Raw genomic sequence first — 55,786 nt, 5'->3', positions numbered from 1 at the left:
TCCCAGCCACCGACGACCGGCCGAATCGAACGGAAGGCGTACATGTCGAGCAAAGTATCGGACGCCATGGGATTGGCCTTGCGCTCATAGTTCAGCGCCGAGATGCGGTGCTGAAAAAACATGGGGCGTGCGTCGACCTCCTTTTCTCCGCGTTCGAAATTCGGCTCGACGTCAAGCACAGCCAGCTGGCGCTCGCGCGATGTATCCGATCGCAATTAGCGCACCCCACGACAAACCCGCCAGATCGAACAGCTGCAGATCGAGCGACTGCACCAGTGTCTCGAGATCGTCGATGTGGTCATCGGTCAGGTACGCGTGCGATTCTGGCCAGTAGCTTTCGCCATGACCTCGCAGGTCAAGTGCGATCACACGCCGCGTTTTGCCCAGCTCCTGCGCCACGTCGTGCCAAAGCCAGGCGCTGCCGGTCACCCCGTGAAGGCAGATCAGCGGCGGATACTCGCCAGTGTCGCTGCCGAATTCGAGCGCATGCAGTGCGCCCGTGCTGGCCGGCACAAACAGTTCGCGCACCGCACCGCTCGCGGCGGCCCTCACGACAGCCCAGCTTCGTTCAGGATATCGAATAACCAGCGCCGATATTCGACGGTGACCACATCCGCGCCACGCACAGGCGTCTCGCGTTCATTGGGGTTCCCGTCTGAAAAGCTGAACCAGACGGGCCGCTGCGACTCGATGATCGGTTTGTCCTGATCCAGCACCTCGGCTTCGAAATCCATGAAGAACCGGTCATAGGTTGGATCGGTGCCGAAGTCGCGCGCCTGCCACCAGAAACTGCGGGTATGCGTCTCATCGATCGGGGATGCAGCCATGAACAGCACGTAGCGCTTGCCGTTCGGAAAGGTACGCTTCAGATGGACCGTATGTGGCATGGTCACGTGATACTCATTGACCGGTTCGATCCACTCGTCAGTGATGCCGAGCAGTTGTTTCTTGAGCCCGACACCGGGTTCCTTCACGCCACTGCGATCAAAGCGCAGTACGTGCCCGTCGCGCCAGACCTTGACCGGCTCGACGCGTGGGTTGTCGCGACTGCCGATGGTGCCGTCATGCACATAAGCGAAGTGGCCGAAATCGACGAAATTCTCCAGACGACGCGGCGTACTCGTTGCCCAGTCATACGCGGAGCCGCGCAACACGCGATATTCCGGATCATTGAGTTCCGGGAAGTCGGGCAATGGCATGACTGGCGTTTCGAGTGCAACCCAGATCAATCCGGCATGCTCGGCCGCGTGATAGCACGCGACCGACGCATTGATCACGCCCGTCATTTCCTCGCGAGCGGGAATTCGCACGCACTTGCCGCCCTCGCTGAAGCGCCAGCCGTGATAGGGGCATTCGATCGTATCGTTGACGATCTCGCCCAATGCGAGTGATGTGCCCTTGTGCGGGCACCGGCCATGCATCGCCTTCACCTCGCCGTTCAGACGGGCGACGACCACGGATTCACCGAGCAGCGTCACGCCGACGGGTTTGTCCAGCACGTCGCCCGCATAAGCGACCGGGTGCCAGTATTTGCGCAACGCCTGATAAAGCGGCGGCCCGGCTCTCACGCCTGACGTAGATTCGACAGAGACGGGGATGTCGGCAAGACTTGTCATGATGGGCTCCTGTCGAGGGTTACTGGAAGTACGCGCCGCCGTTGACCAGCAAGCTTTGTCCCGTGACGAAATCGGATCCACTGCCTAGCAGATAGAGCGCCGAACCCACCATGTCTTCCGGGGTCTGCGTGCGCTTCAGGCAGCGTTGCGCGATCGTTTTTTCGTCTGCCGCGGTGCCTTGTTTGGCAACGATGTCCGGATCGGGAATCAGGTCTGGACACAGGGTATTGACCTGTATGTTGAATTCACCCACCTCACGCGCGAGCGCGCGGGTCAGGCCGATGATGGCCGCCTTCGACGACACGTAATGCAGGAAATTGGGCACGCCCTTGTACGGGGTATTCGACGACACATTCACGATCTTTCCGCCGCCCCCTTGTTTCATGTACGGCACCACCGCGCGACAGCACAGCCACACGCCGCGCACATTGATCTGGTAGCAACGGTCCCATTCGTCCAGCGGAATGTCCATGAATGAACCGAACGTGCAGCCCTTGAAAAACCCGGCGTTATTGACGATGCCGTGAATCGCGCCGAAACGCTCGAACGCAGTTGCCGCCATCGCTTCGATGGAATCGGGATCGGCTACATCGACCTTGACCGCGACAGCGGAGCCCCCTGCGGCGCCATATTCCCTGGCGAGCCCGGACAGGTCCGCCAGATCCGCCAGCACGACATTGGCGCCGATGCGGTTCAGTTCGTCACAGTAAGCGCGGCCGATGTTGCCGCCTGCGCCGGTGACGATGATCGTCTTGTTTCTGAGTGAGTCGGACATGGGGATACTTTCCTCCTGGTGTGTCGGTTTCAGATATCGAGGGTTAGCGCGTCGCCCTTGCAGCGCGATACGCAAATCATCATCGTGCGGTTTGCCGCCCTTTCTTCGGGACTGAGCACCCTGTCCCGGTGATCGGGTTCGCCGGCAAGCACGGCGGTCTCGCAGGTGCCGCATACGCCTTCGCGGCACGAGCACATCACGGCCACGCCGTGTTCCTGCAATACGTGGAGAATCGAGCGGTCAGGCTCGATCACAAAGCTTTTTTGCTGGCGTGCGAGCGTGACCGTGAAGGCCTGACTGTTTGCGGGCGTGCTGATTTCCGGCGCCTTGAAGTATTCGAGGTGAACTCTTTCTGGTGGTACGTCGGCTAGGGCGGCCGTGAATGCGTCCATCAACGGCGTTGGGCCGCAGCAATAGAAATCTGCCTGCGCGCCGTGCTTCGCGAGCACAGCTCGAATATCGAGCGGCGCCGTGCCGGGCACGCCGTCGAACACGCAGTGGAGTGCGCCGTCCGGACAGGTATCGGCCAGCTCGCGCAACTCGCGCAGGAAGGCGGCACGGCTTTCAGTACGGGCGCAGTAGTAGAGATCCCAGCTGCGTCCGAGTTCGCACAGGCGCCTGACCATCGCCAGCAATGGCGTGATGCCGATGCCGCCGGCCACCAGCACCGAATGAACGGCGGCTTCGTTCAGTGGAAAGTGATTGCGGGGCGCGCTGACGGTCAAACGGCTGCCGACCGTCACGGCGTCGTGCATCCTGATCGACCCGCCCCGGCTTGCGGGATCGCGATTCACGCCGATCACATAACGATGGCGCTCGTGCGGATTCGTCAGCGAATATTGCCGCACGAGATCGCCCGGCACATGTACGTCGAGATGCGCGCCCGGTTCGAACGGCGGGAGTTCATATGCCTCACCGGACTCAGCGGACTCAGCGGATTCCGCGCCTAAAGGCCAAAGCTCGAACGAGCGCACCGTCTCGGCTTCCCGGCGGATACCACGCACTTCAACCTCGAACGTATTCCCTGCGTTCATCACCCTCTCCGCATCAACTGAGCTTCGTTGATACGTATTTAAGGGCCTCAATTTATGCAATAAAATCGATATAAATTGAACAATTATTGAGAAACTCTGATGAATCTCACTTTCCGTCAATTACGTGCGTTTGTCGCGGTCGCCGAGTGCAGCCGATTCGCACTCGCCGCCGAGCAGCTTCATCTCTCGCCGTCGGCGTTGAGCATGCTGATCAAGGATCTGGAAGGCGAACTCGGCGTGAAGCTGCTCGACCGGCACACGCGCATGGTTCGCGTGACCGACATTGGCAAGGAGTTTCTTGCCAGTGCGCGGCGCGTGTTGCAGGACATCGATATGGCCGTGCAGAATTCACGCGAACAGGTCACCTACAAGCGGGGCCGCGTGACCGTGGCGAGCGCGTCGGTCCTGAGCGTCACACTGCTGGTGCCGTTCATGCGCGAATTTCAGGCAAGTTATCCCGGCGTGCATGTCGTGCTGCGGGATACGGCAGAAGAAAACATCCGGAATGCGTTGATCGCAGAGGATGCGGACATAGGCATCGGTACGTTTCGGGAAGCGCAGTCGGAAGTCACGGAAACCGACCTCTTCAGGGACACGTTCGTGGCGCTCCTTCCCGAGCATCATGTGCTCGCACGCAAGCGTGTGGTGACGTGGTCCGCCCTGGCCGAGTGGCCTTTCATTGCCCTGTCGCCCGGCAGTCCGATCCGCCGCGACCTCGACGCGCACCTTTCCACGCAAGACGTCCGGCTCAACGTGGCCTATGAAGTGTCTTTCCCGTCCACGGTCTTTGCGCTCGTGTCGAACGGCATGGGGATTTCGCTGCTGCCGGCCAATTCGCGGCATCTGATGAATGTGTCTGGCATCGAGTTCCGGCCGCTCGGCAAGCCAGCGATCATGCGGCGCGTCTGCACGTTCCGGCTTAAACACCGGGCGCTGTCACCGGCAGCCGAGTTGTTTCACACGTTGCTGATCGATTACGTCGAGGCTAACCGGACGCGGCTAGCGGTCGAACGGGCCTGATCAGCGGTCCGGTGCGACGCCCCCGCGCGTTGCCAGCGAAGCGTTTCGGATGCCAAAGGTTTTTCACTAGCCCAAACACACGCCATCGGACAGACGAGCGAACGGGAGCGAACGGGGCGGGCAGACCTTAATCAAATGACTTCCGATATTGGCAGTTTTCAACCATAAAACTTCCGTCGTCGTAGACGGGTCACCGACCGAGGTAGCGGCCGTCAGCCGACGGTTTCTGTGAGCGGTTATGTTCAATACCGTCCAGGCCGAGCGTCTCGAGGTCGGCCTTATGAAAAGCTTCGCATAAGGCCGACCAGCGGTCCTCTGAAATCTTCCTATTCATGCCCTGCACGTTGCAAAATCGCACCAACGGCGCTTAGGGGGCCCTGCTCCACAACGCCGCGGCGAGCTTGACCAGATCGTGCCGGCTTTGCATCGCACACCACCCGCTACTCCCTGCCAGTCTCCTGGCTCGCTCAAAACTTATGACGTATGCCAATACGAGCCATGAATTGCTTGCTGGTCGATGAAGGGCCAGCAGCGTCCGGATTTGCGGCGAATTCAAGTCCCGTACCGCTTATGCCTGCATCGCTCGCAACCTTGACGTACGCCCCCTGCGCATAGACGTCGGTCCGCTTCGAAACGTTATAGTCGGCCATCAAGCCAAACTGGTGATACTTGGCTTTGACGCTGCCCCCCGACGTACCGTCGAACGTCGCCTGCGTGTAGGTGTACATACCGCCGACATAGAACGCCGGCGTGAACTGGTACTTGGCATTCACCTCATAGTTGTCGAACTTGAGCGACGATGCGGCACCGAGTGTCGGGCTTGCGGCGAGGTTCGCGTATTGGGTCGCCGTCGGCTGGGACAGGTTTGTGTTGGTGTACGCGAAGCCCACAGTTGCGGAGGCGATTGTGTATGCGATGCCCGCACCGAAGACGCGTTGACGATTGGCGGTCCAACTGCCGTCGGGGTTACCATTGGAGCCAATGGCCACGGCACCCGCTGTGCCCGCATTGGGACTATCGACGTTCATATAGGCGGCGGCGAGACTCACCGGGCCATTGCTGTACTGTGTGCCGACGCTGATCGCCCGGTTGGCTGCGAAATGGGTCGAGTTGCTGAAAGCATACGCGCCCCCAAACGAGAAGCCGCTGTAGTCGACACTCGTGTACTTGACCGCATTGTTGAGACGGAAGGTATTGTCAGTGTTGTCGTTATCGTAGGGGTGCGAGAACATCCCGCCGCCCCAGTTGCCGTTGGCCGTCATCGGCGCCATATAATCGACAACAGAATCATATTGACGACCGACGGTCACCGTGCCGAGCGTCGCGCTGGACATACCGACATAAGCCTGGCGGCCGAACCCTGCACCCTCTTGAGCCAGCTTGCCGGTGTTCACGTCGAAACCCGATTCCAGCTTGAACACCGCCTTCAGGCCACCACCCAGGTCTTCCACGCCTTTCAGGCCCCACCGGCTACCCTGCGCATCGCCGCTCGACAGCGCGTAGAGATTCTTGCCGCCGACATTGTTCGTATAGTCCAGACCTTCGTCGATCAGGCCAAATAGCGTCACACTGCTTTGCGCATGCGCCACGCCGGAAAATGCACACACCACACCTACTGCAAGAAGCGTCTTTTTCATATCGATCTCCAAAGTTTCACCTGATCCACCCCGATATCGCATAACCGGGCGGATCTCATTTGCGACTTCTTCTTTTTGTGTACGGCCAGGGAGCGCGATTCAACGAACTTACGCACGTCGCCGGCATCGCAGCTCATACCGGTTCATCAAGATCAAGTTCTAGAAACTTTCACTATAATTACGCATTCCTAATTACATGAAATGGATGAACGTGAAAGTATGGCAACGCGTGAGAGCGGCTCATCGTCGCCGAAGGCGCGCTCCCGCTCCTTTCTAACTCCAGCTAATAGCCGAACCTCGACCCGATCATCGCGCCATGTGCCAATGTGCACTTTCGAACGCCATGTCGTTCTCCCGTTCCCCGAATGATCAGGCGTGGGTAAGCATCAGCGAATCGAGTTCGCGCTCGTGGGTGGCCCACTTGCCAATGATCGCTTCAATCGCCGACGCGACCGACAACAACGCCGCTTCGCCGCGTGGCCGGCCTGCAATCTGGATCCCCACCGGCAGGCCATCACGGGTCATGCCGCAGGGAATCGCGATCACCGGCAGGCCCAGCAAAGTCAGTCCATAGGTGATCGAGAGCCAGTCGATGTACGTGCTGAACTGCCGCCCCGCTGCACGCTTCACGTAGGTCTGCTCGACGGGAAAGGCCGGAACGATCGAGGTCGGGCAAATCACGACCTCGTATTCGTCGAGCAAGGCGCTCATCTCGTGGAACAATGCGCCGCGCGTGCGGAGCGCTTCGGCAATCGACGGACCATCGAGCGACAGACCATACTCGATGTTTCCGATCACATTGGCGTTGAGTAAACCGCGATGTTCGGCCAGCACATCGGCCAGACCGGTCGCGTAGGATACGCCGCGCAGCACATGAAATGCACGGCCGCCCGACGACAGGTCAACCGGCGGCTGATCAACAGCGATGCCGGCTTGAGCGAGGCGGTCCATCACGCCGGCACAAATCGCACGGATTTCGGGCTCCGCCTCGGCGATGCCAAGTCCTGGGCTATACGCCACCCGTGCAGGCTTGCGGGGGCGAAGCGCATGATCGAGAAACGGCGTAGCCGGATTCGACAACGAAAGCGGCGCACGACGATCGGTACCGCACATCGCGTCGAGCAGCAGGGCGGCGTCCGCCACGTTGCGCGCCATCGGCCCCTCGACCGCCAGTGTGTCGAACGGATCGCGTGACGGCCCGGACGCCACGCGGCCGGGAGTCGGCCGTAACCCGACGACGCCGCAAAATGCGGCCGGCGTGCGCAGCGAGCCAGCCAGATCCGAGCCGTGCGCGACCCAGGCGGTGCCCGAGGCCAGCGCAGCCGCAGCGCCGCCAGAAGAACCGCCGGCCGAGCGCGACAGATTCCACGGATTACGTGTCAATCCCAGGACATCGTTGTACGTGTGGCCACCCGCACCGAATTCCGGCGAGTTGGATTTCGCATAGATGATGGCGCCGTTCGCTTCGAGATGCGCGGGTGTCACGTCTGTCGTAGTTGGCACGAAGTCCTCGTACACCCGCGAGCCGTACGTCGTGCGCACCCCTTCAACAGCAGCGAGATCCTTGATCGGCACAGGCAATCCGCATAGCACCCCGCGCTCGGCGACCGGCTTGCGCAGCAGTGCCTCGGCATGCTCATGCGCGCGCTCCCAGCACAGCGTCGGCAATGCGTTGACATGCGGTTCGACACGGTCCACCCGCGCGGCCAGGGTGTCGAGCAGATCGTGCGGACTGACTGCTTCGCGACGCAGCATGTCGACCACCTCGCAGGCAGATCGTTCGAGAAGGGCGGAATCGACGGTCATAGTTGATCACTTACTCCATAAAATTCGCAAAGAGAGCGAGGCGCCGCTAACGGGCACCGCTGCTTCCGGACAGCGTGCATGCTGGCGGGCTTCGCGCGACAGCGCGCACGGAGCCAATGCCATGTTGTGTTGTGCTGTGTGGTTGATAAGGTCCGATGCCTTACTTGAGGAGGTCCGTCCAGACCCGGTCGTGCAAGCGGATCGCCGCAGTCGAGCAGGTCTGTTTGAACACCAGCTTGGTGCCTGCCGGCGGCGTCAGTTCCGGGGCGCGCTTCACGTCGTCGGCGACAAATGCATCGGAGCCGTCGACTGCGTTCTGGTACTTCAGGAAGTTCGTATTTGTCGCCGCCGCCTTCGGCGTGAGCAGGAACGCGATGAACTTCTTCGCATTGTCGATATCGGGCGCGCCCTTCGGCACCACGATGTTGTCGACCCATGCAAGCGAACCTTCCTTCGGGTACGCATAGCGGATCGAGTGTTTGAGATCGGACGCACGCTGCGCCGTGCCGCTCCAGATCGCCGACATCGCAATTTCGCCGGAGACCATCGATTCGCGAATCGCGCCGGCCTTGGAGCTATACGTCTTCACGAACGGCTTCTGTTGCTTGAGCACGTCCAGCACTTTCTGCATCTGTTTCGGATCTTCGCCGCACGCCGGCACGCCCGCCTCGATCGCCGCCAGAGAGATGGCATCGTCCGCCGAGTCGAACATATTGATCTTGCCTTGCAGCGGCGCCGGCGGATTGAAGAGCAATTTCAGCGTGTTGATGTCGCCGCTATATACGCTGGTGTCGACGGCAAAGTTCATCGTGCCCCACAGATAAGGAACCGAGTATTCGCCGGTCGGATCCCATTGCGGCTTGCGAAAACGTGCGGTGATGCCGTTGTAGCCTGGGATGTTTGCTGCATCGATTTTGTCGATCAGGCCCTCGCGCACGAACACCGGGATCATCGCCTGGTTGGTCACGGCGATGTCATAGCCTGCCCCACCCTGCTTGAGCTTCGCCAGCAGCGTCTCTTCGGAATCGTAGTTGTCGATGTTGACCTTGATGCCGGTCTGCTGCTGGAACTGGGTAATCAGATCCGGCGCGATATAGCCGGACCAGATATACAGATTCAGGGTGCCTGCTGCATGGGCAGCTATCGACGGGGCAACGCACGCGAGAACGACGCCGGCTGTGCTCAGGAATTTCTTCATGACTTCTCCGTTGGATGTGATGTCTTGACGTGTGTAAAGTGTGTAGAGGACTACGAACGCTTATGACCGCCCTTGCCGATCATGTGTGCGGCAACGACCAATGCCACCGAAATCACGAGAATAATGGTCGATGCGGCGTTGACGTCGGGTGTGACGCCCATGCGCATCAGGCTGAAAATGAAAATCGGCAAGGTCGTTGAACCGGCTTGCGCGACAAGCACTGAAATGATGAAGTTATCCAGCGAGACGACGAAGGCCAGCATCAGACCCGAGACGATGCCCGGCATCAACAGCGGCAGCGTCACATAGCGCAAGGTGGCCCACTCGCGGGCGTAGAGATCCATCGCCGCCTGTTCGAGGCGTGTATCCATCCCTTGAAGACGCGCGCGGATCGGCAGGTAGGCGAAGGGAATGCAAAACACCGTATGCGCGATGATCAGGTTGCCCGCGCCGAGCGAGAGTCCGATCGCGCTAAAGAATCCCAATGTCGCCACGCCGACAACGATCTCCGGCAGGACGAGCGGCAGCATGATGAGCCGCTCGGACATCGCGGTGGTGCGCGTGCGCTGCCGGCGCGCGATGGCAAGCGCGGCAAACGTCGCGAGCACCGTCGAGAACGACGCCGATGTCAGCGCGATCACAACGCTGTTCTGGGCCGCATCGCGCAACGCCGCATTCTGGAACACCACCTCATACCATTGCAGGCTGAACGACTTCCAGACGGTGGCCGACGTGCTGCCGTTGAACGACAGGACCACGAGCGCGACGATCGGCGCATACAGGTACAGGTAAAACGCCCCGGTAATCGCGCCAAAGCCGCTGAAATGGTTGGCGCTGAATACGGCTGGCCGTCGAAGGAAACTCATTGCGGCCTCCGTGCACGAGATGCGGTAAGACTGGACCGAACTAGCGTAATCAGCGCGGCGGCCGTGACGATGGCGATCAGCAGCACCACGGCGAACACCGAACCGAACGGCCAATCGCGCGCCTCGGTGAACTGCCGGTAGATGAGATTGCCGAGCATCAGCTTCTTGCCGCCGCCTAGCAGTTCGGGGGCGATCATCGCGCCAAGGCAGGGAATGAACGTCAGCATGCAGCCTGCGATGATGCCCGGTGCCGCCGCCGGCAACACGACACGCAGCAATGCCTGGGTTTTCGACGCGTACAGGTCGTGCGCGGCCTCGATCAGGCGAATGTCCATCTTCTCGACGCTCGAGTAGATCGGCAGCACCATGAACGGCGCGTAGGTATAGACAAGGCCCACCAGCACCGCGCCATCGGTGTAGAGCATGCTCATCGGATGGTGAATGATCCCGAGCGCCTGCAGCACGCCGTTGACTACGCCCGTGTCACGCAGCAGCAGGATCCACGCATAGGTGCGCACCAACAGGTTGGTCCAGAACGGAATGGTGATCCACAGAATCAGCCGGTTACGCCGGGCAGCGGGCTGCAACGCGATATACACCGCGACCGGAAATCCGATCAGCATGGTGATCAGCGTCGTCATGCCGGCAACCGAAATCGAACGCAATGCGATCATCAGATACGCGTCGGTGAAGCTCAGGCTATCGTCGAGATTGCGCTCGAACAGCAACTGGACGTACGCGTCGAGGCTGAATTTGTGCAGCACGCCGCCGTAGCCGTTCGCCTCCATGAACGAATAGGCGACCACCAGCAGTAGCGGCGCGACGAGAAACAGCGCGATCATCAGCGGCGCCGGCAGCAAGCTGGCGAGTTGCAAGCGCCGTTCACGGCGCTCCAGCGGTCCCGGCTCGGCAATCAGCGGGATCGATTGGGGAAGGTCGGGTTGCAGCATCTCAGTCCCTCAGCAGGTTGACGGCGTTCACGGCGACGTCGAGCCAGACCGGCTGGCCGACTTGCGGACGATGCGCGGCGCGGCCGGCAGTCATATCGCGAACCACGATGCGCTGCCCGTTGCCGAGCCGCACGTGACACGCCGTGTCGGTGCCGAGATAAACCGTCGTGGCAATCTCACCTTTGATACGCGGACCGACCGATACCGATCCCGTGGCGAACGAAAGCCGCTCGGGCCGGATCGCCACCGTGACCGCATCGCCTACTGCGTAACCGTCCTGCTGGTCCGTGACGAAGTCGCCAACCTCCGGCACCACGACCCGCACAAACCCGGCGCCGCGTTCCGCAATACGGCCGGAGAGCATGTTGTTTTCGCCGATGAAGTCGGCGACGAAACGGGTGGCGGGACGGTCATAGATGTCTTCAGGTGTACCAATCTGTTGTACGAGGCCTTCTGACATCACCGCAATACGATCGCTCATCGCCAACGCCTCTTCCTGATCGTGCGTGACAAAAACAAACGTGATGCCGGTCTTTTCCTGCAAGCTCTTAAGTTCGAGCCGCATCGCCTGGCGTAACTTCAGATCGAGTGCGGACAGCGGTTCGTCGAGCAGCAGCACGCGCGGCTGCGGCGCGAGCGCCCGGGCCAGCGCGATGCGTTGCTGTTGTCCGCCCGAAAGCTGGTTGGCGCGCCGATCGGCGAACTTTTCCATCTTGACGAGCGCCAGCATGTCGGCCACGCGCTGCTTGACCTCAGCCGGGCTGCGCTTGAGCATGCGCAGGCCGAACGCGATGTTCTGCGCCACCGTCATGTTCGGAAACAGTGCGTAGTGCTGAAACACCGTGTTGATCGGGCGGCGATACGGCGGCAACGCGTGAACAGGTTCACCGGCCAGCAGGATTTCGCCCGACGAAGGTTGCTCGAACCCGGCAAGGAGGCGCAACAACGTCGTCTTGCCACAACCGGACGGCCCCAGCAGCGTGAAGAACTCGTTGTCGTTGATCGACACCGACACGCCCCTCAATGCGTGGGCTACGCCGGACGCCTCGCCCGGATAAATCTTGTGAGCGGCGCGCACGTCGATAATGGGCGTGCCATGCAGATTGGACGCGCTTGCCGCACCGGCAGCCGACGCCGCGTTGCTGCTGGCGTGAGCGCCGCTGGTGGTCCGCGCGGTATGTCGCACGGGCAGTTCGTTGACCCTGTTGATGGACGTCGACACTGTGTTGCTCCTTGGCTTTGCTGTGAACACTTGACGTTTTACCGCAATGCGATTATCATTACTGATATTCGATTGACACAATCATTGTTCGACCAAAAGTCGATGTCAATCGATTTTTGCCGCCCCTGGAGGAACCCCTAATGAGTGAAGACCATCGTTCTCAGATCGCCGCGCTCGACAAAGCGCTGACGGTGCTTGAGGCGTTTGGCCCAGCGGCGCCGGATCTGCGCATTACCGAAATTGCCGCCCTGACAGGCATGAACCGCAGCAGCGCGCAACGCATCACGCATACCCTCGTGCGCTGCGGCTATCTGCACCGCGACGAGGTGTCGTCGGCGCTGTCGCTGACGTACCGGAGCGCGTGCATCGCGCACACCTTCATCAGCACGAATCACCTGATCGATCTGGCCATGCCCGCGCTGGTCGATCTGAGCGCACGCACGCATTTGCGCGCGGACTTGTGGGTGATGCAGGGAGCGGACATCGTCAACCTCGCGCGTGTGCCGTCCGCAGCCGATTCACGCGCGATGGCGCCGATCGGCGAACGCTTGCCGGCGCTCGCGTCCGCGCCCGGGCGCGCGATGCTGTCGCGCCTGCCTGCCGAGGTCCGGGCCGAACGGATTGCGGAGTTGGCGGAGGTTTCCAATCCCGGCTTGACGCCCGATGAGCAGGCCGCCTGCGAGCGCACGCTGGCAGACACAACTGCGCGCGGTTATGTCCTCGAAGCCGGCAGCAGCGTCAACGACTTAACAACGATCAGCGCCGCCGTGCTCGACGCGAGCGGTGAGTGTCTTGCCGCCGTATCGGTATCCGGATGGCTTGGCGAAGTGAGCGAGGACGATCTGGTAAGCCAGTTTGTGCAGCCCGTGCTGGCCACCGCACGCGCGCTCTCCAATCTCAGGATCCAGACGTGGTCGCGCACGGTATCGCGCCCTGCCGAGGGCAAGGACGCGTTGCCAGCCCCCGAAGAAGACGAAGACGATCCGTTGCTCATCGCGTCGGTCGCGCGCGGTTTCCGGGTCCTCGAAGCGTTCACGCCCGCCAACTCGGTACCTACGCTGACCGCCCTGCACCGCCTGACCGGACTTCCGATAGCAACCGTCCAGCGAATCGTCGACACGCTGATGGCACGTGGCTACGTCGAGAAAGATGCGCGGCACAAAACCTTCCGGCTGACCGTGAAGACGCTCGACATGCTGTTCAATTTTCAGATGAGCAACCGCGTCATCAAGACGGTATGGCCACGTCTGGTTCAGCTCCGTGACGACTGTGGGCTGCGTTGCTCGTTCTGCATGTCTGCGGATGAAGACATCGTGCACTTGCTGCATGTACAGAGCCATCCACACGCCGACTTCCACACCGCTTTCATTGGTGAACGGCTGCCTATGCTCAGTACATCCGGTGGCATCGCGATGCTTTCAACGCTGGACGATGATCGACTCGATGACGTGATTGCGAACAGTGCGCCCAAGGCCATCACGCCGTTCACGATCACCGACAAGAGCGCTCTGCGCCGGATCATCACCACGGCTCGCGAAAAGGGCTATGCCTTCACCGACCAGCAATCGATCATGTTCGAAGTCAATGTCGCCGCGCCGATCGTCAAAGCCGATGGTCAGGTGCTTGGCGCAATGGTGGTGTCCGCTCCGAAACGGGACTGGACCGTTGCGCGCCTGGAAGACGAGATTGTGCCTCGCTTGATGGCTTACACGCGCTCGATGTTTTCCTGAGGAGCAAAGTTCACCGATTGCGACACGAGCGGCGCGGCGACGATGAGCCAGCCGTTCGTCGAGCGTACGACGGCGCCCAGTTCGAAGCCGACTTTCACCAAACGGGGCTGACGTGTCCACCACGGGCCTCCAGGCAGACGTTCTCCAATCTGCGGTTGCGAACGTTCGGCCTCAGCTTCAGTGGATGATCTGGCGCGACAGTGCTGTCCGCTGCTCCCAGGCAAGCAGTTCATCAGCACACTGCTTCGGCGCCAGCAGCGAAAATTCTCTGCTCTTTCGATTCATCAGGGTCAATAGACCGTTAGCACGATGGCATGTCATGTGCTCTCTATTCATTACGACGAGAGCCAGATCGCTCTGCCTCATTCCCCACATTGACCTTGGAGCAGGCGCATGACATCACAAATCCAGCGTAATAAATTGCCACTTTCGTACGGCACCGACTATGAACAGTTGGCCGCCAGGTTCAGGCCAATCTTCAACCGCATCGCGGAAGGCGCGCTCGAACGCGAGCGCACTCGTGCGCTTCCGTACGAGCAGATTGTCTGGTTGAAGGATGCCGGGTTCGGCGCCATCAGAGTGCCGCCCGAATTCGGTGGCGCTGGCGCGTCACTTCCGCAACTCGTGCAACTCCTGATCGAACTCGCCGAAGCCGACTCGAGCTTGCCGCAAGCGTTGCGCGGGCACTTCGCCTTCGTCGAAGACAGGATCAATGCCACGCCCGGCGCTGCGCGGGAAAAATGGCTGCAACGCTTTGTGGCAGGTGAAATTGTCGGCAATGCGTGGACCGAAGTCGGCGCGGTCAAGATAGGCGATGTGATCACGCGTGTATCGCGCAGCGACAACCAGTGGGTCGTCAACGGAACGAAGTACTACAGCACGGGCAGCATCTTCGCCGACTGGATCGACGTCTATGCCCAGCGCGACGACAACGGCGCCGATGTCATCGCAGCGGTAAGCACACGACAGTCGGGCGTCAAACAAAGCGACGATTGGGATGGCTTCGGCCAACGCACCACCGGAAGCGGAACGTCGGTATTCGAGAACGCAGTGGTCGATGAAGAGAACATCATCGACTTCTCCACGCGCTTCAAATACCAGACGGCGTTCTATCAACTCGTGCTGATCGCCGTGATTGCAGGTACGGGACGCGCTGCGTTGCGTGACATCTCGCACGAAGTCCGCAAACGCACTCGGGTTTACAGCCACGGCAACGCGCCACGCGTCAGTGAGGACGCCCAGGTGCAGCAGGTGGTGGGGCAAATAGCAGCACGCGTGTACGCAGCGGAGGCGGCCGCTGTGCGAGCCGCGGAGCCATCACAAAGAGCGTACGAAACGCGCTTCGGCGCAGACCGCGATGCTGAACACGCGGCGAACGTGGCGGCCGAAATCGAATCGGCAAAAGCCCAGGTCGCCGTGGCCGGTCTGATTCTGCAGGCAACCACCGACCTGTTCAACGCGCTCGGTGCTTCGGGCACTAGCGAGAACAAACTATTGGACCGTCACTGGCGAAACGCTCGCACCGCTGCATCACACAACCCGCTGATCTACAAGGAGCGGATCGTGGGTGACTGGGAAATCAACGGCAAAGAGCCTCCCTTCGTCTGGCAGATCGGCAACAGCAGAACCGCTACTTAGTCGGCTTCCGCCGCGGCACGCAGCGACAGGCGGACCGGTCTCGCGGCCGGTCCGCTTCGACTTCTAGACGCACGCAAGAAGGAAGTACTACATTCGCCATCACGCATGTGAGTCTACTTCTGCGCGGAAATCTGCTTGGCGCGGATCAGCCGCGCCCGTAACACATTGCGACTAATGCCCAGCAGCCTCGCGGCCTGAATCTGATTCCGGTAGCAGAAGTCGAACGCCACGCGCATTACCGTGTCTTCGATCTGTTCGAACAGGTTGCCTTCCGCGTTATCGAAAAGATGACGCAACGCCCCCTCCAGCCCTTCCAGCGGCGTAGATGCAACAGGTTCACTGGTCACCCGCCGCGCGGCGTGAATCCCGAACGACGACATCTGCAGATCGCCCTCGCCTAGCGAATCGCTGCGGCACACCAGCAACGCGTAGTGGATGACGTTCTCAAGTTCGCGGATGTTGCCGGGCCAACTATGCTCCAGCAGCTTTCGCTCCGCTCGCGGCTCGATGTCCACCGGCCCGTAGCCCAGCCGGTTTCGATACTCTTCAATGAAGTAGCGGGCCAGCGGCAATATATCGCCGGGCCGATCGCGCAGCGTCGGCACGGCCAGATGCACGACGTTCAGGCGATAAAACAGGTCCTCGCGAAAATGGCCCGCCGCCACTGCGTCCTGCAGATGCACATTGGTGGCCGCCAGCACGCGCACGTCGATCGGAATGCTTCTGCGCGAGCCGAGCCGCACGATCTCACGTTCCTGCAAAACGCGCAGCAGCTTGACCTGCATCGACAGCGGCAAATCGCCAATCTCGTCCAGAAACAGCGTCCCACCATTGGCCGCTTCGAACCAGCCGGGTTTGGCGCAAAACGCGCCGGTGAACGCGCCTTTCTCATGGCCGAACAATTCACTCTCCACCAGCGACTCGGAGAACGCCCCGCAATTGACCGCCACAAACGGGCCGTCCTTGCGCGCACTCAGGTTATGTACATGGCGGGCGACCAGTTCTTTACCCGTCCCTGTCTCGCCGATCACGAGCACGTTGGCGTCGCTCGGCGCCACCATGCGCATACGTTCGAGTAAAGCCAGCGATTGCGGGTCCGAGAAGATCTGGGCAGTCGCTCGAATGGAGGTGGTCAGCGTACGCTTGTTGGGCATCGTCAATAAAGGCGGCGCTTCCGTTCGCGCGATGGCTGATCGGTCCGGTAACACGTGATTGAGTGAATAGTTCATGAGTAGAAGCTCGGCGTCGGATATCGTTGCGTCAGGGTCCATTCGCCGATTTCCCGAAGCTTATAGGCGAGCGGATCGTGAAGCGTATGGGTGCGCAAATTTCGCCAGTGACGGTCCAGTCTCAGCGCGCCATGCGTTGCACGCGCTCCGGCCACATCGAACATACGGGTACAGATGGTGAACCCGATTTCTGTGGCAGCAACTTTGGCCGTTGCGACCGCCAACGCTACTTCGCCACGTTCGGCGTCAGTCAGTGCATCCGCTCGGGCCCAGGCCGCATCGAAGCGATCTGCCGCGCGGTCGGTCAACAGACGCGCCGCCTCGAGACCCGCCCAGAATTCGCCGTACCGGCCGAGGATGTAAGGATCCGCTGCGGTGGATTGCACGCCGGACGTATGCCACGGACGCGCCTCATGAAGCGTGTAATGACGGGCGTCGTTGAACGCACTTTCGCCGATGCTGAGATAGACATTCGTCAGGATCAGTTGGGCGAGTAAGGGACGCAAGCAGGCAAAAGGTGTCGACAGCGGCCCGGGGTCGGTCAGAATCTCGTGGTTCTCCACGCGGACCTTTTCCAGCGTCACCGTGCCACTGTCCGTTTGCCGTTGGCCGATGTTGTTCCAGTCCTCCGCGACGGAGATACCTGTGCGCCCAGTCGGTATTGCCGCGATCAGCAGCGTTCCGGTACCGGCGTCTCGCGCGGAAGCAATCAGCATTTCCGAATCGAGCGCACCGGAACAAAAGCTCTTCTGCCCGCTGAACTCCCGCCAATCCGCGTGCGAGTGGCTCACGGCCCGCTCATCGAGCGGATTTAACGCATTGCCCCAGAACCATTGGCGGCGGGCAGTCTGCTCGAACCAGGCGCGCCATTGCGTCGACGAACCGAACAGACGCACCGTCGCGAGCATCAGATGGTGAAAGCCGAATACATGACCGAGCGAACTGTCGGCCCGGCCAAGCGTGCGCACCACATCCAGCGTTTGCCGCCAGTTGGCTCCAAGGCCGCCATGCGCCTCAGGAATACTCATCGCAAGAAGACCGCTAGCGCGCAATGCGTCCCGCTCCGCTTTCGGCGTTCCGCCTCGGGCGTCGCGCTCGGCAGCGGTTAGCGCAAATGTGGTGGCGAGCCGCTGCGCGATCTGCAAAGGCGATTCAGTGACCGATGCTGCCTCATCGCCCGGTGACAGGGAAGCCGGCGTGTCCGGCAGTACGTAGGTTGAATTCATAGGGGTAAAGATACTCACTCCGCTACGTGCGGATGTGGACCGTCATCTGACGGCTGATGGGGGTTGATCGGGGTTGAACGGCATCGATCGGCACTGCTTCCCGAGAAACGTATTCTGACCATCTACCGCGACCTTCGATGCAATTTGTTGTGGTAACCAAAGTCGAATTGCTGCTTACGCAGCAGCATCGTCATAAATGCTGCCTCTGCGTCAGCACTACCCTCACTCACCGCCTCCCACGCAGCAGGCCTGTTGGAATACTGAAAGCCTGCACGCCCATCGCCTGAACGCACAGTTGCTTCTCCAGCAGCAGCGCAAAGACCATTTTGCTTCGCCAGCTTCATACGTCAGCCTGCATTGGTTCCATGCCACCGCGATATGCGCAGGAGCAACTGCCGCAACCGGTTATGCCATTTGACTTGGCGCGCAGTTGCCGTTGGCCCGCCTATTCGCCACTAACCCGTCCTGTTCACGCAAAGCCGGATGGCACGGTATTCGCTAAATAAGCTGTACACCCGATTAATTCACTTTCGCCTGAAAGGATCGTTCGAATGAGCAAAAGATTGAACGTGGTCGCCGTCTCCGGTGGATTGCAACGGCCATCGCGCACCCTTGTGGTGGTCGAACGTCTGCTTGCCACGCTCGGCGGCTCACTGCCGATCGACACGCATCTCGTCGAGCTAGGGCAGATCGCCTCACGCCTCGCCGGTGCGGTTCATCGCTCGCACGTCCCCGCTGACGTGCAAGCACACATCGAGGCGATTGAATCGGCGGACCTACTGGTGGTCGCGAGCCCGGTCTATCGCGCGTCGTATACAGGACTCTTCAAGCATCTGTTCGATCTCGTGCATCACGAGGCGCTGGTCGACGTGCCGGTTCTGCTCGCCGCAACGGGCGGCAGCGATCGTCACGCGCTCGTCATCGATCATCAACTGCGTCCGCTGTTCAGCTTTTTTCAGGCTCGCACGCTGCCGATAGGCGTGTACGCGTCCGAAGCGGATTTTAGCGGCTATGCGATCTCGAACCCGGCATTGGAAGAACGCATTGCATTGGCGGTGACACGCGCGCTTCCATGGCTGCATGCCGGACGACTCCCTGCTTCTTTCCCGCAAGCCGCAACGCTGGCTGCATAGACCTCTTTATCCAATCATCAGGAATATCATGAGCCAGAACCCCTCTCACGTCGATGCCGTCAAATTCGCCTACTGGGTGCCCAACGTCAGTGGCGGCTTGGTCGTCAGCACGATCGAGCAACGCACGGACTGGAGTCTCGAGTACAACCAGAAGCTCGCACAAACCGCGGAGAAAGCGGGTTTCGAGTACGCGCTGAGCCAGATCCGCTTCACCGCCGGATACGGTGCGGAATATCAGCACGAGTCGGTTTCGTTCAGCCAGGCCCTTTTGCACGCGACAACAAAACTCAAGGTGTTGGCTGCGATTCTGCCAGGTCCGTGGCACCCCGCCGTCGTCGCCAAGCAACTGGCCACGATCGACCATATTTCCAATGGCCGTATTGCGATCAATGTGGTGAGCGGCTGGTTCAAAGGCGAGTTCACCGCGATCGGCGAACCGTGGCTCGAACACGACGAACGCTATCGCCGCTCGAACGAATTCATTCAGGCGCTCAAGGGCATCTGGACCCAGGATAACTTCACCTTCAAGGGTGACTTCTACCGCTTCAACGACTACACACTGAGCCCCAAGCCTGTGCAAAAGCCGCATCCGGAGATCTTCCAGGGCGGTAGTTCACGCGCCGCACGCGACAACGCTGCCAGCGTCTCCGACTGGTACTTCACCAACGGCAATACGCCGGAGAACCTGAAAACGCAGATCGACGATATTCAGACCAAGGCCGCAAAGAACAATCACAAGGTACGTATCGGCGTGAATGCCTTCGTGATCGCCCGTGATACCGAAGAAGAGGCCAAGGCCATGCTCGCCGACATCATCAAGCATGCGCACGTCGAAGCCGTGCATGCCTTCGGCGACGCCGTCAAACAGGCCGGCAAGGCTTCGCCGGAAGGTGAAGGCAACTGGGCCAAGTCGAGCTTCGAAGACCTCGTGCAATACAACGACGGCTTCCGCACCAATCTCATCGGTACGCCGCAGCAGATCGCCGAGCGCATCGTCGAATTGAAATCGGTCGGCGTGGACCTCGTGCTGACTGGCTTCCTCCATTTCATCGAAGAGGTGGAGTACTTTGGCAAGCGGGTCCTGCCATTGGTGCGTGAACTCGAACTCAAGCAGCAGGCTAAGGCCGCCTGATCATGACAAACGCACAGCCGCAGACGCTACCGGACTGGCTGCGCCATCAGGCGCAGCGTCGGCCACACGCTATCGCATTGCGGCACAAGTGGCTGGGCGCATGGCACGCGTTGTCGTGGCAAGACGTCGCGGCGGCGGTCGAGCAACTGGCCGCCGGTCTCGCACAGCAGGGCTTTGCGGCGGGCGACGCGCTGCTGCTCGTCAGTCATCCGCGCGAGGAGGCGCTGCTACTGTCGCTAGCGGCGCAGTGGAACGGTGGTGTCGCGATGCCGCTCGACCCGCAACTCGCCGACGACGCATTGCGCTCGGTGCTCACGCATATCGCCCCACGCTTCGCATTCGCCGAAGACGATAGTCAGATAGATCGCCTGCTGACGCACGAAGGATTGCGCGTGATTGACGCCAATCCGCGCAATCTCTCGCCGCATCCGCATCCTGCCGTGACCGACTATCGCGCTTTGTCGGTCCACAACGAGGGTGGCTTTGCATCCACCGCCCGCGCCCATGACGACGCATTCGCTTTCGTGCGCCTCAACGCTGATGGGCAACTCGTCGAACAGCGTTTCCCACATGCGACGCTGGTGCGTGAAGCACAGCAACTCGTCGCCACCGAGAAGCTGAACGCAGACGACGAAGCATTTGCCGCACGCGCATTCGCCGCCGCCTCCCAGGCGCGTTACCTGATTGCGCCCTGGCTACTGAGCGGCTTTCGCCTGAATTTTCCGGAGTCGCTCGCGACCCGCGACAACGATCGCCGCGAACTCGCACCGACACTGGTTGCAGGCACCCACGAAACCTATGCGCGGGTGGCACAACTCGTCGATGACCGTTTGCCCGGTGCACGATCATGGCGACGCCGTCTGATCAACCGTGCGCAGCGCAGACAGGGCGGCCCGCTTACTCGTGCGTTGACCTGGTGGCTCATCACCCGTCCGTTACGCGAAGTGATCGGCTTCTCGCGCACCCGTGCTGCACTCGTTATCGGGCCGCCGCTCGACGAAAAAACCGCCGCGCTATTCGACACATTACGCGTCGATGTGCGCGCCTGGCCCGATACCGGTGACTGGCGGCGTGTCGAACCTGAGCTTCAGACGGTGGCGCCGCAGCGCTATGCAGCAGACGGCGCATCGGAACAACCGGCTTATTGATGCATGACCCAACGTTCAATGACTTCGTCCTCAAACACTTTGCTCTCGCTCGACCATATCTCGCTGTCGTTCAAAGGCGTGAAAGCGGTCACCGATATCAGCTTCGCTGTGCACACGGGTGAAATTTGCGCGCTGATCGGTCCGAACGGCGCGGGCAAAAGCTCGCTACTCAACGTGATCAACGGCGTCTATCAACCCCAGCAAGGCAGCGTGCATTTCGACGGCCGCGCCTATCGGCGCATGAATCCTTATCACGCGGCGCACAGCGGCATAGCCCGCACGTTTCAGAACATTGCGCTGTTTCGCCGGATGAGCGTGCTCGACAACGTGCTTACCGGCCGCAATCCGCATCGGCGCAGCACATGGTTTGAACAGACTTTGAACATCGGCCGCGCGCGCAGCGATGAGACGGTGCAACGCCGCTATGCCGAAGTCGTGATCGAAGCGCTCGACTTGCAGCGCTATCGGCATATCACTGTCGGCACGCTGCCTTACGGCGTTCAGAAGCGCGTCGAACTGGCCCGTGCCCTCGCCGCCGAGCCGCGTCTCTTGCTGCTCGACGAACCGATGGCCGGCATGAATGCGGACGAAAAGCGCGCAATGGCCGGTTATGTGCTCGACGCCAACACGCAATTCGGCGTGACCGTCGTACTCATCGAGCAAGACATCGGTGTGGTGATGGACTTGTCGGATCACGTGGTGGTGCTCGATTACGGCAAGAAGATCGCCGACGGCGCCCCTACCGATGTACGCACCAACCCGGCCGTACTGGCCGCTTATCTCGGCACCCGTCACTGAGAGATTAAACAACATGGGATTTTTCCTCGAAGTACTCGTCGGCGGACTGCTGGCGGGCGTGATGTATTCGATGGTCGCGATCGGCTTCGTGCTGATTTACAAAGCGTCCGGCGTGTTCAATTTCGCGCAGGGCTCGATGGTGCTGTTCGGCGCGCTCACGTACGTGAGTCTGGTTGAACGGCATGTGAATCCCGTGCTTGCGTTCGGCGTCACGCTAGCGGCACTGGTGCTGATTGCATTGCTGATCGGCCGGCTCGTGCTAAGGCCGCTGGTGAACCGCCCGCCGATTGTCCTGTTCATGGCGACGCTCGGCTTGAGCTTCATTCTCGAAGGCGCTGCGCAGTTATTCTGGGGCGCCCAGGTGCATGGACTGGATCTGGGTATCGATGACAAACCGCTGAACGTAGCGGGCGTCATGATCAGCCAGTTCGACATCTTTGCCGCGGCAACCGCCGGCGTGCTGGTGATCGGCCTGTCTCTTCTGACCAATCGCACGCGACTCGGGTTGTCGCTGCGTGCGGTTGCCGACGATCCGCTCGCCGCTCTCGCCATTGGCATACGGCTGCCGCGTGTGTGGGCGGTCGTATGGGCGCTGGCCGGCTTTGTCAGCCTCGTGGCGGGGCTCCTCTGGGGCGCCCGGCTCGGCGTGCAGTTTTCGCTGTCGCTGGTGGTGCTGAAGGCGCTGCCGGTGTTGATCATTGGCGGGTTTTCGTCGATTGGCGGGGCGATCGTCGGCGGTTTGCTGATCGGCGCATCGGAGAAGCTTGCCGATGTCTATGTTGGCAGCCTGCTCGGCGGCGGCATCGAAAACTGGTTTCCCTATCTGCTCGCGATGCTGTTTCTGCTCGCGCGGCCTGTGGGTCTGTTCGGCGAGCCCGCCGTCGAACGCGTGTGAGGCCAGCTATGTCATCTCCCCTCGCCACGCTGAGCGCGCCGCGCACGTTCAAACCGCACTCGCTGCCATCGCTGCTGCCGAAGTTATTGCTTACGGCGATTCTCGCAGTGATCGCGTTCATCGTCGTGCCGCTATTCGGCAACGACTATTGGCTCAACGCGATTCTGATTCCGTTTCTCGTGTTGTCGCTCGCAGGACTGGGACTGAACCTGGTCACTGGCTACGCGGGCCAACTCTCGCTCGGCTCCGCAGCGTTCATGTCGGTCGGCGCCTATGCCACCTACAACCTGATGGTGCGTGTGCCAGAGTTGCCGCTGGTCGTCGATCTGTTGCTCGGGGGATTGATCACTGCCGCGGTCGGCGCCGTGTTCGGTTTGCCAAGTCTGCGTATCAAGGGCTTCTATCTGATCGTCTCGACACTGGCCGCGCAGTTCTTTGTCGAATGGATTTTTACCCGGGTCAGCTGGTTCTCCAATGACGACACCTCGGGCGTACTCAGCGCGCCGCGCCTCACCGCGTTCGGTTGGAAAATCGACACGCCGGCTGCACGCTATCTGCTCGTACTTGGCGTCACCACCGTCCTGTTCATTTTTGCGGGCCGCCTCGTGCGCAGCGAACTCGGCCGCCGCTGGATGGCCGTGCGCGACATGGATACCGCCGCGCGCGTGATCGGCATTCCGGTCGGCCGCACCAAGTTGCTCGCCTTCGCGCTGAGTTCATTCGTGATCGGCATTGCTGGCGCGTTGTGGGCATTTGCCTATCTCGGTACGGTCGAACCGCACGGCTTCGATCTCAATCTGTCGTTTCAGGTGCTGTTCATCATCATCATTGGCGGCATGGGGAGCATCGGCGGAAATTTTCTGGGGGCGGCGTTCATCGTGCTGCTGCCCATTCTTCTTTCGAATGCAGCGGGCACGCTCGCCAGCGTCGGCATCGAAGCCGGTCAGTCGCAGAACCTGCAGAAGATCCTCTTCGGCACGCTGATCATCTTTTTTCTCATCAAGGAACCGGACGGGCTCGCAAGACTGGTTCAGACCGCGCGGAACCGTCTGCGCGACTGGCCGCTGCGCGCATGACTCCGATTTTATCCATCGCTCTTTTAACCATCGCCTATACATTCAAGGTCTATCCAGCATGAATTTCATCGACTCCATTAAAAGGCGTGGGACGGTCTCGCGCATCGCTGCTGCCGCAGGCCTGACGCTTGCCCTCACCACCGCGTTTGCGCCCACCGCGCAGGCCTCGGGCGAAGAATACTTTCCGCTGCAAAGCTACCGCGTTGGGCCGTACGCCGCAGGCGGCAGCGGCTTCTTCGGCGGCTTCATCGACTATATGAACCTCATCAACAAGCGCGATGGCGGCGTCAATGGGGTCAAGCTCACGTGGAGCGAATGCGAAACTGAATACGTCGTTGAGAAAGGCGTGGAGTGCTACGAGCGGCTCAAGGGCGGCCTGAATGGCGCGCCGGCTGCCGCGACCAATCCACTCTCTGTCGGGATCGCCTATGCGACGCTCGACCGTTCGACCGCTGACAAGATTCCGCTGATCACGATCAACCACGGTCGCACGGATTCCACCGACGGTGCGGTGTTTCCGTACGTGTTTCCGCTTCAACTCAACCCGTATAGCGAAGTCTCGGCAATCATCAATTATATCGGTCAGCAGTCGGGCGGGTTGAATCAGCTCAAAGGCAAGAAGATCGTGGTGCTCTATCACGGCTCTCCCTATGGCCGCGAGACGATTCCCGTACTCGATGCACTCTCTAAAAAATACGGTTTCGAGCTCACGCAGATCGAAGTTCCGCACCCGGGTAACGAGCAAGGCTCGCAGTGGCTCACCATCCACCGGATCAATCCGGACTGGGTGATTCTGCGAGGCTGGGGCGTGATGAATCCCGTCGCGTTGAAGTCGGCGCAGAAGGTAGGCTTCCCGGCAAATCACATCATCGGCAATATCTGGAGCAATTCGGAAGAAGATGCGCGTCCGGCAGGCGACGCCGCAAAGGGCTTCATTTCGATCACGACGCATCCGTCGGGTACCGATTTCCCGGTGCTTCAGGCGATCAATCAGTATGTGATCAAACCCGGCAACGGCAACCTGAAAGACCCCGCTCGCTTCGGCACCGTGTACTACAACCTGGGCGTCGTCAACGGCATTCTCAACGTCGAAGCGTTGCGCGTGGCTCAGGCCAAGTTCGGCGACAAACCGCTTACGGGCGAACAGGTGCGCTGGGGTTTCGAGCATTTGAATCTCGACGACGCGCGTCTTAAGCAACTGGGCGCGTACGGTCTGGTTCAACCGCTGAAACTGTCGTGCTCGGATCATGAGGGCGGCGGCGCCGTACGCTTCCAGCAATGGGACGGCCAGCAATGGAAAGTCATCAGCGGCTGGGTCCAGGCGGATCGTGCGCTACTGCGCCCGATCATCGAGAAGTCAGCGAACGCGTACGCCAAAGAAAAGGGTATTACGCCGCGCGATTGCAGCAAGGATCTCTGAGCATGAACGCCGCCCCGATCCTGCAGGTCGAGGACATTGCCGTGACCTATAGCCAACTCATTCCGGCATTGCGCGGCGTTTCTCTGACGGTACCGTCCGGTGCCATCGTCGCCCTGCTGGGCGGCAATGGTGCCGGCAAGACGACCACGCTGAAAACCGTGTCGAACCTGATTCGTGCCGAACGGGGTGAGCTTACGTCGGGCCGCATCGCGTATCGCGGCGAGGCGATTACTGACGCCGATCCATGGACACTCGCCGAGCGTGGGCTCGTCCAGGTATTGGAGGGACGGCGTTGCTTCGCGCATTTGTCGGTCGAAGAGAACCTGCGGCTCGGCGCTTTTGCGCGAAGGCCCAGCCGTGCCGATCTCGACGTGGAACTCGAACGCATCTACGGGATCTTCCCGCGGCTCAAGGAGCGTCGCAAGACGCTTGCGGGCTATACGTCCGGCGGAGAACAGCAGATGATTGCGATCGGCCGCGCCTTGATGGCACGGCCCGCCCTGATTTTGCTCGATGAACCTTCGATGGGGCTCGCTCCGCAGGTCGTTGAAGAGATCTTCGAGACGGTGGCGGCCCTTAATCGGGACGATGGTGTGAGTTTCCTGTTAGCAGAACAGAACGCGGCGATTGCGCTGCGCTATGCAAATTTCGGGTACGTGCTCGAAAGTGGCCGGGTAGTCGGGAAGGGCAACGCACAAACGTTGCTGGAACTCGGCACTCTGCGGGAGGCATATCTGGGAAGTGGCCAACCCGGTGTTGATGGAACGCCGCGAAGATCACGTCGTTTGTGACCTCAGCCTGCTGCCGCACGGTGAACGTCAGGTCAGCTGTTGCTGGCGGAAGGGCCGATGCATTGGATGAACGGGTGCTTCGGCCGACCAGCGGTCCTCTGAAATCCTGCTATAGCGGGACCGCTGCCGTCGGTAATCAGAACACCCCGCCAAACCCCTCGTCGCCCATTCTGTAATTACGGTTGGTCATATCCGGGTTCCGGTTCACCAAGGGTCTCGCGTACAGTGGATGTCGCAAACTGCGCACCTCGTGCTCAAGCGTGAAGCAATGCCTTCCACTCACAGGATCGACGAGCTCGGCGAAGCGATATTGGTGCGTCTCTTCCCCATAACTCAACCCACGCCCGGCGAGTCGCTCATAGGGTCCGGAGAAATCGGATACATAGAGCTGAATGTGATGCCCATCGTATTCCTGGCTTGCCGAGAGCGTTTCTGCGTAGACGAGTTGTTGATGCCTACCGACCGCGATCACGGCTTGTAGCGAACCGTTGCGCTCACGTACGTCGACCGACGCAGCGAATATCTCCCGATAGAACCCGGCAATCGACATCGCGCAGCCGACGGGTACATCGAGCTGCACATACGCGATGCCAAGGTCAATGCCCGCCCACGGGTCGCTCGCCGCGCCTGCATCGGGATCGAGGCAGTCGTAACGATTCCCCCATGGACAGATCACTTCCACGCGGTCGTCCCGCTCGGTCCATGCGAATCGTGTCTGCTCCAGCACGGGCCCGACGGCGCGTAGCCGCTCGATCAGCGCCGCGCGCCTGCCCACGATCAGCCCGACATGTCCGCGAAGGCACTGTGCGTCGCCGTGCGGCAAGTGAATCTGCGAGCGGCCGACGTTGATCCACATGTTGGTCACGCCCGTCATCAGAAAGGGATCGCGCGTCAGACCGAGTGCGCTGACATAGAACGCGGTCGCGAGACGCTGGTCCGGGATCGTGAGATTGACATGCTCGAACAGCACAAGATTGCCGATGTCTTCACGTGCGTAGTTGGAAAGCCCCATCTGTTTGCCCTCGAAGGATTGACGCGGTAGATCAAACATACACCACTCGAGCGGCCCTCACGACATCCTTCCCGCGCCGCCCGCCTCCGGCAATTCGATGCGCTTGATATCGCCGAGAATGAAGATATACGACGCCGCGCCCAGCACAGCCACCGCGCTGATGAACATGAGCCCCCAATAGAACGAACCCGTGATCGCGACGATTGTGCCGATCACGATCGGCGTGACGATCCCGGCTATGTTCGCCGTGAAGTTGAAGATACCGCCAGTCAGACCCATCAGCCGCTTGGGCGCGATGTCGGGAATGATCGACCAGCCCAGACCACCCATACGCTGCCCAAAGAACGCCAGCGAGAGTACGGCGATCACGGCAGCATCGCTCCTTACGTAAATCGCCGCGACGATACTCGATGAAAGCAGCAGGCCAGTGATGATGGGGAGCTTGCGCGCAAGGTTGATACGCCCAGTGCGCCGCAGCAGAAAATCCGACAGCCATCCCCCGAACAGCACACCAACCGACGCGCCGAGAAACGGCAGGATCGCAAACAAGCCAATCTTCAACCATGCCATGTGACGCTCGGTCACCAGGTACGTTGGAAACCACGTGAGAAAGAACACGACGGTCGAGTTGCCCGCGAACTGACCGATCGCCGCGCCCCAGATCTCGCGGCGGCGCAGCAGGCTGCGCACATCGCGCCACGAGAACGGCCGCTGCGCGTCGGCTGCCGTGGCCAGGCCACCGCCCGCGCCGATATGGTCGCGTTCGGCGTCATTCATCGTGCGCGACTCATGCGGTTCGTGGTAACGCAGCCACCAGACGAGGGCAAACGCGAGCCCCACCGCGCCGACGATCACGAACATCGCGCGCCAGCCGAATTCCGCGATGATCCAGAACAGCAGCGGACTGAACACCGCAAGACCGACGTATTGCCCGACCTGATAGACGCTGGTCGCACGCGCACGCTCCCGCTGCGGAAACCAGTGCCCCACGACGCGGCTATTCGTCGAGAAACACGGCGACTCGGCAACCCCTAGTCCGAGTCGATAAATCAGCAGCGACACCAGCCCGCCGGACAGGCCGTTGAGGGTGATGAAAACCGACCAGCTCGCAACGGCAAGAAAATACGTCTTTCGCGCGCCGATACGATCGAGCAGCAACCCGGCAGGTATCTGCGAGAGCGTATACGTCCACGAAAACGCCGAAAATACGATTCCCATCACGCCCGCCGACAAGCCCAGGTCCCTGCTCAGGCTTGGCGCTGCGATGCCGAGCACCGTGCGGTCCAGATAGTTGATGACCGTGCCGATCGCGAGTAGCGCGAGAATGGTGAACCGCGTCCGCGAGCGGCGCGCCGACGCGAAAGACATATCTCCGGCCGTCGTTAGCGTTGCATCAGTTTTCATGCTTGTCTCGGGTATGGAACGGGCAGACGTCTTCGGCGCGTCTTTTGTGGCTGCGGGCTCGATCATCGGATCGGCCGGATTGGGCGCATCGGTTACACGTGTTCCCAGTTGCCCGAACGAATGCTGCGCGCGATAGCTTCGAGCGTCGCAATCGTGTCGATTGACTCCTGTTCGGTGCTGCCCGTCCAGTGCTCGGGCCCAAGCGCAACGGCACGCGCAAAGCTCTCCGCTTCGGCCAGAAAACCGCTGCCGCCGGCGAGCGTGATCGTTTCGCGCACCGTCGTCGCAGGCACGCCGCGCCGTACATGAATTTCAGGTGGTCCGGCGTCAGGCGGGCTATTCAGGAAGGTCGTTTCGAGAATGCCGTCCGTGCCCGTAATCAGCGCATGCCGATGGTATGCAGTGTTGAAGCTGCAAGATATCTGGCCCAACAGACCGCTCGGAAACTCGAGATTGGCGATCACCGTGAGATCGACCTTCGTTTCCGCCCAGCGCGCGATCGCGTTCACCCGCGACGGCTTCTCGCCCGCGACCATGCGAACCATGTTCGTTGCATAGCTTCCGGCATCGAGCAGCGCACCGCCGCCGCGCTCGGGATCGAGCCGGATGTTCGACGGGTCGGCGAACTTGACGCCAAAGCACGCGAACACCGTCTGCACACGTCCGATCGCGCCTTCGTCCAGCAAGCGGCGCACCGCAAGTGTCTGTTCCTGCGCCCGATACGGATAGGCTTCCGCCAGGAAACGGTGATTGCGGCGGGCGGCTTCGAACATCGCGAGTGTGTCGGTCTTCGACATGGCGATCGGCTTTTCGCATAGAACGTGTTTGCCCGCATTGAGCGCCTTGACGACCCATTCGGTATGCAAAGTATTCGGCAACGGCACATAGATCGCGTCGACATTGGGATTGTCGATCAGCGCTTCATACGAGCCATACGCGCGCGGCACGCCCACTTCGTTCGCGAACTGTTGGCCCTTCGCCAGATCGCGGCTCGCGACAGCCACGATATCCACAAGCTCCGAAGGGTCCACGCCCGCGATAAACGAGCGCGCAATTTTCGCGGCGCCGAGTACGCCAAAATGCAAAGGTTTCATTTTGTCCATGGTTTTACACTCAAAGAATTGGTTTATGAAACGACGGATTCGCCGTGCGTGGTGTCTGAAGTGTTCGGAAGCGCATCGAAACCGAAGAGCCGTCGCGGTGTGTCCCACTGAATCTGCCGACGCACGTCGACGTCAGGCACCATCTGTTCGAACAACGTCAGCAGCGGCCCGTAGTCGAGACGTTCGGGTGCGCGCAGGAACGGCCAGTCGGATCCCCACACGCAATGCTGCGGACCGAACGTGCGCAACAACGCGTGCGCATAAGGCCATGTGTCCTCGTAAGGATGCTGAGCGCGTGAATACTTTTGCCAGCCGGACAGCTTCACGGTGGTCCTGCCGGTATCGGCGAGGCGCAGCAGCGCCTGGAAGCCGGCCTGCCCACCACCCGCGGCGATGTCCGGACGGCCGCAGTGATCCACGAGAAGGCTCGCCGGCTGGCGCGCGAGCCACGGCCCGAGACTCGCCATCTGATCGCCCGCAACTTGCACCTGCGCGACCATGCCAAGATCCGCGAGCGCGGCGAACAATGCCCCGGCGCTCAACACCAGTTCGATCCCCTCCATCGCCGGATTGAACGCCACGCCGACGACACCCGACTGACGCAGCGCGGCGAGTTCGTCGCGGCTGATGTCGTTATCGACCACGGCAATGCCACGAAAGCGGGCCCTGTGCGTCTCCAGCGCGTCGAGCAGGCAGCGGTTGTCGGTGCGGTAGCCGCTCGTCGGTCCAACGAGCAAGGCGTGGCGTACGCCATACGCGTCCATCACGCGGACAAACTGCGCGGGCGTGCCGACTTCCTGTTGCGCGGGTCGATACGCGGTGTCGTCGCGATACGGAAAGCGAATGGGATCGAACGCATGACAATGGCAATCAATCCTGGCTTCGTCGAATACGCTCATGGCGTCCCCGCGCGGTTCGTTGCGGGCGCGGCAATCTCAGCGCGATCGACGACGCCCCGCGTCGCGCGATACGCCAGATCGATGCGCGCCGCGAGCGGCAGTGATGGCATCGGCATTTCGACGCTCAGCGGAACCTGAGCAGGCAACGCCCGCAGAAGCGCATCGAGCGGCAGCGCGCCATCGCCGGGCGCGAGGCGGTTGGTGCGTGCCTCGCGAATCGCGTCCTCGTCGCTGTCGGGCAGCGCAGCGCACGCGTCGCAAAGTTGCACGGAGCCGATGGCTTCGGGCGCCAACGCTGCGATGTCATGCGTCGTGCCGCCCGAACGCAACAGATGCAAGGCATCCACCAGCAGCGCCAGATTCGGATGACTGGCGCGTGCGATCACTTCGCGAGCCTGCGCGAGCGAGCCGACGTGCCGCCAGCGCATGAACTCGAGGTCGATGCGCAGACCAAACGGCCCGGCGAGTTCGGCCATTTCAGCGAGCGTCGCGGCGAGCCGCGCGAAATCCGGGTCGTCGCCCGACACGCTCACGCAGCGCGCACCGAGCGACGACGCCGCTTCGAACAACGCGGAAAGCGACGCGGGTTTGAGTTCGGGCACGACCGGAATGAACTCGACGTCGTGAACCCCGATGCCCTCGCCTGCCAACGTATGCTGCGCGTCGCGATGGGCTTCGCTGCCGACGCTACTCAGATAGGCGATACCGCCCGGCGCCGCGGGATAAAGGCGCAGGCCCACGGCAGCGAAGCCGGCCCGCGCCGCGACGCGCACCCATTGCGACGGCTCCAGTTCAAGCGCAGTCAAATGCGCGGCGGCAAGCGGGCGCGCCGTGGTGTGGGCGGGTTTCAATACGTGGCCCTCCCGCCCGTCAGGTCAAACGTGAAGCCTGTCGTAAAGCTGCATGCAGGGCTGACGATCCAGCTGACCATCTTGCCGACCTCCTCGATCTGCAGAAAGCGGCCCATCGGAATCTTCGCCTTGCTCGCCTCGATGTGCTGCTCCGACATCTCCTGCATCAGTTCTGTTTCCACCATCGCGGGGGCGACGCAGTTGATCAACACGTTGTCGCGCGCGAGTTCCTTTGCAGCGGACTTCGTGAACGCGATCACGCCCGCTTTCGCCGCCGAATACGCGGAGATGTACTGCACGCCCTCCTTGCCCGCGATCGACGCGACATTCAGGATGCGCCCGCCGCCACGTGCCCGCATGTGCGGAATCGCGACGCGGCAGCAGTAGAACACGCTGTTCAGATCCACTGCGAGCACGCGCTGCCAGGTCTCGACGGGATACTCCCAACTCGCCGCAACCGGGCCATTGATGCCCGCGTTGTTGACGAGAATGTCGGCGTGGCCCAGCGCGTCGACGGTCGCCGTGAACGCGCGCTCCACGGCTTCGTACGATGAGACGTCCACGGCCTGCAGATGATCGGCTTCGAAGCCCGCCTGCTTGGAGTCGAATTCGCTGACGTCGAGATCCCAGATCGCGACGCGCGCGCCCGCCGCCTTCAGTTGTCGCGCGATACCCAGGCCGATGCCTCGAGCCGCGCCCGTGACAATCGCGACCTGGCCGTCGAGTGTGTGGTTCATGGCAAAGATTCCCTTTTGCAGATCAATGGATTCAATGGGTGGAAGAACGGCCGGCGGGCAGAACGATCCGCCTGATGTCGCCCACGACGAATACATATGAGAGCGCCCCAAGCAGCGTCACAGCCGAGATGAACGCGAGCGCATAGACGAACGATCCCGTCGCGCCGACGATCAGCCCGATCACGAGCGGCGTGACGATGCCGGCGGCGTTCGCGAACAGGTTAAAGATGCCGCCGCTCAGACCGAGCAGGCCATTCGGCGCGATGTCCGAGACGATCATCCACGCGAGCGCCGACATGCCTTGCGCAAAATAGGCGACGCAGAGAATCGCGATGACCGCGGTGGTGGAATCGACGTAATTCGCCAGTGCAATGCTCGATGCACTGATCAGACCGACAATCACGGGTAGCTTGCGCGCCCAGTTCAGCGAGATACCACGCCGCAGCATCGCGTCGGAAATCCAGCCACAGCTGAGCGTCCCGACCGATGCAGCGATGAATGGCAATACCGAGACCATGCCGACCTTCAGCCACGGCATGTGCCGTTCTGTCACGAGGTAAGTCGGAAACCACGTCAGGAAGAACACGTTGGTCGAGTTGCAGGCAAACTGCCCGATGCAGATGCCGAGCATGCTGCGCTGACGCAGCAGCGCGCCAATGTCCGACCAGCGAAAACGCGTGACCTGGCGGCTGCCATCCACGACGCCGCCGCCGCTCGCGATGTAATCGAGTTCGGCGCGGTTCGCGGACTTCGACTGATGCGGTTCACGAAAACGCATCAGCCACACCGCGCCGAAGACGATGCCCACTGCGCCGACCACGCCGAACAGCGCGCGCCATCCATAGCGATGCTCGAACCAGAACAGCAGCGGACTCAGGAACGCAAGGCCAACGTATTCCGCGAACGTATAGACCCCAGTCGCTCGCGCCCGCTCGCTCTGCGGAAACCAGATGGCGACGACGCGGCTGTTCGTCGGGAAGCACGGCGCCTCGGCCGCGCCGATCAGGAGGCGCATGATGAGCAGCGAAGCGAAGCCTGTCGCGAGGCCCTGCAAGCCGGTGAACAGCGACCACAGCGTTAGCGCGAAAAAGTAGGTCCAGCGCGTGCCGATACGATCGAGCAGGACGCCCCCGGGAATCTGCGAGGCCGTGTACGTCCACGAAAAAGCCGAGAAGATGACGCCCATCAGCGCCGGCGTCAGACCGAGATCGTGGCCCATCGCAGGTGCCGCAATGCCGGCGACGCTGCGGTCCAGGTAATTGATCGTCGTACCAATCGCGAGCAATGCGAGGATGCCGAAGCGCGACCGCGTACGCACGGCGGTCGATGCGTCTGCAGCGCCCTGTGCGTCGAGCGTTCGCGGCGGATAGATAGGGTTCATGCTGTCTCCATGTTTTGTCGGGGCTGTGACGTAATCGCCCTGCTTCATGGAGATACTAGGGAGTAATGATCCGGTTGTCGTATGCCAGGTTTCAGCTATCCTATAACTTTTGGTTAATCACGGGGCACGGGCTTCGGAGGGATGAATGCGCTTCAAGCTGCGGCAAATGGAAGTGTTTCGGGCGGTGATGCTGACGGGCTCGATCAACGCGGCGGCGAAGATGCTCTATGTCTCGCAACCCGCCGTCAGCAAGCTCGTCTCGCATACGGAAACCACGCTTGGACTACGTCTCTTCGAACGGTCGAAGGGCCGGCTGACGCCGACGCCTGAGGCTCAGGCCCTGTTTCGTGAGGTCGAGCAGGTCTATCAGTCGGCGTTGCGGGTCGACGAATTCGCCCGGGCGCTCGCACTCGGGCCGGCAAGCCTGTTACGTATCTCCTGCAGCCCTTCGCTGGGGCCGACGATCGTCGCGCCCGCGATCGTCGAATTGAAACGCAGCATGCCAAAACTCAGGATCGACTGGCATACGACGCTGATGTCCGACATGCCGCTGGAGGTGCTAAGCAAGGCTGTCGACATCGCGGTGACGTCGATGCCGATCGAGCACGAACATCTTGAAGTCGTGCCGTTCATGCGAGGCCGCATGGTATGCGCGCTACCTGCCGATCATCCCCTTGCGGCGAAGGAGCGCATCGCACTCGCCGATCTCGCGACTGAACCGATGATTCTTTTCAGGCGCGACATTCCGTTTGGTACGGTTATCGTCAGAGCATGCCAGCAGGCCGATGTTGAACTCACCTCGGTCGTCGACGTAACCCGTGCCGATCAGGCGCTAGCGTTGGTACAAGGCGGATTGGGGCTGACTATCGTCGACGAATTTGCGGCAGGCAACGTCGATTGCGCCGTGCGTCCGCTCGTCGAGGAACTCGAAATGATTTCGACGTTCGTGTATTCGAAATTCTCGCCGCCGCCCAGAGGGGCGATGCTGTTGATGGAGGCCGTTTATCATCGCGCCGAACAATTGGGGCGGCAGGTTGGCAACTGGCGCACTATCGGCCGCGTAAGCCGGAAATGAGCCTCGCGCCTCCGGGTTAGCTGCTCGCGAATCTTTGCCTGCATTTTGACTCAATTTTAACTAACCAGTTAGAATATAAGAAGATCGTGGATTCGGAACGGGTCACGAGCCTTCCGTTTCTGTTCGAACGTGCGATGATTTTCTGGGGAAAACGACTTGTTACGCCGTAAATTTATTTCGTCAATGGTCCTGATGGCTGCGGGCATCGCAGTCGCCAAGGCCCGCGTGATTTTCGGCGGCATGCCGTGGTTCAAGGATCCGGTGGTGCTGCCGGAGCCGGTGGTGGCGGACGGCTGGAAGTTCTTCACGGCTGAAGAGGTCGCCGCTGTCGAAGCGATCGCAGACCGCCTGATTCCTTCGGACGCGTTGAGCATCGGCGGCAAGGAAGCGGGCTGCGCACTCTTCATCGATCGCCAGTTGAACGGCGATTACGGCCGTGCGGCCACGCAATACCGGCTGGGAGAATTCAAGCCGGGCACGCCGAGCCAAGGCCCGCAGATCAAGGATACGCCCGCCGAACGCTATCGCGCCGGCCTGAAGTCGCTCGACGATCACTGCAAGCAAAATTTCGGCGGAAAGGCCTTCAATACGCTTTCGTCCGAACAACAGGATGAGCTGCTCAAACAACTCGAGGCCGGCGCGCTCGCCCTCGGCAGAGTCGATTCGAAAGCCTTCTTCAATCTGATTCTGCAGAACGTGCGCGAAGGGTTCTTCGCCGATCCGATCTACGGCGGCAACAAGGACATGGCCGGCTGGAAGATGCTCGGCTTCCCCGGCGCGCAATACGACTTCCGTGACGTAATCGGTCGTCAGGGCGAAGACCTGAAGATCATTCCGATCAGCCTCATCAGCCGCAAGAGCTGACGCGCGCGCTTTTCCCATTGCGTCATTGCATCACTGCACCCCACTGCAACAAGCGGAGAATTACATGGCACTCAAACGTGCTAAGGCCGACGCTGTCATCGTCGGTCTCGGCTGGGCCGGTTCGCTCATGGCGAACGAGTTGACCCAGGCAGGTCTGAACGTGGTCGCGATCGAACGCGGCGCATGGCGCGATACCAGCAGCGACTTCCCCACCACGGTCGACACCGACGAATTGCGTTTCGCGACGCGCCGTGCGCTCATGCAGCCGCCCGCCGTCGAAACGCTCACGTTCCGTAACACGCCGGATCAAACCGCCCTGCCGCTGCGCGACTGGAACACCTACCAGTTCGGTATCGGCGTAGGGGGAGCCGGTACGCACTGGAATGGCATGACGTGGCGTTTCCTGCCGAACGACTTCCAGACCTATACGAACACGGTCGAGCGTTACGGCAAGCGCAAATTCCTGGAAGGCATGCAGGTGCAGGATTGGGGGGTCACGTACGCCGATCTCGAACCGTTCTACGACAAGTTCGAGCGTCTGGCCGGCACCTCGGGCCGTGCGGGCAACATTCAGGGCAAAATCCAGCAAGGCGGCAACCCGTTCGAAGGTCCGCGCAATCGCGACTATCCGCTGCCGCCGCTCGAGCGCACGCGTGTCGCGACGATGTTCGACAAAGCGGCGCGCGAGCTCGGCTATCACCCGTTTCCGGTACCGGCAGGCAATACCTCAGGCGCGTATGTGAATCCGCTGGGCGTCCATATGGCGCCCTGCACATATTGCGGCTACTGCGAGTTTTTCGGTTGCGGCAACTGGTCCAAGAGCAGCCCGCAGGCGTGCATCATGCCCGCGCTCATGCAGCGCAAGAATTTCAGCGTGATCACCGAATCCGAAGTCTTGCGCGTGAACCTCGCCGAAGACAAGAAAACGGCGACCGGCGTCACCTTTGTCGACCACGATAACAACGAGTGGGAGCAGCCCGCCGACATCGTCGTAATCTCGGCCTACCAGATGGACAACGTGCGTCTGATGCTCCTGTCAGGCATTGGCAAGCCCTACACGCGCGATACCGGCGAAGGTGTGGTCGGACGCAACTACGCGTACCAGACCATCTCGGGCGCGTCGATCTTCTTCGAGAACGAGCGGCTCAATCCGTTCATCGGCGCGGGCGCACTCGCGCAGGCCATCGACGACTTCAACAGCGACAACTTCGACCACACCAACCACGATTTCATCGGCGGTGGCGTGGCGCTCGTGCACTCGACGAACGGCCGACCGATCGGTTTGAGCAATGGCGTGCCCCCCCGGCACACCGCGTTGGGGCAGCGAGTGGAAGAAGGCGTATCAGCACGCCTATCAGAACTACAACTCGATCTACGTGATGGGCAACAGCTATCCGCATCGCGATGTTTATCTCGATCTCGATCCCGAGTACAAGGACCGTTTCGGCCGGCCGCTGTTGCGCGTGACCTTCGACTGGATCGAAAACGACAAGCGCTCGGCGAAATTCATGGCAGACAAGTCCGAAGAACTCGGCCACGCGATGGGCGCGAAAACCGTCGTGCGCAGCGAGCCGACCACCAGGCCGTTCTCGCCGATGGACAATCTGTCTTCGCATACGACCGGCGGCGCCATCATCGGCGACGATCCGAAGACAAGCGCGCTCAATCGCTACCTGCAAAGCTGGGACGTGCATAACACCTTCGTGGTGGGCGCCTCCGCGTTCGCCAACAACGGCGGCTACAACCCGACCGGCACCGTTGGCGCCACCACGCTGTGGGCCGCGGAAGCGATCAAGTCGCAGTATCTGAAATCGCCCGGCCCCCTGGTGAGGATCTAAAACGTGCGCACCAGGACACTCATCGGTTCTTTCAGCGCGGCGGTACTCGCTGCCGCGGCTTTCGTCGCGTGGGATCATGCGGGCGATGCGCACGCGCAGAACAACCCTAACGCCCAGAGCAACGTCAGCAGTCAAGCCGCAGTGAACGCGCCTTCTCCGAAGACCGCGCCGCTTTCTTCCTCCGATTCGGACGCCGTCAAGCGCGGCCTGTACCTGGCCCGCGCCGGCGACTGTATCGCCTGCCACACGGCCGAAGGCGGCAAGCCCTTCGCAGGCGGCCTGCCACTGGAAACGCCGTTCGGTAAAATCGTCGCGAGCAATATTACGCCCGACAAGGAAACCGGCATCGGCACCTGGAGCGACGCCGAGTTCATTCGCGCCGTAAAGGAAGGCCGCGGCAAGCACGGCGAATTCCTGTACCCGGCCATGCCGTATACGGCCTATGCGAAGGTCAGCGATCAGGATCTTCGCGATATCAAGGCGTATCTGGATACCGTCCCGGCTGTAAACAACAAGGTCGACGCGAATCAATTGCCCTTCCCATTCAACATCCGCATGCTGATGTTCGGCTGGAACCTGCCGTTCTTCGACAACTCGTCATTCAGGAATGACGACAGGCAGTCGGTGGAATGGAATCGCGGTGCTTATCTGGTCGAAGGGCTCGGTCACTGCGCGTCCTGTCACACCGCGAAGAACTTCCTCGGCGGCGACAAGGCTGCGTTGCAGGGCGGCGCATTGCAGGGCTGGTTTGCGCCGGAAATCACGAGCAATCCTTACACGGGTCTCGGCAACTGGTCGACGCAGGACATCGTCGAGTATCTGCATACGGGCAGCAATCAGCGCAGCGTCGCGTCGGGCCCGATGGCCGAAGCGGTGACGAACTCGCTACAGCACATGAGCCCAGCGGACCTGCATGCGATTGGCGTCTATCTGAAAAGCGTCCCCGGCTCGGACCGCAGGGCGCCGGCGGCGCTCAGCGCAAGCGACTCGACGATGACGCTCGGTCACTCGCTCTTCGCGGCGAATTGCGCCGCGTGCCACCGCTCGTCGGGTGAGGGCGTGACGGGCATGGTGTCGTCGCTCGCGGATAGCGCGAGTGTGCGTGCGCCGGACCCGGCCAACATGCTGCGGACGATCCTGATCGGCAGCCGGGGGGCCGTAACGCAAAGCAACCCGACCGGCGCGGCCATGCCGAACTTCAGCTGGAAGCTGACGGACGGCGACATCGCAGCCATCTCGACCTATGTGCGCAATAGCTGGGGCAACGCGGCGGCGTCGGTCTCAGCCGACGACGTCAAGCAAGCACGCAGCAGTCTCGGCGCACAATCGGCAATGGGTGTGGCGCAAAACAGGTAGCAGGCAACGTGCTCGAGTTTTTGTAATGTCGAAAGCCGGTGTGGTCTCATGCCGGCTTCGTCAAGCTCAATCATCTAGACACCCTACTCGTACCCTCTTTGTTTATTTTTTTCGCGCTTGCCGAGGCGCTCTGCGTAGTCGGATACTAATTTGGTCCGCGTTGTCTCCTCGGTGGGTGCATCAGTTTGGCCCGCCTGGCGCGGGCCTCTTTTGCGCGATGGGTGTGAACGCTTGCCAATGACGGCGATGTGATTCCGGAGGCGCCATGGAAGTCTGCAACGGATGTGCCGACATTGACGGACGGCCCGTTGATGTTGAGAGACAAGACGGCATCACGTTGATTGGTGTGGCGCAATGCAACGGTGCGCTCGCGCTCGAACATTATCGCTGCGATAGATGCCGGGCGATAATTGCCAGACGATTCATGGGCGAGTCCGACGAGCGCGTCTGGAGCGTAATCGAAGCCGCGCACTAGCGACCGACCGCCGCCGAATCTTCAGCGGTGGCCTGGTGCATGAAGTCATACGCGCGGCGGGTCGCAAACACGGCGTACGTCGTCACGAACGGGCAATCCGTGGTCAACCCGCACTGCCAAACAACTGCACGACCAGACCACGCAGCCAACGGTTTCCCGCCTCATGATGATATCGGGCATGCCAGTGCTGCCGAACCGCGAACCCATCCACGGGAACCGGGCAAGGGTGCACGGCCAGATCATTGACCTTTGCTAACGTCTCGCCAATGTGTCGAGGCAGTGTCGCAACCAGGTCCGTGCTTTTGATGATAGCGCCGAGTCCGAGAAACCCGGGCAACTCCAGCACCACATCGCGTTCGATATGCTCGCGCACCAGCGCCTGTTCAAGCAGTTGCGCGCCCGTCCCCGCAGTGATCGCGACATGTCCCTCGGCGCGGTACTGCTTCAATCCGAGTTTGGTCTTCAGCCGCGGATGATGACGATTCGTCAAACAGACCCAATCCTGCATGTAAAGCTGCTGTTGATAAACCCCACCGCCAAGCCAAGGCACGTGACCAATTGCCAGGTCTGCCTCGCCCGATTCCAGTGCCCGTTCGGTATTGCCGTCGATACGCGCAGCTTCCAGGCGTATACCCGGTGCCTGCGCGCGCACGTGCGCCAACATTCGCGGTAGCAGCGTGATGTGACTGGCGTCGGTCATGCAGATACGGAAGCGCCGTTTCGCAGTGGCGGGATCGAACGCAATTTCCCACGCTGCAAAGCGCCGCAGCGACTCCAGAATTTCCCGGCAAGGGCCGATCAGTGCATCGGCCTGTGGCGTCGGCGCCATGCCAGCCGGCGTTCGTATGAACAGGGGATCTTGGAGATGCTCCCGCAAACGCCCCAGCCAGATGCTGATCGTCGGCTGGCTCTGTCCGAGTTGCTCGGCCACGCGGGTGACGCTGCGGACATCGTAGAGGAGATCGAATAACTGCAGCAGCTTCAGATCAGGAAGTTCTGTTGAGCTCATAGGACTATTGTTCAACGCAATGACGTCATTGCGATCATAGCATTGCGAGAATGAACGTCCCCTCGTATCTTGAACTTCAGGTCAAGAAGGAACCACCGAGCATGCAGCCGCGATGCTGCTCCGGTCAATCTAAAAATCAGGAGACTTCATGGAAAGGAAATCGCTGTCACCGGGCGGCAGAGGCGATGGGGCCGCCGCTGCGAAGCAACGCAGGCAAGCAAAGAAGGCGAGAGCAAGCGGCTGGATAGGTTCGGCGCTCGAGTACTACGATTTCTTCATTTATGCGCAGGCCGCGGCGCTCATCTTTCCGCAAATATTCTTCCCCGCAGGAAACCCCAAAATTGCCATCGTCGCGTCGCTCGCGACCTACGGTGTCGGTTATGTGGCCCGACCTATTGGTGCGTTTTTTCTGGGTCACTGGGGCGATACGCAAGGACGCAAAACCGTCCTGCTGCTGTGTATGTTCATGATGGGCTTCTCCACCATGGCCGTTGGACTTCTACCGACCTACCATTCGGTCGGCATGCTCGCGCCAACTCTGCTCGTGATCCTGCGCCTCGTGCAGGGTTTCGCCGTAGCCGGCGAAATTTCGGGTGCCAGTTCGATGATCATGGAGCAGGCGCCATTTGGCCGACGCGGTTACTTCGCAAGCTTCACGCTGCAGGGTGTGCAGGCTGGGCAGATTCTCGCCGCCGCCGTGTTTCTGCCGCTTGCGTATTACATGCCTGAAGAATCGTTCATATCGTGGGGATGGCGCATTCCTTTCCTGCTAAGCGCAGTAGTACTGCTGGCAGGCTATATCATCCGCCGCGAAGTCGAGGAGACGGCAGCCTTCGCGAAAGAAGACGAACGCGGCCAGGTCGCGCGCGCCCCGATTCTCGAGGCGTTCAAGTACAGCTGGCGCGACATGATCCGCGTCGTAGGCATGGCGTTCATGAATGTCATCCCGGTGGTCGCAACGATCTTCGGGGCGGCATACGCGGTTCAGGCTTCGTATGGCATCGGCTTTCACAAAAGCGTGTATCTGTGGATTCCGGTGGTCGGAAACATTGTGGCTGTCCTGATCATTCCGTACGTCGGCAATCTCTCCGATCGCATCGGCCGCAGAATCCCGATCATGGTTGGCGCACTATCGTCCGGTCTGCTTTCATTCGGGTATCTGTACGCGATCAGCATTCACAGCCTGCCGTTCGCGTTCATCATGTCGATTCTCATGTGGGGCGTGGTCTATCAGGGCTATAACGCGATCTTTCCAAGCTACTACCCAGAGCTTTTCCCGACCCGTTCACGTGTCTCGGCAATGGCAATCGCGCAGAACCTCGGCACGACCATTACCGCCCTGCTTCCGGCACTCTTCGCAGCCGTCGCTCCGCCTGGATCGAACAATATTCCACTCATCGTCGGCTCCATCACTTTTGGTTTGACGATCATCTCCGCGCTTGCCGCGTGGAGTGCGCGTGAGACGTATCGTGTGCGACTGGATGATCTGGGCAATTCCCGGGCGCTTCCAATCCCAAAGGATCAATACGATCAGCTACGGGCACAAACCCTGGACGATATAAACGTTTCAAAGGCCGCCATGCAGGCACGTTAGCGAGCAATGCAGGCGCTTGCGCCCGAGCGTCTGCATTGCGACGAAAGTCTGGGCGCGTCCCGGCAACCGTTGTTCATACGCAGAACGTGCATTGCCGAAATTCCACCGCTGTTGATCAGGCAGCCTAACCGCAGGCATCAATTTGAAACGCCAGATCACACTCCCGATGACCGCCGAAGCCGGCGTTCTGATGATGATCGCGACGACAGCAACGTTTGCTGCGAGCGATTCCGTCGTCAAGGTCATCGGCGCCGGCGCGCCGCTCGTCGCTATCCTTCTCGGGCGGTACAGTTTCCAGGCCATCGCCCTTGGCGCCTGGCAGGCGAGGCGCGGCATTGATCATTTTCGCAACGCCGGCATGCTGAAGCTGCAAATCCTGCGCGCGCTCTTTCTCCTTCTCAACTCGGCCTGCACGTTTGCGGGCCTGCGCTATTTGCCGCTCCCGGTCACCACCTCGCTGGCGATGATGGCGCCGCTGATTTCAACGCTGCTTGCAGCCACCCTGCTCAACGAAGACGTGCCGAAAAGCAAATGGTCGATGGTCGTTCTGGGCTTCATCGGCATGCTGATCGTCGTGCGGCCGGGCAGCGGCGATTTTAGCTGGACCGTTGCGTTCCCTATCGGCGCCGCCACGACCTTCGCATGCTTTCAGGTCGTGTCCAGCAAACTGTCGACGGCGGGAGACCCCATCACGACCAATTTTATTACCGCATTGGTTGCGAGCATCGCGCTCGTGGGTCTTCTATGGATCGATCAAGCGGACCTTCTGCCTGAAATCCGCAAGGTGACGGTCGGCAGTTGGCTCCTGGTTCTCCTGATGGCCTCACTTGCAACCTTCGGCCATCTGCTGATGCTACAGGCATTACGCAGAACGCCGCTCGCCCTGCTCACCCCGTTCGGCTACGCACAACTTGCGTTCGCGACGCTTTTTAGCTGGGCGCTCTTTGGCAAGGTCCCCGACATCTGGACCGCCTTGGGAATGCTGGTGATTGCCATTAGCGGGATCGGCACCGTGCTGCTACACGCACGCGCCCGGCTTCGCCAGGAAGTCCACTGCCTGTGACGGTGGGCCAATCGGGTCTGTACCAGCGCCAGCCTGTGAAGGGACTCGACCTAACGATGACGCGGTCGGGTGACGTGGTCTTCTGCGATATTGCCTAGCGCAATGACATCATTGAATCCATTGCATTGCCGACATGATCCCCGACTTGTATCTTGATCTCCATGTTAAGGAGACGGCAGTGAAGATTGCGATTCTAGGTGCGGGTGCACTGGGCTGTGCGATTGGTGCGGCGCTGACCGAAGGCGGCAACGAGGTCTGGTTGCTGAACCGCTCGGCGGCTCACGTTGAGGCGATGAGGCGTGACGGCCTACAGGTAGACGATACGAACGGCACCCGTCGCGTGAAAGTGCACGCCACGACACGGGCTGCTGAAGCCGACGTCGTCGATCTGGTCGTCGTGCTGGTCAAGTCATTTGATACCGATGCTGCGATGCGCGGCGCACTGGAATTAATTGGGCCCGAAACGCTCGTCCTGTCATTGCAGAACGGCCTCGGACACGAAGATGTGCTTGCCGATGTCGTGGGGCGTGAGCGGGTACTGGCTGGCAAGACTTATGTCGGTGGCGTGATGCGCAATCCGGGGCACATCGAGTCTGGCGTCGCCGGCAAAGCGACCCACATTGGCGAACTGGACGGCCGCATTACCTCCCGCGTGAATGCGATCGCCGAAACGTTCAATGCCTCCGGATTAGACACGACGGTCAGCGCCAATATCATCGGCACGATGTGGGACAAGCTGCTGGTCAATGTCGCGACTGGCGCGCTGACCGGCACAACCGGGCTCACATACGGCCAGCTTTACGACGAACCGCTTCTGAAGACGGCTGCACTCGCAGCGGTCGCCGAAGCGATGGCGGTCGCCGAGGCCGCGGGCGTGGCCCTTTCCATACTCGATCCTGAACGCGCGTGGACGCTCGCAGGCGAAGGACTTCCGTCGGCCTTCAAGACTTCGATGCTGCAAAGCCTCGAAAAAGGATCCATCACCGAAATCGACTTTATCAACGGCGCGGTCGTGCGCTGGGGACAACGGCACGGTGTGCCGACCCCAGTCAACGCGACGCTGGTCGCCTGTATCAAGGGCATCGAGCGTGCTATGGCCGACCGACAACGACAGGAGACAACCGCATGAACGGCAGCAAAGCTTATCTGGAGCACGTCGCCATCTGGGTGAAAGACATTCACTGGCACATCCACTTTTTCGAAGACGTGCTCGGCATGACGATGCGCGAGGTCGACGGCACCATCAATGAACCCCGGCAGTACTGGACGCTCGGAGGTCTGCAGTTCATTCATAACCCCGACCACGACGCGCCAGAGGGTCGGCTCGGTCACCTTGGGATCATGTGCGAAGACATGGAAGCCGCGCTCGTCGCGGCGCGGCGGTACGACGTCACCGAGATGCCACAGGGACGCAACTGGTTGCGTTTGCCGGACGGCCTCGCTGTCGAACTGATCCAGGCCAAACCCGCCTCGTGCGTGGCACGCGCACTGGACATCAACCCGCGTGCGGAGCTTTGACATGACGATTGTCGATAAATACTGGGATGACGCCCGCCAAGGTGACGAGTGCGTGAGTCCGACCTATACGGTCACCAAAGAACGCATTCTGGCCTATGCCGACCTCACTGGAGACCACACGCCTGTCCACGTCGATGAGGAATACGCGAACGCAAGCCACTTCGGGTCGATCGTCGCTCACGGCCTGTTCGGTTTGTCCATTGCCGATGGGCTCAAGACCCAAAGCGAATACCGTTTTCTGCCGGGCATGTCGCTCGGCTGGACGTGGGACTTCAATCTGCCGATCAAGGTCAACGACGTACTGCACGTGAAATTCCATGTTGGCACGATGCGGGCAAGCAAAAGCCGTCCGGACTGGGGCATTGTCGTACTGCCGTCGGAGTTGATCAATCAGGACGGCCAGGTCGTCCAGCATGGCGAGCACCGTCTGATGGTGCCGCGCCGACCGGGGGCATTCTGATGCAAGCACGTCCTCTTGAAGGTATCCGCATCGTCGATTACAGCCATTTTCTCGCCGGTCCCTATGTCGGGCGCTGTCTCGCGGCGCTTGGCGCCGAAGTGATCAAAGTTGAACGGCCGGGCACCGGCGACGCAGGACGTCAGCACGCCACCGTGCTCGACGATGAGCAAAGCGCCTATTTTCTGCAACTGAACATGGGCAAGCGCGGCGTCAGCGTCAACATGCGCGACCCGCGTGGTAAGGAGTTCATGCAGCGCCTGTGCGACTCGGCGGATGTCTTCGTCGAGAACTACCGGCCCGGCGCGTTGACCAAACTCGGGCTCGGCTACGACGAACTGTCGGCGCGCAATCCGGGGCTTGTCTACTGCTCTATTTCCGCCTACGGCCACACGGGACCGGACGCGCACCGTGCCGGTTTTGGCCTGATCGCAGAGGCGAAGAGCGGGATCATGCAGATGATTGGCAATCCCGGAGAGCCGCCGCCGCTGATGCGCATCTCGCTCGGTGACATGTACACCGGTATTCATGCGGTGGCGGCGGTCAATGCCGCGCTGCTGGGTCGCGTAAAGAGCGGTCGTGGACAGCACATCGACATGGCGTTGTACGACACGCTTGTATCGATGCATGAATACGCGGTGCAGTGCTACACGATGCAAGGCATCGTCCCTGAGCAGACCGGTCATGACATGCCTACGTCAACGCTCTATGGCGTGTTCCGTGCCGCGGATGGTGACCTGGTGATCGCCGCGCAAGTAGACGAGGCGTGGAAGCGCTTCGCGGCCCTCGTCGAGATGCATGGCGGACCTGCCGGCTTCGGTACGGATGCGCGATTCCACACGCTGAACGGGCGTAATGCCAATCGTCTGGAAATTCTTTCGGTGGTGAAGCCCTGGGTTGCCGGACGGCCGGTCGCTGAGGTGCTGGAACTGCTCGACAGCATCGACGTGCCTTGCGCGAAAGTGCAGCGCATCGATGAGGTGCTTGCCGACCCGCAGATCATCGCGCGCGGCATGGTGGTCGAGCAGCAACACCCGCGCTTCGGAACGTTGCGCCTGCCGAATCTGCCATTCCGCTTTTCCGACTGTGACACAACCATCCGCGAAGTCGGGCCGGACCTTGGTCAGCACAATGCGGAAGTGGCAGCGTCACTTGGCTTTGGTGCGGCCGAGATAGACGCCATGCAGACCGACGGCGTGTTGTATTCGAAAGTGAGGCCGTGATGAGCGACCAGTACGCAGTGATCGGCAATCCGATCGGCCATACGAAATCGCCGTTGATTCACCGGCTGTTTGCTGAAGCGTCGCAGCAGGACATGTCGTACACGGCAATCGAAGGACCGTTGGAGCCGCACGACGCTTTCGCTGCGACCGTCCGGTCGTTTATCGCCGGAGGCGGCAAAGGCATGAACGTGACTGCGCCCTTCAAGCTGAAGGCGTTCGCGATGGCCGACGAACGCAGTGAGCGGGCGGCGCTGGCTGGCGCGGCGAATGCGCTGAGCTTCAGGGACGGCCGGATCATTGCCGAGAACTTCGATGGCGTCGGCCTCGTACGGGACATCGAAGTCAATCTGAAACTGCCGATGGTCGGCAAGCGCGTGCTGCTTCTCGGTGCGGGGGGCGCGGTACGGGGCGCATTGCTGCCATTCATCGCGGCGCATCCCGCTGAACTCGTTGTTGCAAACCGGGATGTCGCGAAGGTCAAGGCGCTGGTCGCACAAGTCGCGACAGGCGATTCTCTCGTCGCATGCGGGTATGGCGACCTCGAGGCGATGGGGCGCTTTGACCTGGTAGTCAATGCGACGTCGGCTAGCCTCACCGGCGACCTCCCACCAGTACCACCGGGCGTATTCGGCCCGACGGGAGCAGCTTATGAGCTCGCCTACGGCAAGCGCCTAACGCCTTTTCTGCGACTCGCACGCAACGCGGGTGTACTGGGTATCGCGGACGGTGTCGGGATGCTCGTTGAACAGGCTGCCGAAGCGTTCTCGTGGTGGCGCGGCGTGCGACCGCAGACGCAGGCGGTGATCGACCGGCTTACTGTGCCCCTCGATTGACGCGTCCGGAGGACGTCGATGACACCTGAAACCTATCGCTATTGCCGCTACCAGGTCGATGGTCCCTTGTTGACCTTGACGATCGATCGGCCCGAAGTCCTCAACGCCCTGCATCTGGACGCGCACCGTGAATTCGCCGATGCGTTCGATCGCTACGCCGCTGATCCGTCGTTGCGCGTCGCGATTGTGACGGGTGCGGGCGAGCGCGCTTTCTGCGTCGGCACAGACTTGAAAGCGCTTGATTCGACGGGCGACCACACGAAGCCATCGACCGGATTTGCCGGCATCACGCACCGTTTCGACCTGTGGAAACCCCTGATCGCAGTGATAAATGGTCTGTGCCTCGGCGGCGGCATGGAGATTCTCGCAGCGTGCGACCTTGGTATTGCGGCGGATCACGCGCAATTCGGGCTGCCAGAACCTCGCGTCGGACTCGCTGCATTGGGCGGCGGATTATTGCAACGCCTCCCGCGCCAGATCGGCATGAAGGCCGCGATGGCGCTCGTCCTTACCGGCACACGGATCTCCGCCGAAGAAGCGAAGCGCATCGGCTTGCTCAACGAAATCGTACCAGCGGCCGAATTGATGAACCGTGCGCGCACGCTGGCGCAACAGATTCTCGCGTGTGCGCCGCTCGCCGTACAGGCGTCAAAACAGGTCATGTTGCAAAGCCTTGCGCGGGCGGACCTCGCCTCGACGATGCGTAAATCACGAAGCCTTCGGGCCGCGACGCGAGACCGCCGGTCGCTTCGCGCAACATGTCCTCTTCGTTCGGCTGCTTGCCGAACAGCCAAAGCTCGTCGATCAGCGTGCCGACGCTCTTTTTACCGCTGACCGTGTTTGCGTCGGCGGCGACGACCTTCAGCGCCGCGCCACTGACGCGATGCGTGATCGTCTTGATGTGCGTTTGCACCTGGAACAGTTCGTCGAGGTCTTCCTCGTGCTTCACCATATCCCGGCTCGGCGCAAAACTGTTGTTCGCAACCTCGATCGTCGGCGCCAGAATCGCGTACTCGGCCGACTGGCGCCAATTGAGGATCATCGCGGTCATCATGATCCCGGCAGCGAGCGTCGACTTGCTGTTCTTCTTCGGGATGCACACAAACCACTCGGTGATCAGCCGCCGCCCGCTATCCGGATCGTATGCACCGAAGATCGACGCAACGAGATCGAACACCCACTGCGCGCACGACTCGCCAAACGTCGGACTACCCGGCGCATCGACGATCTTGAGCTGCTTGAAGACGTTGAGCGCGATCTCGGCCTGCTCCGGAAAGATCGGTGGCGGGATGATCGAGCGACCAGACCGAAGCCGATCGGGCCAATCCGGGCACGCTGTCGACCATTCCATCCGTTACTTCCGGTTATTGACGACGAGTTTCGGCGTCGCCAGTGACGCAAACTTGTTCGCGGCCCTCTCGGCGGCCACGCCCTTCGCGTCCTTCTTGCCGGTCTCGCCGATCTTTGCGTGCACGAACGGCATCAGCGCTTTTGCGGCGTCAACGCGCAGTTTCGGCTCGGTCCGACCGTCGTTCATCGCGGCGACCAGAAAAGCCTTCGGATCGGTGAAGTTCGTCACCACATACGGATCGAAATCCGGTGGCGGCGATCGATCAATGGCAGGTTTCGCCGCCGCAGCAGCCTTCGATTCCTGCTCAATTCGCTGCGCGGCCATGTAAAGGGCCACATCTTTGTCTTTAACAAGGCGCGAACCGGCCGCCGATGCCGTCGCGGCGCTGTAACCTGCCGCGATTGCCGCGTCCTTATTGGCTTTGCCGGCCAAAACAGCGTCGGCGAAAAGCCTTTTTTTCGCTGTTAAAGCCATTAACAAAATCCTCAAAAGGGAAAATTTTCTGCGCGTGCGGGAACGGTCGGTCTAGACGGTTCGAATACCAAAAGTTTCGATTCCCCCCGGCACAGGAGCCACGGGGACGACAAGTAGACTGCTGCGCCTGCCAGACCTCGGCAGAACAAGCTTGCGGGACATTGCCGCGGCAAGCAGCTTAAGCAGACGGATCGCCAAAGCTGGCGACTGCATACCAGACTAGGGAAAACAAACCGATGAAGACCATCACGCCTCGTTCGAGTGGCGTCATCTTGAAGTGCACCATGAGCGCAACACACCCGCCGGCCAGACAGATGAACCCGAAATATGCCAACAGCATAACGAGACCAAAAAACAGAATCTCGAGCCATCCGTCGCCGCTGCGATGCAGCGGTCGCTCCCCCAAGAGCCACGCCGAAACGAAGCTCACGAGTGCCCAACCCGCTCCGGTGGCCGCCGTTCGCTGTTGCATGTCAATTTGGTCGCTCGGGATAGTGGCTAACGTCACCAAAACAAGTAGTCCCGCTGCGGCACCGCCAAGACATACCGCGTGTGTATCTTCGACGAAGAATCGAAGCATTTCAGAAGCCTTAACGGACCACTTTGACATGTCGCACTCCAAGAAGTCGCTAGCCAGTATCGAACTAGAACAACACAAACGAATCGGCGTCAAGCTTTGTCGTCTGTTTATCGGCCTGCTTCTTAGAGAAATCAGCGCGCTCTTTCTTTATGTTGCTCCGCTCCGCGCCAGCTTCCTCCCGCGTCAACCCACCTCCCGATCCGCACGCTGCTTCTCGCTATCGTGGTGCGGTTTGCACAGCGTTTGGATGTTCCTCAGATCAAGGCGCAGGCTTTCTTTGCCTCGGTGCGGAGTAATGTGATCGCCGATTGTGCCAAGCGGCTCAGGTAGGCCGCGCTCGGCACATGTGAGAATGACATCGTCTGGTGACATGCCCACCATGCCGAGATCACGCAGGCAGTACACACAATGCGGATGCTCGGCGAGATGCTTGGCGCGGAACTTCTGCCAGTCGTAGCCGTAGCCGCGCGCAGAGCTACTCGTCTTACCAGCGCGCCATGAACCAACCTCTGCAATGACGACGCGACTCGGCAGTGACTGCAATCGAGTCGGCAATGTGCGAAGGCGCGGCATGTGGTGTTACGCAGCAGCCGGATACAGCGCGGCGAGCGCGGCGTTCGTGCCTGCCTGCACTTGCTCGACCGTGAGCGACGTATCGACGGACTTCAGCGCGAGCGCGATCTGAACCGCGGTGTTCACGTTGTTGCCTGCGGTTGCGGCTTGGGTGTCTGCTGCGGGAGCGCTCATGGCTACCTCGGGTTGCTTTGATTGAATGGTGAATTCACCGTCTTTCGTAATGACCCAGCGACCAGCAACGTCAAAGCCAATTCCGGCGATATACGTCCGACCGTCTTCGACAACGGTGCGCAGCGTGCCGAACTCAGACTGCGCCTTCTCGATAACGTTTTTTTCGATCGCTTTCGCCTCGCCACTGAACCACGAGGCGATCTTCTGAATGATGGCTTTGAAGTTCATGGTGGGCAGGTAGAATCGTTGCGCCGGAAGGGCCGGCGAACATGGAGAAAAAACGATGACAAAACCGGACGGCGGGTACGCGTTTCCAGTACCTGAGAGCGTCAACGGCGGGAACGTCAAACGTGCAAGCGACAGGGCCTGCTCTCTAGGCCGACAACATCTAACACCATTCCTCGATCAGCGAGTTCAGTTGCAGCGTCCGCATATGCGTGGGCTGATGCAATGATCGAAGCGAGAGACAAATCGCCGACCGATGGCGAGGCGCAAGAGTAAAGAAAAAGCCCGCGCGGCGCTAACCGTGCGGGCTTTTCTTTGGACGAGCGAACTCACCACGAGCGAAACATTAGCAAAAGATTGCCGGGTTTACAAGCCTTATTTCAGGCAGGGTGATGATCTTTCAGCCAGTCACGCAATGCATCATTCATGCGCGTCTGCCAACCATCGCCAGTCGCCTTGAACGTCTCAACGATGTCCGCATCGTACCGAACCGACAGAAGCACCTTCGGCGTTTCGAGACGCGGTCGCCCGCGCGCGCCGAGGCGCTTCATCTTCTTGAAGTCCTCGTCCGACACTTCGTACGTGTCCGGATCAGCGGCAATGCCGCGATTGATTGCCGCGTCCTCTTCGTCCGTCGGCATGACAATCTTACGTTTGTTCATAGCTCTTCACCTCGCGCTTGTTCGCCTTTCGCATGCTGATGATGTGCATTGCGTCGCCGCGCTGTGTGAACACGACGCAGAAAAGGCGATCATCAATGACGCCGAAGCCAACTTCGCGCACCTCCTTGTAGTCGCGCCGCGCATCGACGTAGGCCATCACTTCGGACCAGTCCAACATTACTGCCATTTCGAGCGAAACACCGTGCTTATCGATGTTCGATTCGTTCTTTGCGGTGTCGTAGGTGATGTCCATGCGAATAATTGTAGCTACGTTTAATTACAACTGCAACTATTATTTGTAGCTACGCTTATTTAAGCGACTCAAATGAGAGATTTCGCCAGCAGGCCGGGGCGAAGCGCGCGCTTGGCATCGGCGTAATCGGCGTCCTGCGCGGCCGGGCTGCGCGGATTGCGGAACACCACCGCCCCAGCGACGAAGTTGCGGCACGCGGTCATGACGGCCACGCGGTGCGCGAGCGACAACTTCTGGATGAGAGGATCGACAGCCTCGCCAGTTGCGATGCGCAATTGACGATCAACGACTTCGGAAAGGTCGTCATAGTCCATCCATTGATTACTGATTTTGAAGTCGCGGCAGCTCGCCAACACGCGACCATGTCCGAGCGCGAGTTCGTATGCCTGACTCCACTCGTACCACTCGGTGAGCACAGCGTCGATCTCGTCTGCTGCAATGGCGTTTGTCGTCATATTGGGTAGCCTCTTTCCGTATTGTTCGCAACGTTCGCCGTGCATCATTCCAATTGCGCAGATCGTTTGCATAGCACCGAGAAATTCGTAGATTCGTTCGTGCGGACAGCCTTTGCATGTCACGCTCTCAATTGCGATCAGTGCCTCGACCGGATCGCGATACAGGCCACGCGGCCGTGCCGTCACATAACCACCGTGAAGTGAATGCCGTGATACGTGAACCAGTCGCTGAGCGCATGGCGCAGCTCTAGGCTGTGCGGCCACGCATATTCGATCTGCAGGCCGTTTTCGGTCCAATCCAGCTTGCCGCTGAACGGGCAGTCTTCGAATGCAATCAGCTTCGCGCCAGTCGCCTCATCTGTGTGCTGGCGACCAAACGACGTCAACTCGTCGGGGACGTCGCCGTATTGGATGTATGCGTGTGCGCTCAATGTTTCACCTCAGTCAAAACGAATCGTCGAACCCTTTGCAAGGCCCGAACACACCGCGCCAGTGATGCGCTTTCCGGTCGGCCCCGTTGCAGCGAACCGCGTATGAAATTGGTCGCTCTCAGCACAATCGAATAGGCCGTAGCCTTCGACGCTGACATCGGTGAAGCCTGCGGCGTCGAGTGCGCGCCGCGCGGTTTTCTCGTCTGTGCAGGCGCTCAAGAGCGCCGCGAGCGAGATAGTCAGGACAAGATTCTTCAAGATGCCCTCCGTGACGTCCCATTCCAGATCACCACTGGCGAGAAACGCTGCCAGCGTCTTTCGATGCGTATTCACCCACACTTGCACACGGATGGTTCCATCGGCCTTGAAGCCTGCAGTCGACACGTGCTCCCTCAAGTCGTCACCAATCTCAATGTCGGCCCAGATATAGCCGCGCCCCATCGTGCCGCGGTCATTAGATTCGCGCACCGGCCCATACAGCCGCGCAACCTTGAACCAAGCCCCGTGATACGCCGATTGCGCACGACCGCGAACGCGACGCAGCGACTTCAACGGAACATTCACAAACACCTCCATTACGCTGCCTCCAGCATCGTTAATCCCATCTTGCGAGCGCGCCGCGGCTCCCAACGAGCTAGCGCGTCGTCGAACGCCACGCACTTCTTTTCGAACGGCGCGCCGCTGTTGTCCAGCCAGTCGTGGCACTTCGCGCAGCCCGGCGCCGCCGCGGTGCCAGTGGTCGTGACGCAGGGTCGCGGACTGGCTGAGATCGCCGCCGACCGCGCCGGGGCAGTCGCGAAACTGGCGCGAGTCACGGAACGTCGATGCGGTGACCGGTGCGCGACCGTCCGGATTGAGCGGGCGACGCTGATGGCCCGGCCCGATGCCCTGACGGTCGAAGCGGAACAGGCGAAGCGCGCCGAGGCTGCGCAAGACAGCGCCGCCGCAGCACGCGCCGCAGGGATGGCCGATCCGGTGACCGGCGCCCTGACCGCGTTTGGCCTACCTACCGCGCACGCCGATCTGGTCGCAGGCCTCGCGTTCGCCGCGGTGCTCGAAGGCGTCGCCTGCTTTGCGTGGCTGCTCGCTCTGCGGCCCGCACCCGCCCAGCAAGGGAGTAACACCGAAGTAACGGAGCGAGTCACGGCAGAAAGTCACGTCGTTGCACCAGTCGCGCAGCCGGTCGCGGTCGAGTCCGCCCCGGTGCTTCGCCTGCCAGTAGTCGAGCAGGCCGACGACGTTACCCGAGTCACGACCGCAATCGCCGCTGGCGAACTGCGCGGCACTGTGACCGAGATCCGCAGGTTCCTGGGCTGCTCGCAGTCACGCGCAGCAGCGGTCCGAAAGCAACTTGAACCCCAACCGATTGAGTGAGGCGAGCATGAGCAAATTACGCATTCAGACTACCAGCAAGCAGTCGATCGACTTTCCGCTCTGCGTCATGCTTGGCCTCGCCAAGCGCAATAGCTGCGCTACGCGCGCGCAGGCCACGGCACTCGGTGAAGTGCTGACCGTCGATCGTGTACCACCACGAGAATTTCCCGCGCGGACGCTCATTGATCTCAAGCGAGATCACGCGGTCGTTGTACATGTAGGTTTCGGTCTCCATGCGCCTCCCCAAAGGTCTGACATCGAAGCCAGTCTAGGCCGCCGAGAGACGAAGGGCAAACCCTGGAGCGCCGCGCACGAGACTGCGCAGCGCCGGAACCTGATACACCACTGAAGCAGAGACGCATATGAGCGGCGCTTACTACAACGAGATCGATCCATACGCCGCGCAGTGGCGGCGCAACCTGATCGCCAAGGGGCATATCGCCGCCAGCGACGTAGATGAACGGAGCATAGAGGATGTTCGACCAGACGACCTTCGTGGATACACGGCACTATTTCATCGCGTCGATGCGGCGTTCCGCGTCAAAACGCGCCTCTTCAATCGCCTGCTCCGAAGTTCCCACAAGCGTCTCCGGGTTCTTCCAATAAATGGGCGGCTTGGTAAACGTGTATGCCCAGTCCCACCGTCCGTCCTTTTGTTGGGTCACGTAAACGCTGTAGTTGAATTCCTTGTACGAGAAATTGTGGCTGGCCATGAAGGTCTCGCTCGAGGTTTTTGAGGAATCCTAGCATGACTCAAAACTTCACCAATCTCCGCGGAGTAGCGATGTTCGAACGCGCGACACTTGTTGACGGATCGTTGTCAGAGCTGATCGATATATACGCGCGCGTACGCGTCGGCGGCGTCCCGAGCCTGCGACTCAGTATCGAAGTAGCCCGGCACCAGGCGCCCGTCCAAAATAAGCTCCTGCCTTCCGTCCGCCAAGTCTTTCCCGAGCCGCAGCTCACCCTGCCATTTCGAACCATTCGGGTCTGCCGAAGTGGTCGAGATCTCATACCAAAAGTGCAAGTACTTCGTGCGCTGGGTCATGGCGTTCTCCCTATTTCTGGAGTGATCGTAGCATGAAGGAACGTCCTATCCTTTTCAGTGGCGCAATGGTGCGCGCGCTGCTCGACGGCAGCAAGACGCAGACGCGCCGCGTCATCAAAGCAACCGAAGTCGCAGACGCACAGTCGCTCGGTACGAAGGCGATCTGCTGCCCGTATGCCGAAGGTCAGAAGCTGTGGGTGCGCGAGACGTGCCGTGCAGAGGAACTTCCCGGCGGACAGGATGGCGTTCGCTATGAGGCTGATGGAGCTTTTGTCCCTATCAAGAACTCGCGCACGGCGGCCGAGCAGTGGATTGACCTGAATGCTTACCGCGGCCTAGTGGGAGCCCAAGTTCCGCCGATCCATATGCCGCGCTGGGCATGCCGCCTTGAGCTCGAAATCACGAACGTGTGCATCGAACGGCTGCAGGACATAGGCGGAGCGAACGCGATCGCAGAAGGCGTCCATTCAGGCTCATGGGAATATGACAACGGCGAAGGCACCGAAACCGCGCGCGAGTCGTATCAATGTCTGTGGGACAACCTTAACGCCGCGCGCGGCTATGGATGGGATGCGAACCCCTGGGTGTGGGTGGTCCAATTTCGGACGGACGCCACGTGACCTTATCCGTTCCCCATTTCGTACCAATCTCCGCAAAGCTCGAGCTTGGTTTCATTCTTCTGCATTCGCTCAAGAGCCCACGCGCCAGCCTCAGACGTCGCCTCATCCCGGGAGCCGAATTCTGTAATCAAGCGATGTTTCACCGCCGGTACAACAGGTCTCGCATGATTGACCTTTCGCTCGAAAAAGACGAAGGCTTCCCACTTTCCGTTCGGCAACTCCGCAGCGACAGCCCAAGCGAAATAACCATTCTCTTCAAAAAGCGTGTGGTTCGACATATGTGCCTCCCTCGTGGTTGTTGCAAATCCTAGTATGACCGAAACAGCAAGCCAACTCCTAGAACTCACGCGCAAACACCGGGGTGTGACATGGACCTTGTAAAAGGCAAACGCGTAAGCGCGACCGAGGCGGCCGGGATCCTCGGCGTCCCGCGCTACGCGATCAGCCGGATCGACCGAGCCGGCGAGATCATCCAACGATACAAGCTCGGTCACAAAACGCACGTCTACGAGCTCGAATCACTCTATAAATTTC

62 protein-coding genes and 2 pseudogenes (1 of these 64 cut by a window edge) are annotated in these 55,786 nt (G+C 60.7%); 27 read left to right on the top strand and 37 right to left on the bottom strand.

Annotation, left to right across the window (positions count from 1 at the left end; translation table 11 throughout):
• The 5 genes in view from PQQ96_RS25780 to PQQ96_RS25760 are tightly spaced (at most 49 nt apart) and all read right to left on the bottom strand, a layout consistent with a single transcriptional unit that may run on beyond the window.
• On the bottom strand, positions 1-122 hold the beginning of the coding sequence (locus tag PQQ96_RS25780; RefSeq protein ID WP_408297928.1) for an alpha/beta fold hydrolase. 316 nt of this gene lie to the left of the window's left edge; only the first 122 of its 438 coding nucleotides appear in the window; it begins with the start codon at positions 120-122; its stop codon lies beyond the left edge, outside the window.
• Positions 123-171: 49 nt separating this feature from the next.
• Positions 172-528 carry an alpha/beta fold hydrolase gene (locus tag PQQ96_RS25775; RefSeq protein WP_408297926.1) on the bottom strand — a complete coding sequence of 119 codons (357 nt, stop codon included), beginning with the start codon at positions 526-528 and terminating at the stop codon, positions 172-174.
• Positions 529-548: 20 nt separating this feature from the next.
• Positions 549-1,616, bottom strand: a complete 1,068-nt coding sequence (locus PQQ96_RS25770) for a Rieske 2Fe-2S domain-containing protein (protein WP_408297924.1) — start codon at positions 1,614-1,616, stop codon at positions 549-551.
• A 19-nt stretch (positions 1,617-1,635) separates the two neighbouring features.
• The gene (locus PQQ96_RS25765; RefSeq protein WP_408297922.1) at positions 1,636-2,391 is read right to left on the bottom strand and encodes an SDR family NAD(P)-dependent oxidoreductase; all 756 of its coding nucleotides are present in this window, start codon (positions 2,389-2,391) and stop codon (positions 1,636-1,638) included.
• A 29-nt stretch (positions 2,392-2,420) separates the two neighbouring features.
• Positions 2,421-3,425 (bottom strand): PDR/VanB family oxidoreductase, encoded by a 1,005-nt coding sequence (locus tag PQQ96_RS25760; protein WP_408297920.1) that lies wholly within the window; start codon positions 3,423-3,425, stop codon positions 2,421-2,423.
• A gap of 99 nt (positions 3,426-3,524) precedes the next feature.
• On the opposite strand from PQQ96_RS25760, the gene PQQ96_RS25755 reads away from it, so the two are divergent.
• Entirely contained in the window at positions 3,525-4,445 is a 921-nt protein-coding gene (locus PQQ96_RS25755; RefSeq protein WP_408297918.1) for a LysR family transcriptional regulator, read from the top strand.
• Between the two features lie 190 nt (positions 4,446-4,635).
• Here the strand turns inward: PQQ96_RS25755 and PQQ96_RS25750 are convergent, their stop codons facing one another.
• The 7 genes from PQQ96_RS25750 to PQQ96_RS25720 all read right to left on the bottom strand — a co-directional run bounded on the left by PQQ96_RS25750 (position 4,636) and on the right by PQQ96_RS25720 (position 12,124).
• Positions 4,636-4,779, bottom strand: a complete 144-nt coding sequence (locus PQQ96_RS25750) for a hypothetical protein (RefSeq protein ID WP_408297916.1) — start codon at positions 4,777-4,779, stop codon at positions 4,636-4,638.
• 133 nt (positions 4,780-4,912) lie between these two features.
• Entirely contained in the window at positions 4,913-6,082 is a 1,170-nt protein-coding gene (locus PQQ96_RS25745) for a porin (RefSeq protein ID WP_408297914.1), read from the bottom strand.
• A 369-nt stretch (positions 6,083-6,451) separates the two neighbouring features.
• A complete protein-coding gene (locus PQQ96_RS25740; protein WP_408297913.1) occupies positions 6,452-7,888 on the bottom strand; it encodes an amidase in 1,437 nt (478 codons plus the stop codon).
• 160 nt (positions 7,889-8,048) lie between these two features.
• On the bottom strand, positions 8,049-9,086 hold the full coding sequence (locus PQQ96_RS25735; RefSeq protein ID WP_408297911.1) for an extracellular solute-binding protein: 1,038 nt from the start codon (positions 9,084-9,086) through the stop codon (positions 8,049-8,051).
• Positions 9,087-9,136: 50 nt separating this feature from the next.
• Positions 9,137-9,952 (bottom strand): ABC transporter permease, encoded by an 816-nt coding sequence (locus tag PQQ96_RS25730; RefSeq protein ID WP_408297909.1) that lies wholly within the window; start codon positions 9,950-9,952, stop codon positions 9,137-9,139.
• On the bottom strand, positions 9,949-10,902 hold the full coding sequence (locus PQQ96_RS25725) for an ABC transporter permease (protein ID WP_408297907.1): 954 nt from the start codon (positions 10,900-10,902) through the stop codon (positions 9,949-9,951). The genes PQQ96_RS25730 and PQQ96_RS25725 overlap by 4 nt, the downstream gene beginning before the upstream one ends.
• A gap of 1 nt (position 10,903) precedes the next feature.
• Positions 10,904-12,124: an ABC transporter ATP-binding protein gene (locus PQQ96_RS25720; protein ID WP_408297905.1), complete on the bottom strand. Its 1,221-nt coding sequence runs from the start codon at positions 12,122-12,124 to the stop codon at positions 10,904-10,906.
• Positions 12,125-12,264: 140 nt separating this feature from the next.
• Here PQQ96_RS25720 and PQQ96_RS25715 point away from each other — a divergent pair, with 140 nt between their 5' ends.
• Entirely contained in the window at positions 12,265-13,854 is a 1,590-nt protein-coding gene (locus PQQ96_RS25715) for an IclR family transcriptional regulator (protein WP_408297903.1), read from the top strand.
• Here PQQ96_RS25715 and PQQ96_RS25710 read toward each other — a convergent pair.
• Positions 13,830-13,952 (bottom strand): hypothetical protein, encoded by a 123-nt coding sequence (locus tag PQQ96_RS25710; RefSeq protein ID WP_408297901.1) that lies wholly within the window; start codon positions 13,950-13,952, stop codon positions 13,830-13,832. The two genes, PQQ96_RS25715 and PQQ96_RS25710, sit on opposite strands and share 25 nt — an antisense overlap.
• A 295-nt stretch (positions 13,953-14,247) precedes the next feature.
• Between PQQ96_RS25710 and PQQ96_RS25705 the strand changes: the two genes are divergently transcribed.
• The gene (locus PQQ96_RS25705; protein WP_408297899.1) at positions 14,248-15,492 is read left to right on the top strand and encodes an acyl-CoA dehydrogenase family protein; all 1,245 of its coding nucleotides are present in this window, start codon (positions 14,248-14,250) and stop codon (positions 15,490-15,492) included.
• 113 nt (positions 15,493-15,605) lie between these two features.
• On the opposite strand, the gene PQQ96_RS25700 is transcribed toward PQQ96_RS25705, so the two are convergent.
• Positions 15,606-16,721, bottom strand: coding sequence for a sigma-54 interaction domain-containing protein (locus PQQ96_RS25700; RefSeq protein ID WP_408297897.1), 1,116 nt, complete (start codon positions 16,719-16,721; stop codon positions 15,606-15,608).
• Positions 16,718-17,947: an acyl-CoA dehydrogenase family protein gene (locus tag PQQ96_RS25695; RefSeq protein ID WP_408297895.1), complete on the bottom strand. Its 1,230-nt coding sequence runs from the start codon at positions 17,945-17,947 to the stop codon at positions 16,718-16,720. Before PQQ96_RS25695 ends, PQQ96_RS25700 begins: the two co-directional genes overlap by 4 nt.
• A 551-nt stretch (positions 17,948-18,498) precedes the next feature.
• Here PQQ96_RS25695 and msuE point away from each other — a divergent pair.
• Genes msuE through PQQ96_RS25655 form a run of 8 tightly spaced genes read left to right on the top strand, consistent with a single transcriptional unit; the run spans position 18,499 to position 26,340 of the window.
• On the top strand, positions 18,499-19,080 hold the full coding sequence (gene msuE, locus PQQ96_RS25690) for an FMN reductase (RefSeq protein WP_408297893.1): 582 nt from the start codon (positions 18,499-18,501) through the stop codon (positions 19,078-19,080).
• 28 nt (positions 19,081-19,108) lie between these two features.
• The gene (sfnG, locus tag PQQ96_RS25685; protein ID WP_408297891.1) at positions 19,109-20,212 is read left to right on the top strand and encodes a dimethylsulfone monooxygenase SfnG; all 1,104 of its coding nucleotides are present in this window, start codon (positions 19,109-19,111) and stop codon (positions 20,210-20,212) included.
• A 2-nt stretch (positions 20,213-20,214) separates the two neighbouring features.
• Positions 20,215-21,360, top strand: coding sequence for an AMP-binding protein (locus PQQ96_RS25680; protein ID WP_408297889.1), 1,146 nt, complete (start codon positions 20,215-20,217; stop codon positions 21,358-21,360).
• Positions 21,361-21,378: 18 nt separating this feature from the next.
• Positions 21,379-22,158, top strand: a complete 780-nt coding sequence (locus PQQ96_RS25675; protein WP_408297887.1) for an ABC transporter ATP-binding protein — start codon at positions 21,379-21,381, stop codon at positions 22,156-22,158.
• A gap of 13 nt (positions 22,159-22,171) precedes the next feature.
• The gene (locus tag PQQ96_RS25670) at positions 22,172-23,053 is read left to right on the top strand and encodes a branched-chain amino acid ABC transporter permease (RefSeq protein ID WP_408297885.1); all 882 of its coding nucleotides are present in this window, start codon (positions 22,172-22,174) and stop codon (positions 23,051-23,053) included.
• Between the two features lie 8 nt (positions 23,054-23,061).
• Positions 23,062-24,129 (top strand): branched-chain amino acid ABC transporter permease, encoded by a 1,068-nt coding sequence (locus PQQ96_RS25665; RefSeq protein ID WP_408297883.1) that lies wholly within the window; start codon positions 23,062-23,064, stop codon positions 24,127-24,129.
• 58 nt (positions 24,130-24,187) lie between these two features.
• Positions 24,188-25,549 (top strand): ABC transporter substrate-binding protein, encoded by a 1,362-nt coding sequence (locus tag PQQ96_RS25660; RefSeq protein WP_408297881.1) that lies wholly within the window; start codon positions 24,188-24,190, stop codon positions 25,547-25,549.
• A gap of 2 nt (positions 25,550-25,551) precedes the next feature.
• A complete protein-coding gene (locus PQQ96_RS25655; RefSeq protein ID WP_408297879.1) occupies positions 25,552-26,340 on the top strand; it encodes an ABC transporter ATP-binding protein in 789 nt (262 codons plus the stop codon).
• 136 nt (positions 26,341-26,476) lie between these two features.
• Here the strand turns inward: PQQ96_RS25655 and PQQ96_RS25650 are convergent, their stop codons facing one another.
• From PQQ96_RS25650 to PQQ96_RS25620, 7 genes are all read right to left on the bottom strand, one after another.
• A complete protein-coding gene (locus PQQ96_RS25650; protein WP_408297877.1) occupies positions 26,477-27,391 on the bottom strand; it encodes a VOC family protein in 915 nt (304 codons plus the stop codon).
• 18 nt (positions 27,392-27,409) lie between these two features.
• Entirely contained in the window at positions 27,410-28,756 is a 1,347-nt protein-coding gene (locus tag PQQ96_RS25645) for an MFS transporter (protein ID WP_408297875.1), read from the bottom strand.
• 92 nt (positions 28,757-28,848) lie between these two features.
• On the bottom strand, positions 28,849-29,850 hold the full coding sequence (locus PQQ96_RS25640; RefSeq protein ID WP_408297873.1) for a Gfo/Idh/MocA family protein: 1,002 nt from the start codon (positions 29,848-29,850) through the stop codon (positions 28,849-28,851).
• 32 nt (positions 29,851-29,882) lie between these two features.
• On the bottom strand, positions 29,883-30,758 hold the full coding sequence (locus PQQ96_RS25635; protein WP_408297871.1) for an amidohydrolase family protein: 876 nt from the start codon (positions 30,756-30,758) through the stop codon (positions 29,883-29,885).
• Entirely contained in the window at positions 30,755-31,609 is an 855-nt protein-coding gene (locus PQQ96_RS25630) for a sugar phosphate isomerase/epimerase family protein (RefSeq protein ID WP_408297869.1), read from the bottom strand. The genes PQQ96_RS25635 and PQQ96_RS25630 overlap by 4 nt, the downstream gene beginning before the upstream one ends.
• Positions 31,606-32,346, bottom strand: coding sequence for an SDR family NAD(P)-dependent oxidoreductase (locus PQQ96_RS25625; protein WP_408297867.1), 741 nt, complete (start codon positions 32,344-32,346; stop codon positions 31,606-31,608). The genes PQQ96_RS25630 and PQQ96_RS25625 overlap by 4 nt, the downstream gene beginning before the upstream one ends.
• Before the next feature lie 31 nt (positions 32,347-32,377).
• Positions 32,378-33,727, bottom strand: a complete 1,350-nt coding sequence (locus PQQ96_RS25620) for an MFS transporter (RefSeq protein ID WP_408297865.1) — start codon at positions 33,725-33,727, stop codon at positions 32,378-32,380.
• A gap of 145 nt (positions 33,728-33,872) precedes the next feature.
• On the opposite strand from PQQ96_RS25620, the gene PQQ96_RS25615 reads away from it, so the two are divergent.
• The 6 genes and pseudogenes from PQQ96_RS25615 (at position 33,873) to PQQ96_RS25590 (ending at position 39,335) form a co-directional block, all read left to right on the top strand.
• Positions 33,873-34,802 (top strand): LysR family transcriptional regulator, encoded by a 930-nt coding sequence (locus tag PQQ96_RS25615; protein ID WP_408297863.1) that lies wholly within the window; start codon positions 33,873-33,875, stop codon positions 34,800-34,802.
• Positions 34,803-34,958: 156 nt separating this feature from the next.
• Positions 34,959-35,666, top strand: a complete 708-nt coding sequence (locus PQQ96_RS25610) for a gluconate 2-dehydrogenase subunit 3 family protein (RefSeq protein ID WP_408297861.1) — start codon at positions 34,959-34,961, stop codon at positions 35,664-35,666.
• Between the two features lie 64 nt (positions 35,667-35,730).
• Positions 35,731-36,705: pseudogene (locus PQQ96_RS25605) on the top strand (GMC family oxidoreductase N-terminal domain-containing protein); the annotation flags it as partial.
• Between the two features lie 250 nt (positions 36,706-36,955).
• Entirely contained in the window at positions 36,956-37,504 is a 549-nt protein-coding gene (locus tag PQQ96_RS25600) for a GMC oxidoreductase (protein ID WP_408297859.1), read from the top strand.
• Positions 37,505-37,507: 3 nt separating this feature from the next.
• Positions 37,508-38,860 carry a c-type cytochrome gene (locus PQQ96_RS25595; protein ID WP_408297857.1) on the top strand — a complete coding sequence of 451 codons (1,353 nt, stop codon included), beginning with the start codon at positions 37,508-37,510 and terminating at the stop codon, positions 38,858-38,860.
• Between the two features lie 265 nt (positions 38,861-39,125).
• Entirely contained in the window at positions 39,126-39,335 is a 210-nt protein-coding gene (locus PQQ96_RS25590) for a hypothetical protein (protein ID WP_408297855.1), read from the top strand.
• Positions 39,336-39,438: 103 nt separating this feature from the next.
• Here PQQ96_RS25590 and PQQ96_RS25585 read toward each other — a convergent pair whose 3' ends face one another.
• On the bottom strand, positions 39,439-40,344 hold the full coding sequence (locus PQQ96_RS25585) for a LysR family transcriptional regulator (protein WP_408297853.1): 906 nt from the start codon (positions 40,342-40,344) through the stop codon (positions 39,439-39,441).
• 148 nt (positions 40,345-40,492) lie between these two features.
• Here PQQ96_RS25585 and PQQ96_RS25580 point away from each other — a divergent pair, with 148 nt between their 5' ends.
• From PQQ96_RS25580 to PQQ96_RS25545, 8 genes and pseudogenes are all read left to right on the top strand, one after another.
• Positions 40,493-41,938, top strand: a complete 1,446-nt coding sequence (locus PQQ96_RS25580; RefSeq protein ID WP_408297851.1) for an MFS transporter — start codon at positions 40,493-40,495, stop codon at positions 41,936-41,938.
• Positions 41,939-42,104: 166 nt separating this feature from the next.
• Positions 42,105-43,001, top strand: coding sequence for a DMT family transporter (locus PQQ96_RS25575; RefSeq protein ID WP_408297940.1), 897 nt, complete (start codon positions 42,105-42,107; stop codon positions 42,999-43,001).
• A gap of 178 nt (positions 43,002-43,179) precedes the next feature.
• Positions 43,180-44,130, top strand: coding sequence for a ketopantoate reductase family protein (locus PQQ96_RS25570; protein WP_408297849.1), 951 nt, complete (start codon positions 43,180-43,182; stop codon positions 44,128-44,130).
• Complete coding sequence (locus tag PQQ96_RS25565; RefSeq protein ID WP_408297847.1) at positions 44,127-44,519, top strand: VOC family protein; 393 nt, start codon at positions 44,127-44,129, stop codon at positions 44,517-44,519. Before PQQ96_RS25570 ends, PQQ96_RS25565 begins: the two co-directional genes overlap by 4 nt.
• A gap of 1 nt (position 44,520) precedes the next feature.
• A complete protein-coding gene (locus PQQ96_RS25560; protein WP_408297845.1) occupies positions 44,521-44,979 on the top strand; it encodes a MaoC family dehydratase in 459 nt (152 codons plus the stop codon).
• Positions 44,979-46,199 carry a CaiB/BaiF CoA transferase family protein gene (locus tag PQQ96_RS25555; RefSeq protein ID WP_408297843.1) on the top strand — a complete coding sequence of 407 codons (1,221 nt, stop codon included), beginning with the start codon at positions 44,979-44,981 and terminating at the stop codon, positions 46,197-46,199. Before PQQ96_RS25560 ends, PQQ96_RS25555 begins: the two co-directional genes overlap by 1 nt.
• Complete coding sequence (aroE, locus tag PQQ96_RS25550; RefSeq protein WP_408297842.1) at positions 46,199-47,032, top strand: shikimate dehydrogenase; 834 nt, start codon at positions 46,199-46,201, stop codon at positions 47,030-47,032. The genes PQQ96_RS25555 and aroE overlap by 1 nt, the downstream gene beginning before the upstream one ends.
• Positions 47,033-47,050: 18 nt before the next feature.
• Positions 47,051-47,692: pseudogene (locus PQQ96_RS25545) on the top strand (enoyl-CoA hydratase-related protein); the annotation flags it as partial.
• Here the strand turns inward: PQQ96_RS25545 and PQQ96_RS25540 are convergent.
• From PQQ96_RS25540 to PQQ96_RS25495, 10 genes are all read right to left on the bottom strand, one after another.
• Positions 47,691-48,383 (bottom strand): terminase large subunit domain-containing protein, encoded by a 693-nt coding sequence (locus tag PQQ96_RS25540; protein WP_408297840.1) that lies wholly within the window; start codon positions 48,381-48,383, stop codon positions 47,691-47,693. The pseudogene PQQ96_RS25545 and the gene PQQ96_RS25540 overlap by 2 nt on opposite strands.
• 3 nt (positions 48,384-48,386) lie before the next feature.
• Entirely contained in the window at positions 48,387-48,857 is a 471-nt protein-coding gene (locus PQQ96_RS25535) for a terminase small subunit (protein ID WP_408297838.1), read from the bottom strand.
• A gap of 178 nt (positions 48,858-49,035) precedes the next feature.
• Entirely contained in the window at positions 49,036-49,467 is a 432-nt protein-coding gene (locus PQQ96_RS25530) for a hypothetical protein (RefSeq protein ID WP_408297836.1), read from the bottom strand.
• Between the two features lie 153 nt (positions 49,468-49,620).
• Positions 49,621-50,010, bottom strand: a complete 390-nt coding sequence (locus tag PQQ96_RS25525) for an HNH endonuclease signature motif containing protein (protein WP_408297834.1) — start codon at positions 50,008-50,010, stop codon at positions 49,621-49,623.
• 6 nt (positions 50,011-50,016) lie between these two features.
• A complete protein-coding gene (locus PQQ96_RS25520) occupies positions 50,017-50,517 on the bottom strand; it encodes a hypothetical protein (protein ID WP_408297832.1) in 501 nt (166 codons plus the stop codon).
• 272 nt (positions 50,518-50,789) lie between these two features.
• Positions 50,790-51,050 carry a BrnA antitoxin family protein gene (locus PQQ96_RS25515; RefSeq protein WP_408297938.1) on the bottom strand — a complete coding sequence of 87 codons (261 nt, stop codon included), beginning with the start codon at positions 51,048-51,050 and terminating at the stop codon, positions 50,790-50,792.
• 7 nt (positions 51,051-51,057) lie between these two features.
• Complete coding sequence (locus PQQ96_RS25510; RefSeq protein WP_408297830.1) at positions 51,058-51,324, bottom strand: BrnT family toxin; 267 nt, start codon at positions 51,322-51,324, stop codon at positions 51,058-51,060.
• A 68-nt stretch (positions 51,325-51,392) separates the two neighbouring features.
• Positions 51,393-51,965, bottom strand: a complete 573-nt coding sequence (locus tag PQQ96_RS25505) for a hypothetical protein (RefSeq protein WP_408297829.1) — start codon at positions 51,963-51,965, stop codon at positions 51,393-51,395.
• Positions 51,962-52,210, bottom strand: coding sequence for a phage portal protein (locus PQQ96_RS25500; RefSeq protein ID WP_408297827.1), 249 nt, complete (start codon positions 52,208-52,210; stop codon positions 51,962-51,964). Before PQQ96_RS25500 ends, PQQ96_RS25505 begins: the two co-directional genes overlap by 4 nt.
• A gap of 9 nt (positions 52,211-52,219) precedes the next feature.
• On the bottom strand, positions 52,220-53,143 hold the full coding sequence (locus tag PQQ96_RS25495; protein WP_408297825.1) for a hypothetical protein: 924 nt from the start codon (positions 53,141-53,143) through the stop codon (positions 52,220-52,222).
• 30 nt (positions 53,144-53,173) lie between these two features.
• On the opposite strand from PQQ96_RS25495, the gene PQQ96_RS25490 reads away from it, so the two are divergent.
• Complete coding sequence (locus PQQ96_RS25490) at positions 53,174-53,584, top strand: hypothetical protein (protein WP_408297823.1); 411 nt, start codon at positions 53,174-53,176, stop codon at positions 53,582-53,584.
• A 16-nt stretch (positions 53,585-53,600) separates the two neighbouring features.
• Here PQQ96_RS25490 and PQQ96_RS25485 read toward each other — a convergent pair whose 3' ends face one another.
• The 3 genes from PQQ96_RS25485 to PQQ96_RS25475 form a co-directional block, all read right to left on the bottom strand.
• Positions 53,601-53,819: a hypothetical protein gene (locus PQQ96_RS25485; protein WP_408297821.1), complete on the bottom strand. Its 219-nt coding sequence runs from the start codon at positions 53,817-53,819 to the stop codon at positions 53,601-53,603.
• Positions 53,820-54,093: 274 nt separating this feature from the next.
• Positions 54,094-54,297 (bottom strand): hypothetical protein, encoded by a 204-nt coding sequence (locus tag PQQ96_RS25480; RefSeq protein ID WP_408297819.1) that lies wholly within the window; start codon positions 54,295-54,297, stop codon positions 54,094-54,096.
• A gap of 107 nt (positions 54,298-54,404) precedes the next feature.
• Positions 54,405-54,632 (bottom strand): hypothetical protein, encoded by a 228-nt coding sequence (locus PQQ96_RS25475; RefSeq protein ID WP_408297817.1) that lies wholly within the window; start codon positions 54,630-54,632, stop codon positions 54,405-54,407.
• Between the two features lie 65 nt (positions 54,633-54,697).
• Between PQQ96_RS25475 and PQQ96_RS25470 the strand changes: the two genes are divergently transcribed.
• Positions 54,698-55,252 (top strand): hypothetical protein, encoded by a 555-nt coding sequence (locus PQQ96_RS25470; RefSeq protein ID WP_408297815.1) that lies wholly within the window; start codon positions 54,698-54,700, stop codon positions 55,250-55,252.
• Positions 55,253-55,254: 2 nt separating this feature from the next.
• Here PQQ96_RS25470 and PQQ96_RS25465 read toward each other — a convergent pair whose 3' ends face one another.
• Positions 55,255-55,530, bottom strand: a complete 276-nt coding sequence (locus PQQ96_RS25465) for a hypothetical protein (protein ID WP_408297814.1) — start codon at positions 55,528-55,530, stop codon at positions 55,255-55,257.
• Between the last annotated feature and the right edge of the window lie 256 nt (positions 55,531-55,786).

This window comes from Paraburkholderia sediminicola (genome assembly GCF_046027825.1).
GTDB lineage: Bacteria > Pseudomonadota > Gammaproteobacteria > Burkholderiales > Burkholderiaceae > Paraburkholderia > Paraburkholderia sediminicola_D.
Note: the sequence above shows the minus strand (reverse complement) of the source record. Positions and strands in the feature narration are given on the sequence as shown.

Bases quoted from the DNA above. Each gene is read 5' to 3' on its own strand.
- PQQ96_RS25735 (WP_408297911.1), bottom strand. From the start codon at position 9,086: ATGAAGAAATTCCTGAGCACAGCCGGCGTCGTTCTCGCGTGCGTTGCC.
- PQQ96_RS25755 (WP_408297918.1), top strand. From the start codon at position 3,525: ATGAATCTCACTTTCCGTCAATTACGTGCGTTTGTCGCGGTCGCCGAG.
- PQQ96_RS25600 (WP_408297859.1), top strand. From the start codon at position 36,956: ATGGCGTGCCCCCCCGGCACACCGCGTTGGGGCAGCGAGTGGAAGAAG.
- PQQ96_RS25515 (WP_408297938.1), bottom strand. From the start codon at position 51,050: ATGCCGACGGACGAAGAGGACGCGGCAATCAATCGCGGCATTGCCGCT.
- PQQ96_RS25530 (WP_408297836.1), bottom strand. From the start codon at position 49,467: ATGTCAAAGTGGTCCGTTAAGGCTTCTGAAATGCTTCGATTCTTCGTC.
- PQQ96_RS25560 (WP_408297845.1), top strand. From the start codon at position 44,521: ATGACGATTGTCGATAAATACTGGGATGACGCCCGCCAAGGTGACGAG.
- PQQ96_RS25705 (WP_408297899.1), top strand. From the start codon at position 14,248: ATGACATCACAAATCCAGCGTAATAAATTGCCACTTTCGTACGGCACC.
- PQQ96_RS25765 (WP_408297922.1), bottom strand. From the start codon at position 2,391: ATGTCCGACTCACTCAGAAACAAGACGATCATCGTCACCGGCGCAGGC.
- PQQ96_RS25650 (WP_408297877.1), bottom strand. From the start codon at position 27,391: ATGTTTGATCTACCGCGTCAATCCTTCGAGGGCAAACAGATGGGGCTT.
- PQQ96_RS25645 (WP_408297875.1), bottom strand. From the start codon at position 28,756: ATGAAAACTGATGCAACGCTAACGACGGCCGGAGATATGTCTTTCGCG.
- PQQ96_RS25740 (WP_408297913.1), bottom strand. From the start codon at position 7,888: ATGACCGTCGATTCCGCCCTTCTCGAACGATCTGCCTGCGAGGTGGTC.
- PQQ96_RS25615 (WP_408297863.1), top strand. From the start codon at position 33,873: ATGCGCTTCAAGCTGCGGCAAATGGAAGTGTTTCGGGCGGTGATGCTG.
- PQQ96_RS25730 (WP_408297909.1), bottom strand. From the start codon at position 9,952: ATGAGTTTCCTTCGACGGCCAGCCGTATTCAGCGCCAACCATTTCAGC.
- PQQ96_RS25575 (WP_408297940.1), top strand. From the start codon at position 42,105: ATGACCGCCGAAGCCGGCGTTCTGATGATGATCGCGACGACAGCAACG.
- PQQ96_RS25715 (WP_408297903.1), top strand. From the start codon at position 12,265: ATGAGTGAAGACCATCGTTCTCAGATCGCCGCGCTCGACAAAGCGCTG.
- PQQ96_RS25485 (WP_408297821.1), bottom strand. From the start codon at position 53,819: ATGGAGACCGAAACCTACATGTACAACGACCGCGTGATCTCGCTTGAG.
- PQQ96_RS25480 (WP_408297819.1), bottom strand. From the start codon at position 54,297: ATGGCCAGCCACAATTTCTCGTACAAGGAATTCAACTACAGCGTTTAC.
- PQQ96_RS25585 (WP_408297853.1), bottom strand. From the start codon at position 40,344: ATGAGCTCAACAGAACTTCCTGATCTGAAGCTGCTGCAGTTATTCGAT.
- PQQ96_RS25475 (WP_408297817.1), bottom strand. From the start codon at position 54,632: ATGACCCAGCGCACGAAGTACTTGCACTTTTGGTATGAGATCTCGACC.
- PQQ96_RS25580 (WP_408297851.1), top strand. From the start codon at position 40,493: ATGGAAAGGAAATCGCTGTCACCGGGCGGCAGAGGCGATGGGGCCGCC.
- PQQ96_RS25680 (WP_408297889.1), top strand. From the start codon at position 20,215: ATGACAAACGCACAGCCGCAGACGCTACCGGACTGGCTGCGCCATCAG.
- sfnG (WP_408297891.1), top strand. From the start codon at position 19,109: ATGAGCCAGAACCCCTCTCACGTCGATGCCGTCAAATTCGCCTACTGG.
- PQQ96_RS25635 (WP_408297871.1), bottom strand. From the start codon at position 30,758: ATGAGCGTATTCGACGAAGCCAGGATTGATTGCCATTGTCATGCGTTC.
- PQQ96_RS25750 (WP_408297916.1), bottom strand. From the start codon at position 4,779: ATGAATAGGAAGATTTCAGAGGACCGCTGGTCGGCCTTATGCGAAGCT.
- aroE (WP_408297842.1), top strand. From the start codon at position 46,199: ATGAGCGACCAGTACGCAGTGATCGGCAATCCGATCGGCCATACGAAA.
- PQQ96_RS25535 (WP_408297838.1), bottom strand. From the start codon at position 48,857: ATGGCTTTAACAGCGAAAAAAAGGCTTTTCGCCGACGCTGTTTTGGCC.
- PQQ96_RS25540 (WP_408297840.1), bottom strand. From the start codon at position 48,383: ATGGAATGGTCGACAGCGTGCCCGGATTGGCCCGATCGGCTTCGGTCT.
- PQQ96_RS25590 (WP_408297855.1), top strand. From the start codon at position 39,126: ATGGAAGTCTGCAACGGATGTGCCGACATTGACGGACGGCCCGTTGAT.
- PQQ96_RS25625 (WP_408297867.1), bottom strand. From the start codon at position 32,346: ATGAACCACACACTCGACGGCCAGGTCGCGATTGTCACGGGCGCGGCT.
- PQQ96_RS25555 (WP_408297843.1), top strand. From the start codon at position 44,979: ATGCAAGCACGTCCTCTTGAAGGTATCCGCATCGTCGATTACAGCCAT.
- PQQ96_RS25465 (WP_408297814.1), bottom strand. From the start codon at position 55,530: ATGTCGAACCACACGCTTTTTGAAGAGAATGGTTATTTCGCTTGGGCT.
- PQQ96_RS25770 (WP_408297924.1), bottom strand. From the start codon at position 1,616: ATGACAAGTCTTGCCGACATCCCCGTCTCTGTCGAATCTACGTCAGGC.
- PQQ96_RS25510 (WP_408297830.1), bottom strand. From the start codon at position 51,324: ATGGACATCACCTACGACACCGCAAAGAACGAATCGAACATCGATAAG.
- PQQ96_RS25640 (WP_408297873.1), bottom strand. From the start codon at position 29,850: ATGAAACCTTTGCATTTTGGCGTACTCGGCGCCGCGAAAATTGCGCGC.
- PQQ96_RS25665 (WP_408297883.1), top strand. From the start codon at position 23,062: ATGTCATCTCCCCTCGCCACGCTGAGCGCGCCGCGCACGTTCAAACCG.
- PQQ96_RS25655 (WP_408297879.1), top strand. From the start codon at position 25,552: ATGAACGCCGCCCCGATCCTGCAGGTCGAGGACATTGCCGTGACCTAT.
- PQQ96_RS25670 (WP_408297885.1), top strand. From the start codon at position 22,172: ATGGGATTTTTCCTCGAAGTACTCGTCGGCGGACTGCTGGCGGGCGTG.
- PQQ96_RS25725 (WP_408297907.1), bottom strand. From the start codon at position 10,902: ATGCTGCAACCCGACCTTCCCCAATCGATCCCGCTGATTGCCGAGCCG.
- PQQ96_RS25660 (WP_408297881.1), top strand. From the start codon at position 24,188: ATGAATTTCATCGACTCCATTAAAAGGCGTGGGACGGTCTCGCGCATC.
- PQQ96_RS25675 (WP_408297887.1), top strand. From the start codon at position 21,379: ATGACTTCGTCCTCAAACACTTTGCTCTCGCTCGACCATATCTCGCTG.
- PQQ96_RS25760 (WP_408297920.1), bottom strand. From the start codon at position 3,425: ATGAACGCAGGGAATACGTTCGAGGTTGAAGTGCGTGGTATCCGCCGG.
- PQQ96_RS25695 (WP_408297895.1), bottom strand. From the start codon at position 17,947: ATGAATTCAACCTACGTACTGCCGGACACGCCGGCTTCCCTGTCACCG.
- PQQ96_RS25525 (WP_408297834.1), bottom strand. From the start codon at position 50,010: ATGCCGCGCCTTCGCACATTGCCGACTCGATTGCAGTCACTGCCGAGT.
- PQQ96_RS25565 (WP_408297847.1), top strand. From the start codon at position 44,127: ATGAACGGCAGCAAAGCTTATCTGGAGCACGTCGCCATCTGGGTGAAA.
- PQQ96_RS25620 (WP_408297865.1), bottom strand. From the start codon at position 33,727: ATGAACCCTATCTATCCGCCGCGAACGCTCGACGCACAGGGCGCTGCA.
- PQQ96_RS25490 (WP_408297823.1), top strand. From the start codon at position 53,174: ATGGCCGATCCGGTGACCGGCGCCCTGACCGCGTTTGGCCTACCTACC.
- PQQ96_RS25700 (WP_408297897.1), bottom strand. From the start codon at position 16,721: ATGAACTATTCACTCAATCACGTGTTACCGGACCGATCAGCCATCGCG.
- PQQ96_RS25745 (WP_408297914.1), bottom strand. From the start codon at position 6,082: ATGAAAAAGACGCTTCTTGCAGTAGGTGTGGTGTGTGCATTTTCCGGC.
- msuE (WP_408297893.1), top strand. From the start codon at position 18,499: ATGAGCAAAAGATTGAACGTGGTCGCCGTCTCCGGTGGATTGCAACGG.
- PQQ96_RS25470 (WP_408297815.1), top strand. From the start codon at position 54,698: ATGGTGCGCGCGCTGCTCGACGGCAGCAAGACGCAGACGCGCCGCGTC.